General features: G+C 53.5%; 39 protein-coding genes (2 of these 39 running past the window's edge). 33 read left to right on the top strand and 6 right to left on the bottom strand.

All coding sequences use genetic code 11. The features are described from left to right. The 7 genes from ACR9FF_RS04155 to folE form a co-directional block, all read left to right on the top strand. Window positions 1–87: the 3' end of a GNAT family N-acetyltransferase gene (locus ACR9FF_RS04155; protein ID WP_015842428.1), read on the top strand. It extends 336 nt beyond the left edge of the window; only the last 87 of its 423 coding nucleotides appear in the window; its start codon lies off the left edge, out of view; its stop codon occupies window positions 85–87. Window positions 88–258: 171 nt separating this feature from the next. After that, on the top strand, window positions 259–816 hold the full coding sequence (locus ACR9FF_RS04160) for a DUF402 domain-containing protein (protein WP_435169230.1): 558 nt from the start codon (window positions 259–261) through the stop codon (window positions 814–816). A gap of 5 nt (window positions 817–821) precedes the next feature. Next, the gene (gene lepB / locus ACR9FF_RS04165) at window positions 822–1,406 is read left to right on the top strand and encodes a signal peptidase I (protein ID WP_435169232.1); all 585 of its coding nucleotides are present in this window, start codon (window positions 822–824) and stop codon (window positions 1,404–1,406) included. Between the two features lie 44 nt (window positions 1,407–1,450). Beyond that, complete coding sequence (gene rnhA / locus ACR9FF_RS04170) at window positions 1,451–1,885, top strand: ribonuclease HI (RefSeq protein WP_201006868.1); 435 nt, start codon at window positions 1,451–1,453, stop codon at window positions 1,883–1,885. Window positions 1,886–1,912: 27 nt separating this feature from the next. After that, window positions 1,913–3,100 (top strand): tRNA epoxyqueuosine(34) reductase QueG, encoded by a 1,188-nt coding sequence (queG, locus tag ACR9FF_RS04175; RefSeq protein ID WP_435169235.1) that lies wholly within the window; start codon window positions 1,913–1,915, stop codon window positions 3,098–3,100. 110 nt (window positions 3,101–3,210) lie between these two features. Continuing rightward, a complete protein-coding gene (locus ACR9FF_RS04180) occupies window positions 3,211–3,426 on the top strand; it encodes a YneF family protein (protein ID WP_127498389.1) in 216 nt (71 codons plus the stop codon). A gap of 39 nt (window positions 3,427–3,465) precedes the next feature. Then, complete coding sequence (gene folE / locus ACR9FF_RS04185) at window positions 3,466–4,053, top strand: GTP cyclohydrolase I FolE (protein ID WP_435169237.1); 588 nt, start codon at window positions 3,466–3,468, stop codon at window positions 4,051–4,053. Window positions 4,054–4,150: 97 nt separating this feature from the next. On the opposite strand, the gene ACR9FF_RS04190 is transcribed toward folE, so the two are convergent. After that, a complete protein-coding gene (locus ACR9FF_RS04190) occupies window positions 4,151–5,245 on the bottom strand; it encodes an alpha/beta hydrolase (RefSeq protein ID WP_127498391.1) in 1,095 nt (364 codons plus the stop codon). Window positions 5,246–5,481: 236 nt separating this feature from the next. Between ACR9FF_RS04190 and ACR9FF_RS04195 the strand changes: the two genes are divergently transcribed. Both ACR9FF_RS04195 and ACR9FF_RS04200 read left to right on the top strand, forming a co-directional pair. Further along, complete coding sequence (locus ACR9FF_RS04195; RefSeq protein WP_127498393.1) at window positions 5,482–6,225, top strand: IclR family transcriptional regulator; 744 nt, start codon at window positions 5,482–5,484, stop codon at window positions 6,223–6,225. A gap of 410 nt (window positions 6,226–6,635) precedes the next feature. Then, on the top strand, window positions 6,636–7,868 hold the full coding sequence (locus ACR9FF_RS04200; protein WP_435164098.1) for an IS110 family transposase: 1,233 nt from the start codon (window positions 6,636–6,638) through the stop codon (window positions 7,866–7,868). Between the two features lie 236 nt (window positions 7,869–8,104). On the opposite strand, the gene acnA is transcribed toward ACR9FF_RS04200, so the two are convergent. Continuing rightward, window positions 8,105–10,807, bottom strand: a complete 2,703-nt coding sequence (acnA, locus tag ACR9FF_RS04205; protein ID WP_435169239.1) for an aconitate hydratase AcnA — start codon at window positions 10,805–10,807, stop codon at window positions 8,105–8,107. A 306-nt stretch (window positions 10,808–11,113) separates the two neighbouring features. Here acnA and ACR9FF_RS04210 point away from each other — a divergent pair, with 306 nt between their 5' ends. The 7 genes from ACR9FF_RS04210 to ACR9FF_RS04240 all read left to right on the top strand — a co-directional run bounded on the left by ACR9FF_RS04210 (window position 11,114) and on the right by ACR9FF_RS04240 (window position 21,647). Beyond that, complete coding sequence (locus ACR9FF_RS04210) at window positions 11,114–12,475, top strand: amidase domain-containing protein (protein WP_435169241.1); 1,362 nt, start codon at window positions 11,114–11,116, stop codon at window positions 12,473–12,475. A gap of 25 nt (window positions 12,476–12,500) precedes the next feature. Further along, window positions 12,501–13,628, top strand: a complete 1,128-nt coding sequence (locus tag ACR9FF_RS04215) for a D-alanine--D-alanine ligase (RefSeq protein WP_435169243.1) — start codon at window positions 12,501–12,503, stop codon at window positions 13,626–13,628. A gap of 40 nt (window positions 13,629–13,668) precedes the next feature. Continuing rightward, a complete protein-coding gene (locus ACR9FF_RS04220; protein WP_015842440.1) occupies window positions 13,669–13,986 on the top strand; it encodes a hypothetical protein in 318 nt (105 codons plus the stop codon). Between the two features lie 6 nt (window positions 13,987–13,992). Continuing rightward, the gene (gene uvsE, locus ACR9FF_RS04225; protein ID WP_435172029.1) at window positions 13,993–15,009 is read left to right on the top strand and encodes a UV DNA damage repair endonuclease UvsE; all 1,017 of its coding nucleotides are present in this window, start codon (window positions 13,993–13,995) and stop codon (window positions 15,007–15,009) included. Between the two features lie 114 nt (window positions 15,010–15,123). Then, window positions 15,124–15,942 (top strand): sulfite exporter TauE/SafE family protein, encoded by an 819-nt coding sequence (locus ACR9FF_RS04230; RefSeq protein ID WP_435172031.1) that lies wholly within the window; start codon window positions 15,124–15,126, stop codon window positions 15,940–15,942. A 163-nt stretch (window positions 15,943–16,105) separates the two neighbouring features. Further along, window positions 16,106–16,963, top strand: coding sequence for an inositol monophosphatase family protein (locus ACR9FF_RS04235; protein ID WP_116394095.1), 858 nt, complete (start codon window positions 16,106–16,108; stop codon window positions 16,961–16,963). A gap of 259 nt (window positions 16,964–17,222) precedes the next feature. After that, window positions 17,223–21,647 (top strand): InlB B-repeat-containing protein, encoded by a 4,425-nt coding sequence (locus tag ACR9FF_RS04240; protein ID WP_435169246.1) that lies wholly within the window; start codon window positions 17,223–17,225, stop codon window positions 21,645–21,647. A 62-nt stretch (window positions 21,648–21,709) separates the two neighbouring features. On the opposite strand, the gene ACR9FF_RS04245 is transcribed toward ACR9FF_RS04240, so the two are convergent. Next, window positions 21,710–23,335: a response regulator transcription factor gene (locus tag ACR9FF_RS04245; protein ID WP_435169248.1), complete on the bottom strand. Its 1,626-nt coding sequence runs from the start codon at window positions 23,333–23,335 to the stop codon at window positions 21,710–21,712. A gap of 61 nt (window positions 23,336–23,396) precedes the next feature. Continuing rightward, complete coding sequence (locus tag ACR9FF_RS04250; RefSeq protein WP_127498405.1) at window positions 23,397–25,127, bottom strand: sensor histidine kinase; 1,731 nt, start codon at window positions 25,125–25,127, stop codon at window positions 23,397–23,399. Between the two features lie 213 nt (window positions 25,128–25,340). Here ACR9FF_RS04250 and ACR9FF_RS04255 point away from each other — a divergent pair, with 213 nt between their 5' ends. The 4 genes from ACR9FF_RS04255 to ACR9FF_RS04270 all read left to right on the top strand — a co-directional run bounded on the left by ACR9FF_RS04255 (window position 25,341) and on the right by ACR9FF_RS04270 (window position 37,957). Then, window positions 25,341–26,255: an ABC transporter permease gene (locus ACR9FF_RS04255; protein ID WP_435172033.1), complete on the top strand. Its 915-nt coding sequence runs from the start codon at window positions 25,341–25,343 to the stop codon at window positions 26,253–26,255. Between the two features lie 18 nt (window positions 26,256–26,273). Then, window positions 26,274–27,152: a carbohydrate ABC transporter permease gene (locus ACR9FF_RS04260; protein ID WP_116394099.1), complete on the top strand. Its 879-nt coding sequence runs from the start codon at window positions 26,274–26,276 to the stop codon at window positions 27,150–27,152. Between the two features lie 135 nt (window positions 27,153–27,287). Next, window positions 27,288–29,069: an extracellular solute-binding protein gene (locus tag ACR9FF_RS04265; RefSeq protein ID WP_116394100.1), complete on the top strand. Its 1,782-nt coding sequence runs from the start codon at window positions 27,288–27,290 to the stop codon at window positions 29,067–29,069. Window positions 29,070–29,218: 149 nt separating this feature from the next. Further along, the gene (locus tag ACR9FF_RS04270; RefSeq protein ID WP_435169251.1) at window positions 29,219–37,957 is read left to right on the top strand and encodes a hemoblobin-interacting domain-containing protein; all 8,739 of its coding nucleotides are present in this window, start codon (window positions 29,219–29,221) and stop codon (window positions 37,955–37,957) included. Between the two features lie 727 nt (window positions 37,958–38,684). Here the strand turns inward: ACR9FF_RS04270 and ACR9FF_RS04275 are convergent. Further along, window positions 38,685–39,995: a glutamate-1-semialdehyde 2,1-aminomutase gene (locus ACR9FF_RS04275; protein ID WP_435169253.1), complete on the bottom strand. Its 1,311-nt coding sequence runs from the start codon at window positions 39,993–39,995 to the stop codon at window positions 38,685–38,687. 558 nt (window positions 39,996–40,553) lie between these two features. Next, window positions 40,554–41,618, bottom strand: a complete 1,065-nt coding sequence (locus ACR9FF_RS04280) for an LCP family protein (RefSeq protein WP_435169255.1) — start codon at window positions 41,616–41,618, stop codon at window positions 40,554–40,556. Between the two features lie 253 nt (window positions 41,619–41,871). Between ACR9FF_RS04280 and ACR9FF_RS04285 the strand changes: the two genes are divergently transcribed. From ACR9FF_RS04285 to ACR9FF_RS04345, 13 genes are all read left to right on the top strand, one after another. Beyond that, window positions 41,872–42,948: an ABC transporter ATP-binding protein gene (locus ACR9FF_RS04285; RefSeq protein WP_116394104.1), complete on the top strand. Its 1,077-nt coding sequence runs from the start codon at window positions 41,872–41,874 to the stop codon at window positions 42,946–42,948. Continuing rightward, a complete protein-coding gene (locus tag ACR9FF_RS04290; protein ID WP_116394105.1) occupies window positions 42,945–43,739 on the top strand; it encodes an ABC transporter permease in 795 nt (264 codons plus the stop codon). The genes ACR9FF_RS04285 and ACR9FF_RS04290 overlap by 4 nt, the downstream gene beginning before the upstream one ends. A gap of 6 nt (window positions 43,740–43,745) precedes the next feature. Next, window positions 43,746–44,537: an ABC transporter permease gene (locus ACR9FF_RS04295; RefSeq protein WP_435169258.1), complete on the top strand. Its 792-nt coding sequence runs from the start codon at window positions 43,746–43,748 to the stop codon at window positions 44,535–44,537. Window positions 44,538–44,574: 37 nt separating this feature from the next. Beyond that, window positions 44,575–45,042, top strand: coding sequence for a thioredoxin-dependent thiol peroxidase (bcp, locus tag ACR9FF_RS04300; RefSeq protein WP_435169260.1), 468 nt, complete (start codon window positions 44,575–44,577; stop codon window positions 45,040–45,042). A gap of 158 nt (window positions 45,043–45,200) precedes the next feature. Continuing rightward, on the top strand, window positions 45,201–46,496 hold the full coding sequence (locus ACR9FF_RS04305) for a polysaccharide deacetylase family protein (RefSeq protein WP_435169262.1): 1,296 nt from the start codon (window positions 45,201–45,203) through the stop codon (window positions 46,494–46,496). Window positions 46,497–46,569: 73 nt separating this feature from the next. After that, window positions 46,570–47,592 carry an AAA family ATPase gene (locus ACR9FF_RS04310; RefSeq protein ID WP_435169264.1) on the top strand — a complete coding sequence of 341 codons (1,023 nt, stop codon included), beginning with the start codon at window positions 46,570–46,572 and terminating at the stop codon, window positions 47,590–47,592. Beyond that, on the top strand, window positions 47,589–49,079 hold the full coding sequence (locus ACR9FF_RS04315) for a DUF58 domain-containing protein (RefSeq protein ID WP_435169266.1): 1,491 nt from the start codon (window positions 47,589–47,591) through the stop codon (window positions 49,077–49,079). The genes ACR9FF_RS04310 and ACR9FF_RS04315 overlap by 4 nt, the downstream gene beginning before the upstream one ends. Then, a complete protein-coding gene (locus ACR9FF_RS04320; RefSeq protein ID WP_435169268.1) occupies window positions 49,069–51,540 on the top strand; it encodes a DUF4129 domain-containing transglutaminase family protein in 2,472 nt (823 codons plus the stop codon). Before ACR9FF_RS04315 ends, ACR9FF_RS04320 begins: the two co-directional genes overlap by 11 nt. 211 nt (window positions 51,541–51,751) lie before the next feature. Further along, the gene (locus tag ACR9FF_RS04325) at window positions 51,752–52,612 is read left to right on the top strand and encodes a polysaccharide deacetylase family protein (protein ID WP_435169270.1); all 861 of its coding nucleotides are present in this window, start codon (window positions 51,752–51,754) and stop codon (window positions 52,610–52,612) included. Between the two features lie 106 nt (window positions 52,613–52,718). Continuing rightward, complete coding sequence (gene guaA / locus ACR9FF_RS04330; protein WP_435169272.1) at window positions 52,719–54,254, top strand: glutamine-hydrolyzing GMP synthase; 1,536 nt, start codon at window positions 52,719–52,721, stop codon at window positions 54,252–54,254. A 153-nt stretch (window positions 54,255–54,407) separates the two neighbouring features. Beyond that, the gene (gene nirB / locus ACR9FF_RS04335; RefSeq protein WP_435169274.1) at window positions 54,408–56,852 is read left to right on the top strand and encodes a nitrite reductase large subunit NirB; all 2,445 of its coding nucleotides are present in this window, start codon (window positions 54,408–54,410) and stop codon (window positions 56,850–56,852) included. 22 nt (window positions 56,853–56,874) lie between these two features. Further along, window positions 56,875–57,207, top strand: coding sequence for a nitrite reductase (NAD(P)H) small subunit (locus ACR9FF_RS04340; RefSeq protein ID WP_435169276.1), 333 nt, complete (start codon window positions 56,875–56,877; stop codon window positions 57,205–57,207). Between the two features lie 25 nt (window positions 57,208–57,232). Further along, window positions 57,233–57,671: the 5' portion of a formate/nitrite transporter family protein gene (locus ACR9FF_RS04345; RefSeq protein ID WP_435169278.1), read on the top strand. Its footprint extends 350 nt past the window's final position; the window shows 439 of its 789 coding nt (coding positions 1–439); it begins with the start codon at window positions 57,233–57,235; the stop codon falls past the right edge of the window.

The raw sequence follows: 57,671 nt of genomic DNA on the forward strand, positions 1-57,671 counted from the left end.
CCGGTGTTGCCGTTATATGAAGCGATGGGTTATGCTTCGAACGACTTTTTCCGTTCATTCCAGAAATTAAGTATTGTAGCAGGCTAAACGGCTTCCGAATTCAGCCTAATAGCCATATTGTGCAGGGCATATCTGCATCGCCATTGCTTTTGGCGGTCAGATATGCTTTTCTATTTAAAAGGACTATTGTTTGGAACATACGAACGGGGCGCTTGATGCCGCCCTTGGCCCGTTTCACAATAAGTAAGGAGAGGCGTCATGGACATTTATCGGCACTGTGTTATCAAAAGCTTCAAGCACGACGGTCATATTCACCGAACATGGCAGCGCAACTACCTTGTGCCGGCAGAACGGCTTGCGCCGGTGCACAGGGATAACCAAATCATTGTGCTTATAAATCGTCAGACGCCTATAGTGGAATCCGACGGCAAGCAATGGATCAGCCGCGTGCCGGCGGTATCGTTCTTTATTCCGGGTGAATGGTTTAACGTCGTAGCGCTGCTGGAAGACAGCGGCATCCGTTACTATTGCAATATCGCATCTCCGCCTTATTTGCAGGGGGACGTGCTTACTTATATCGATTATGATCTGGATGTGATCCGCACGACCGAAGGCAACCGCTATGTCGTGGATCAGGACGAGTACCAGATGCACAAGCTGGCTTATCATTATCCGCAGATGGTGGAGGACAAGGTTCAGCAAGGACTGGCAGCGCTGCTCAAGCGGATGGACGAGGGAGCGGTTCCTTTCCAGGATGACATTGTCCAAAGATACTATGCAGACTGGCATAGCACCTGTGGGGAAAGCGAGGGGTAGGCAGCATGAGTGTATCCCCTTCTGATCTGAATGAAACCGCCCCGCGGGAGGCTCATGAGAAGACTCATTGGTTCAAGGAAGTGCTGGAGTGGGCGAAGACCATAACGATTTCTTTTTTGATCGTGATGGTGCTGCATCTGTTTGTCTTTAATCTCTCGACAGTCGAAGGGCATTCCATGGAGCCGACGCTTCGGGACCGGGAGTGGCTGTTCGTGAATAAGGCCGCTTATCTGATTGGCAATCCCAAGCTGGGAGATGTCGTTATTCTCGAGGACCCTTCGGCATACGGCACCGAAAAAGACTTTCTGGTTAAGCGTGTCGTTGGCGTGGCCGGCGACCGCATCGAAATTTACAATAAACAGCTCTACCGTAACGGGGAAAAGGTATCGGAAGCCTATACTGATGTCGAAATCGAGGATCTGGATTTTATGCCGGTTATTGTTCCGAAGGGGCAATATTTCGTCATGGGGGACAACCGCCATGCGAGAGCCAGCAAGGACAGCCGGATTTTTGGCACCGTACCGCGTTCCATGATTCACGGCAGAGCGGATATTATTTTATGGCCGTTCAAGCAGGTGAAGGTGTTATAGCCTTATAGAATTGCTCCGCAATTTTCTTTGTAGGAGATGGACGAATGAAGGAAGTAACGATTTATACGGACGGCGCCTGCTCGGGGAATCCGGGGCCGGGCGGCTGGGGAGCCGTTCTGTTCTACGGTGCTCACCGTAAAGAGCTTTCCGGGGGCGAGAAGCATTCGACGAACAACCGGATGGAGATTCAGGCGGTTATTGAAGCGCTGAGCCTTCTGAAGGAACCGTGCAAAGCAAAGATATACAGCGATTCCGCTTATGTCGTGAACTGCTTTCAGAAGGGCTGGATTCACGGCTGGCTGCGCAATGGCTGGAAGAACAGCAAGAAGGAGCCGGTGGAGAATCAGGACCTGTGGAAAACCCTATGGGATCTGATGAAGCGCCATCAGGTGGAATACATCAAAGTAAAAGGGCATAGCGACAACGAGTGGAATAACCGCTGCGACGAGCTTGCCCGAGAAGCGATTAAACGGTTGTAACTTTAGGAGGAAGGGAGCCAGGTGCTAATGGACGGCAGCCGCTGGATAACGTTAAAAGAAGAATTGCGCGAAGCGGCGGCAAGCCTTGGCATCGACAAGATTGGCTTTGCTTCCGCCGATCCGTTTACCGAGCTGAAAAAAAGGCTGATCCGGCATCGCGAGCTAGGCCGCGAGTCGGGCTTCGAGGAGCCGGATTTGGACAAACGGACCAATCCGGCTTTGCTGTTTGATAATCCGCAATCGATCATCGCGATTGCCGTCGCTTATCCGGCGAAGCTGCCTAATCCGCCAAAGTCGGAACCGGGGGCCAGACGCGGTATTTTATCGCGGTCCGCTTGGGGCGATGATTATCATAAGGTGCTGCGGGACCGGATGGCGAAGCTGGAGGCCTGGCTGAAGGAACGCGTACCCGAAGCGCGGTTCGAGAGCATGGTCGATACGGGCGCCTTGTCAGACCGGGCGGTTGCCGAACGTGCCGGGATCGGCTGGAGCGCGAAGAACTGCTCGATCTTAAGCGAGGACCTGGGCTCTTGGATTTACCTCGGCGAGATGATCACGAATATCCCGTTCGAGCCGGATACGCCGGTGACGGAGGGCTGCGGGGAATGCACCAAATGCATTGACGCATGCCCGACGGACGCGCTGGTTGGTCCGGGACAGCTGGATTCGAATAAGTGCATCTCGTTTATTACGCAAACCAAAGGCTTTATCTCCGATGAATACATGCGCAAGATCGGCAACCGGCTGTATGGCTGCGACACGTGCCAGACCGTATGTCCGGTGAACCGGGGTAAGAACTGGACCCACCAGCCGGAGCTTCAGCCGGATCCGGAGCTGGTCAAGCCGCTGCTTGTCCCGCTGCTGACGATCGGCAACCGGGAATTCAAAGATCGTTACGGCCATACCTCTTCCGCCTGGCGCGGCAAGAAACCGATCCAGCGCAACGCGGTTATCGGCCTTGGCAATTTTAAAGACAAAAGCGCCGTGCCGGATTTGATTGGCGTACTGAAGGACGATACGCGTCCGGTGCTGCGCGGAACGGCTGCCTGGGCACTCTCACGCATCGGCGGCGACGAGGCGATGGAAGCCCTGATAGAGGCGCTGCCGAACGAGACGGACGAAGAAGCCAGAGTCTATTTGGAGCGTGCGATCGCCAGTCTGGAGACTGACCTTGGCAGAGCGGAGGAAGGAGCTTCGATCCCGCGTGAAAGCTAGGAAAAATTACTTCCCCGGGACGTTTGCGAATGCCTGCTTTACATGCTATTATAGGGGTCATTATAGACTATAGGCTGGATTAGTAGAAAGGGCCGGGTGAGTTCATCATTATGTGGAACATCATTATTCCGATTGTAACTTTAATCGTAGGGGTTGCAGGCGGATTTTTTATCGGGGTATTCTACCTGCGCAAGCAGCTTGAGAAGATGCAGAACGACCCTGAAATGATTCAAAAAATGGCCAAACAAATGGGCTACAACTTGAACAAACAGCAAATGAATCGTGCACAGCAAATGATGAAAAATCAGAAAATGCCACGAAGATAAAGTGCGGTCAGTTGGTAGTAGCCGGAGAGGTGGTACGAAATGGCGGGGATGAAAGACTACGTCAATTCGGCGGTATCGCGCAACCGGGAGCAAATCGAGCATCATGTAAAAGAAATTTTGAAGCTGGTTGGCGAAGACGTCGAAAGAGAAGGGCTGCTGGAGACACCAGCTCGCGTTACCCGGATGTATGAAGAGATTTTCGCGGGCTACGAGGTAGATCCGCGCGAGGTGCTTGGCGTTACCTTCGACGAGCAGCATGAAGAGCTTGTTATTGTCAAAGACATTGTCTACTACAGCCAATGTGAGCATCATATGGCGCCGTTCTTCGGGAAGGTGCACATCGGATATATTCCAAGCGGCAAAATCGCCGGTCTCAGCAAGCTGGCAAGACTTGTTGAAGCGGTATCGAGAAGACTGCAGGTGCAGGAGCGGATCACGACGCAGATCGCGGACATTATGCAGGAAGTGCTGAAGCCGCAAGGCGTGATGGTTGTCGTGGAAGGCGAGCATCTCTGCATGTGCGCGCGCGGCGTGAAGAAGCCGGGCAGCAAGACGGTTACGTCGGCCGTTCGCGGCGTATTCTCGGATAGTGCGCTGCGTTCGGAGTTTCTGTCTTTGCTCAAGTAATAGCAGATTTAAAAATAAAAGGCCACCGTGGCATCAAGCGTTATTAGATCGCTTGATGCTGCGGTGGCTTTTTTGTCATCCGTATAAGGGCTGTATGCTAAGTGGTTTGCGTATTGTCTTTGGCGGGATGCGATTCCTGGAACTGTTGATCGACCTGGCCGAGGAAAAGGGCTGCGCGCTGGATGTATTCGGTTGGCGAAGCGCGGAAGAGCATTTCGTGCTGGCCGTTTGGTACAATCCAGGAGCGGGACAGCGGGTTCGTCTGATCCGCCGCTATTTGCTCGGCTAACTGGTAAGGTGCTTTGGCATCGCTTGTGCCATGCATAATGTACAGCGGTATATCAAAGGACTTCGATAATATTTGATCAACCGGCACCTGCTTCAGGTTTGTGCCAGACCAGGTAGGGAGCAGCATTTCGATCAACTGCTTGGACGGGAACTTCGGTAGCGGCAAAATTTGCGTCACATTGTGGAACATCGTATCGGCAGTTGCCAGGAAGGTGCTGTCCAGAATCATCGCGTCAATATCCTTCGTCTGCAGTGCGGCTTGGAGAGCCGTGCCTGCTCCCATCGAGAAGCCCCATACGACAATCTCCTGGGCTCCGCGGGACTTGGCGAAATTGATGGCCGCGAGCAGCTGCTGCGATTCTTCAATCCCCGCCGTAGCCGGCGCCTTGTATTTCTGCGAGGCATAGCCGTAGTCAAAAAGCACCACATTATAGTGAAGCCCGTGAAGCAGCTTCGTCAGATCATACATCGGTACCCAGTCTTCCTCGCGGTTGGCGCCATAGCCGTGGCTGAAAATAACGGTGCGTTCCGACTTCGCCGTGGAGCTTGCCAGAACCGCGTCGGAATCATTATCCGAGGCCGGCACATACCAGCCGCTGACGGTTGTTTTTCCGCTGGCGCTTGGGAATAAAATATCTTCATAATCGAGGCCGGCAGCGGCCTTCGGATTGGAAGTAAGCGGTGCTACATAAGGATAGGTCAGCATCCAGGCGACATATCCGTAGAAAACGAGAACAAGCAGCAGGCATAGCGCCGTGAACGAAGCAACCAACGCGATGAAGAAATGCTTGCGCGTCTTAGCCTGCGGTCGCTGCTTTTGCAGCCCGCCATCAAGCGGAAAAGGCTGCAGCGTTTGGGGAAAGCCGGTTTCAAGCGGCATTGGTGTCATTATGGTTGTGCTCATCGCATCGTCCCTCCCTCACTACTAACTATGTAAGCGCTATTACATATCTAGTACTTTTATCGTAGACCCGTAGGGTTAGGCCTGTCAATTGATGTCGATGTAATGTTAAGCATTTGTAATCAGGCTGTAATGAAAGATCTTTTCTTTACCATTATCGCTGAATTAAGGTATACTGGATGATAATAAGTTTCATTGTACGAAACCAAAATTGGAGCGGATCAAGGAGGGCGGACTGGATGGAAGAAGGCAAATCAAATGTACGTGCGGTAGAACGGGCGCTGGATATTTTGCTCTGTTTCACGGAGGGATCGGATCTGGCAATGTCCGAAATCGCGGAAAAGGTAGGCCTGCATAAAAGCACCGTCCACCGCATGCTGGCAACGTTGGAAGACCGCGGCTTCGTAGAGCGGGATCCGTCGTCCGAGCGTTATCACCTCGGAATGCGGATGTGGGAGCTGTCGGCGCATCTGTCCAGCTCGGATGACCAATCCGTCATCTGGCAGCCGGAGATGGAGCGCTTGCGCGACCGGCTCGGAGAGACGGTTAGTATATATGTACGCGACGGATCGGAGCGCGTGCGGATTCAGGCGGTCCAGAGCAATCAGCCGGTTCGCCGGGTAGCGCCGGTTGGCGCGAGGCTGCCGCTGTATGCCGGCGCATCCAGCAAAGTGCTGATCGCTTATTCCGACCGCTTTGTGCAGGAGCAGATATTTGGCGATCCGGCTTGGCTGCTCGCGATCGACCTTGACCAATATAAGCAGCAGCTCGAGGAAATCGCGCAGCAGGGCTACGCGACCAGCTTCGAGGAGCGCGAGCCGGGGGTTGCGGCATTGGCAGCGCCAATCTTCAACCGGCATGGCCAGGTGGCCGCGGCGTTATCCGTATCCGGGCCATCCAGCCGTCTAACGATGGAGACGATGCGAGAGTATTCGCCGGTTCTAATCGAGTTCGCGAAGCGTATGGGGACCATGATCAAGTAGGTAAGGTTAAGTGGCAAACTCCGCATACGTGCAGGTTATGGTGGCAAACTCCGCATTTGAATGAGGTTCTGGTTAAATGGCAAACTCCGCATTTGAATGTTCTTCCGATCGCCATTGCTCAGGGATTCCTTGGAATTAGGTTTAATAGTGTAGGAATCCCTTCACAAACCCTAATGACCTTTCGGTCACCGCCAAGTATGAAAATGTTAAACTTCGTTTCAACCTCAATTTCCCTTCCAATACTGGTAATGGCAGGTCAAAGGTCGTTCGCTTTTTGGTGAAACTAAACCCGATTCACAAACCGACCTATTACAACGACGAGAATCGCCGAATGTTGCTTGAGCACGTGTATAAAAATACACCAATCTCCGTTGTATGACCTGTACAATCCAAGTTAATGAGGGATGAGAATGGATGCAGTACTTGAAAGATGTGCGGGGTTAGACGTACATCAGCAAACCGTTGTAGTTTGCGTGCTAAGCGGTCCGCTAGACAGAAAACCGAAAGAAGAGATCCGTACTTTTGGAACTACGACAAACGAACTTCTAGAGATGTCAGACTGGCTAACTGAAAAAGAATGCTCCCATGTTGCCATGGAAAGCACGGGTGTTCTTTGGAAAGCAGTTTGGAATATCCTTGAGGGTCAATTTACACTCGTGCTAGGAAATGCCAGGAAAATCAAAAACGTCCCTGGACGAAAAACCGATGTAAAAGATGCTGTATGGATCGCAAGTCTGTTACGATGCGGTCTGATCGAGCCTAGCTTTGTACCAACTACGGACATTCGGGATCTACGAGACCTTACTAGGTATCGTCGAAAACTACAAGGACAAATCACTTCAGAAAAAAACCGTATACACAAGACTTTGCAAGACGCGAACATAAAGCTAACCACTTATGTTTCCGACTTGTTTGGAAAGTCAGGATTAGCAATGCTCGATGCTATCGTCAACGGTGAAGTGCTCGATGAGGAATCCGTCAAAAGGATGGTTTTCACTAAGCTGAAGAAAAAAGTGCCCGAATTAATTGAAGCATTAAACGGTCGAGTACGTCTTCACCATCGTTTTATGATTCGACGACATTTAGAGCATATGCAACAGGTGGAAGAACACATTGAGATCCTAAACAAAGAAATTGATCGATTACTTGAACCATACAAGGAAGAAGTAGCCTTGTTGGTCACTATCCCGGGAATTCAAGAGGATGCCGCGGCGAGTATTCTTGCAGAGATAGGACCAGACATGTCGATATTTCCTACTGAAAACCATCTTGCTTCTTGGGGAGCCGTTTGTCCAGGAAGTAATGAGAGTGCCGGTAAAAGAAAGAGTTCAAAAACAAATAAAGGCAATAAAGGGCTAAAAGCAGTATTGTGCCAAGCGGCGTGGGCTGCTTCGAAAACCAAAAACACCCGTATTGCCGCATTTTACAGCCGTGTTGTGAAACGAAGAGGACCCAAGAAGGCTGCGATGGCCACAGCACATTTAATATTAAAGATTTGCTACTTCATGTTACGTGATAAAACTACCTATGAAGAGTTAGGCTGGGATTACCTACCAAAGAAAGAAAAAGGACTTGATTTCTGGATTAGAAAAATCAAGTCCATGGGATATGCCGTTCATTTACAGGATAACCAAATAGTCTAATTTTCAAAAAATTCGAAAGAATTTTCGGGGAGTGGTTTTTTGTCTCCAAAACGATATAAACCACCCAAAAACCTTCATTTTCGTATAAAAAGCGAATGCTTAAAAACTTTCTGGAAGAAAGTTGCTTCGTAAGCTTAATCTTTCTCCAGAATCATTCAAAATGCTCCGTTTGCCATTAACCTTTAGAGGAAAGAAAAAGCGACTGTGCTGATGTTATAGCACAGTCGCTTTTGTTTCTACATGATCTGGCGGAGCACGGTTTGCAGGATCCCGCCGTTGCGGTAGTAGTCGACGTCGACCATGGAGTCGAGACGTACGGTTACGTCGAACTCGGTTACCTTGCCGTCTTCGCCGGTCGCTTTGACATGGACCTTCTGGCCGGGCTTCACGTCATTGGAGAGCCCGCTAATATCAATGGTTTCGCGGCCGGTCAGGCCAACGGTCTTCCAGCTTTGGCCTTCAAGGAATTGCAGAGGGAGGACGCCCATGCCAACGAGGTTGGAACGGTGAATCCGTTCGAAGCTCTCGGCGATAACCGCTTTGACGCCAAGCAGCAAAGTGCCTTTTGCCGCCCAGTCCCGGGAGCTGCCCGTGCCGTATTCCTTGCCCGCGATAACGACAAGGTTCGTTCCGTCCTTCTGGTACTTCATTGAAGCGTCGTAGATGGACATGACTTCGTTTGTCGGCAGATAGGTGGTTACGCCGCCTTCCGTCCCCGGCGCTACTTGGTTGCGGATGCGGATGTTCGCGAACGTGCCGCGCATCATGACCTCATGGTTGCCGCGGCGGGAGCCGTAAGAGTTGAAGTCCACCCGTTCCACATGATGGTCGGTCAAATATTTGCCTGCAGGGCTGTCGGCTTTAATATTGCCCGCAGGGGAGATATGGTCCGTCGTGACGGAATCGCCAAGCAGTGCCAATATGCGCGATGACGGAATATTTTGAATGTCGCCGACATCTCCGCTCAAATTCTCGAAGAATGGAGGATTCTGGATGTAAGTCGAATCCGGATCCCACTCGTAGCTTTCGCCCTTAGCTACTTCAAGTGCGTTCCAGCGTTCATTCTGCGTGAAGACGTTGGCGTATTTATCACGGAACATCTCAGGACGGACTGCCGATTTGATCGCTTCATGCACCTCTTCATTGGTCGGCCAAATATCCTTCAAGAAAATCGGCTTGCCGCCTGCGCCCGTACCGATCGGGTCCTTTGACAGGTCGATATTTACCGTACCCGCCAGCGCATAAGCGACAACAAGAGGCGGGGACGCCAGATAGTTCGCCCTGACCTGGGCATGAATGCGTCCTTCGAAGTTCCGGTTGCCTGACAATACCGCCGCCACCGTCATATCATTGTCGGCGATCGCTTTGCTCACTTCATCAGGAAGCGGTCCGGAGTTGCCGATGCAAGTGCCGCAGCCGTAGCCGGTCAGGTGGAAGCCAAGTGCCTCCAGAGGCTCCATGAGACCCGCGCGCTCGAAATATTCCGTCACGACCAGCGAACCTGGCGTAAGAGAGGTTTTGACATAAGCCGGCACTTTTAATCCAAGCTCAACCGCTTTCTTGGCAACAAGCCCGGCCCCCAGCATAACGCTTGGGTTAGACGTATTGGTACAACTGGTTATGGCGGCAATAACAACGGCTCCGGTACCCATTTCGCTCTCCCGGCCGTCTTTATGGTGAACCTTTACTCTTTGATTTTTATTTTCTTCGCTTAAGCCATAGCCGCCTTTTTCAACGGGCAGGTTGATAATATCGTTAAAAGCTTCCTTGAGATGGGTGAGTTCAACGCGGTCCTGCGGACGTTTCGGTCCGGCAAGGGATGGCACAACCGTGGACAGATCAAGCTCCAGCGTGTCCGTAAACACCGGATCCGGCGTTTCATCGGTACGGAACATGTCCTGTGCCTTATAGTAAGCCCGAACCAGCTCAATCTGCTCTTCATCCCGTCCCGTATCCCGCATGTATCGGAGCGTCTCTTCATCCACCGGGAAAAAGCCGATCGTCGCGCCGTATTCAGGCGACATATTTGCCACCGTTGCGCGGTCAGCCAGGCTGATGTTAGACAGGCCGGATCCGTAAAACTCGACAAACTTGCCGACAACGCCTTTTTTACGGAGCATTTGAGTGACCGTTAAAGCCAGGTCGGTTGCGGTGGAGCCTTCGGCTAAACTGCCGGTCAGCTTAAAGCCGATAACTTCCGGCATGACAAAATAGAGCGGCTGCCCCAGCATCCCGGCTTCCGCCTCGATCCCGCCTACGCCCCAGCCCACAACGCCAAGACCGTTGATCATGGTCGTATGGGAATCGGTGCCGACCAGGGAGTCCGGGAAGACGACCGTGTCATCGCCGATTTTTTTGGTTGCGGCAACGGAAGCCAGATACTCCAGGTTCACCTGATGGACGATGCCGGTGTCGGGCGGAACTGCCCGGAAATTATCGAAGGCGGTTTGCGCCCAGCGCAGAAACCGGTAGCGCTCCTCATTGCGTTTGAATTCAAGCTTGATGTTGTATTCGAGCGCTTCCGGAGTACCGAAGGAATCGATCATAACCGAGTGGTCGATGACAAGGTCAACCGGCACGAGCGGATTGATTTTTTTGGGATCGCCGCCGGCACGCTTGACGGTATCGCGCATCGCGGCCAGGTCGACGACAACAGGGACGCCGGTGAAATCCTGCAGGAGAATACGCGCTGGAATAAAAGGGATTTCCTTATCGATCCGGCCGTTGGCCCAGGAAGCAATCTGCTTCACATGCTCCTCGGTTATCGCGCGGCCGTCGAATTGGCGGACGGCGGCCTCCAGCAGCACTTTAATCGAAAAGGGCAGCTTCGATACGGGGCCCAGCCCTTGCTTCTCCAGCTCCGCGATCGGGTAATACGCATAGGTTTTGCCGGCAGCATCCAGCGTGCTGCGCTCGGCAAAAGGGTTCTTCTTGGACATACGTTAGTGACCTCCTAAAAAATTTGCGAAGCACTTACTTCGAAAGCATTCGCTTAAAACTTGCGAAGCAAATTTAACTTCGAAAGCATTCGCTTAAAACTTGCGAAGCAAATTTAACTTCGAAAGCATTTGCTTAAAATTTGCGAAGCATTGACTTCGAAAGCATCCGCTTAAAGTTTACGGTTTGCTTAAACATTCATCCTCTTTACCCCAGATAGTGTTCCCAAGCCCCCTGGCGATTGTTACATGAAATCTTACATTTGCTCATATAATGAACCAGCAAATACAGGAATGGGAGGGGTAGCCATGTCTACGCGATCGGATCAAACAAGGAATCGTCCCGACAAGCAGCGGCCAAACAAAGCTTTAGTGCTCCAACCGGCGGCGGTGCGCACAAGTCAGCCGTCCGGGATCATATTGAAGGCGGAGGAGCTCGAAACGCAGCGTCCTTCCGTGACGCCGGAAAATGCCGCCCGCGAGCAGCGGGTCGGTCAATCGCTGCCCGCTGGGCTACCCGTCCAATCCGCACCTACAAAGTCTGCCCAGCCGTCTGCCGGTCATACCGCCGGAAGGGAAGCCGGTGCGAAGCTTTCTTCCTTGCTTCGTTCCACCGAGCCGTCAGGCGCCGGAAAAAGGGAGAAGGCAGGCGAATGGAAGTCCGTTATATCCAAATATGTGAACTTATACAATAAGGCCGAGACGGATCAGCATTATGCCGTTCTCGATGATTATATAGAAGATAAAGACCACTGCTTGAGGCTTCGTTACCGGCTTGAAAGGCTGCGGGAAAGGGAGCTGTACCGCGGCGTGCTCCCCGCCAGGGGCGAGACCAAGGCTGAGCTTATCAAGGTGAACGAATCCTCTGCCGAAGTGTCCGTTCTATTGAAGCTCCATATTAGAAGACAGATGGAGCAATCGGGGCTGCATTATCTGGAGGAGAGGACCGAAATCGAACGGTTATGGCTGAATCAGTCGGGAGGCGCCTGGCGCATCTTCCGGATCGAGCCTGTCATTGCTGAGCGGAGGCCTCGGTTCGGCGTTTCCGAGTACACCGCAGCGATGGAGGAGGACCTGGATCAGACCCGAGAAGCATCGGTCTTCCGGTCGACTCCTTTTTTGAACCTGGATCAATATCCGCAGTTGAAGCAACGGGTAAAAGGCATCCCCTATCGCCGCGAGCTGGCGGCCGCTTACGCCGACCGGTGGTGGAATGAAGGGAATCCGGCATACGAGGAATTCGAGGTAAACTGCACTAACTATATTTCCCAGTGTCTCTTTGCAGGCCACGCGCCTATGAACTATACTGGTAAAAGAGAAAGCGGCTGGTGGTACAAAGGCCGTAGCGGCGGCAAGGAATGGTGGAGCTACAGCTGGGCGGTGTCCAATGCGCTGACCAATTATTTGTCCGGCAAGCGCAATTCCGGCCTGCACGCAACCGTTGTTGAATCCGTGGAAGAGCTTCAGCTTGGCGATGTCATCACCTATGACTGGAACGGCGACAACCGGTACCAGCATAGCACCATTATTACCGCCTTCGATGCGGCAGGCATGCCGCTTGTGAACGCGAATACGGTTCCGAGCCGGCACCGGTTCTGGGACTACCGGGATTCCTATGCTTGGACCGAGCAAACAAGATACCGTTTTTTTCATATTGCGGACCACTTCTAAAAATAATCATACCGGAGGATACCTAATGGGGCAGAAAGTACACTTAGGGTTGATTTACGGAGGGAAGTCGGGAGAGCATGACGTGTCGCTGCAGACGGCATTTGCGGTGATGGGGGAGCTTGATTACGCAAAATATGAAATAACGCCTTTTTATATTACCCGGCTGGGCGAATGGAGAGTGGGATCGATGCTTGGCGGGCAACCGGGGGACATCGACGAGCTTCGCCTTGAGCCGGTGGACGGGGCACCGGTGCCGGTTGTGCCGGACCTTCCGCTTGCCCCGCTCCTGGATCGCTTGGCCGGAGGAACGCTTGCGGGCGGGGGACAGCCGATCGACGTTGTTTTCCCGTTGCTCCACGGTACCTTCGGAGAGGACGGGACGATTCAGGGTCTGCTCGAAATTGCGGACATCCCTTATGTCGGGGCGGGGGTTCTGGCCTCCGCTGCAGGGATGGACAAGATTACGATGAAGAAAATATTCGCGTACGAGGGTCTTCCGCAATGCGTCTTCCGGTATTTCAACCGAGCGCAGTGGGAGAAGGACGCCTCCTTTTTTATTATGGAATGCGAAGTCGCTTTGGGTTACCCGTGCTTCGTAAAGCCGTCCAACCTCGGATCGAGCGTAGGCATATCCAAAGCAAAGACCCGCGAGGAGCTGATCGCGGCGATCGATTTTGCCTTCCGGTTCGACCGCAGGGTCATCGTGGAGGAGTTCGTCGATGCCAGGGAGATCGAAGTCAGCGTTCTTGGCAACGATGATCCAAAAATATCGGTTCCCGGGGAAATTGCCCCGTCCAACGAGTTTTACGACTACAAGGCGAAGTACGTGGACGGCAAGTCCACCATTCATATTCCGGCGAATATTCCGAACAAGACGGCGGAAGCCGTGCGGGATATGGCGCTACGGGCCTTTTTGGCCATTGACGGGGCGGGGCTGTCGCGGGTGGACTTCTTCCTCCGCAAGACGGACGGTCAGCTGTTCGTTAACGAAGTGAATACGATGCCGGGCTTTACGCCCATCAGCATGTACCCGCTTATGTGGAAAGAGTCGGGCCTGCCGTACAAGGACTTGCTGGATAAGCTGATCGACTTGGCTTTCAAGCGTTATGCCGATAGGAAGACGATTGATTTCGGAGGCAGCGGCGGCAACTAATCGAAGCAATAATTCGGACTAAAAGAAAAGAGGGATAGAGATGGGTTTCGCGACAGAGTTTAATTCCGTATGCAAATTCAAATCGGAGCAAGAGCTGTATGAATTGCTTGAATACGGTAGGGGCAAAATGGTGAAGAGCGGGTTCCGCGTCTTCCCGACCGGCCAGAAAGTAATCGCGTATACGCCAAATAACGAAGCGATTGCGATCGTTCGCATTCTCGCCTCCATTGCGGAAATCAATTTCCAGGGGGAAGAAGTGACGGAAGTGGAGATGGAGCTGGTGCGCAAGCTGACGGAAGAGGAGGCGCGCATCCAGACGGCTCTCGCGTACGAGATGTTTTTCGGAGAGAGGGTATAATTGACTATGATCGTCCGGTTCGGATTTGTCGCCATGAGCACGATTCTAGAGAATGCTTCGCCGTCTCGGACAATGACGTTCGCGAACTTTAGCAAGCTGAACGATAGAGAAGCCGGCATAAGGAAGATGGAGCGGATCGCGGAGGAAAATCTGCATAATACGCTTCGGATCATGAAGCATGCCAATGCCCATGATATCCATATGTACCGGTTCTCGTCCAAGCTGATTCCGCTCTCCACGCATGAGGATCTTCTGGACTGGGATCCGTTTCCCGTCCTTCGTCCGTCCATGAAGGAAATTGGCGACTATGCGAAAAAGACGGGGATGAGAACCTCCTTCCATCCCGACCATTTCTGCGTATTCAGCACGAATCGTCCCGATGTCCTGGTCAAATCGGAACGGGATCTCGATTATCATATCCGGATGCTCGAAGCGATGGAGCTGCCGGAAACGGTGAAATGCAATATTCACATGGGCGGAGCCTATGGCGATAAGAAGCTGTCCGGCGAGCGGTTCGTTCAGCAGTTCGGCGCATTGACTGACCGGTACAAGCATCGGGTTACGCTCGAAAACGACGATAAAACGTTTGATGTCAGGGAAACGATTGTAGCTGCGGAAGCCGTTGGCGTTCCGATGGTCCTCGATATCCACCATCATGCGGTGAACAGCGGGGATGTGACGATGGACGAGCTTTCCGCCGGCTTATGGCCGCGGATTGCCCGTACGTGGACGCTGGAGGAGCAGCGACTCGGACTTGAAGAAGGTGGCCTTCCGCCCAAAATCCATGCTTCGAGTCCAAAAAGCTTGTCCGATCCCCGAGGGCATGCCGATAACGTGGAGCCGGAGCCGCTCGTGCAGTTTCTCCGGAGCGTTGCGGCGTCAACACCGAGGATCGACTGCATGCTGGAGGCGAAGCATAAGGATGCCGCGCTGCTCAAGCTAATGGAGGATCTAAAGGAAATGGCCGCGTTAGGAAACGGAATCCGCATCCTGGATGGCGGAACCGTGGAGATCGACCCTTAAGCGATAACACCGCCAAGGACCGCCAACAGGACGGCGTTGGCGGTGTTATTTTGTGCACGGATGATACATAGATCGTAGAGACATCATGAGCGGGAAAGCGGTGAAGGTAACGTGTTGGAATGGATTCTGCTGGTGCTGCTTGGCGTTGTTGCAGCGATGTTTGGCAGTATAGTAGGCCTTGGCGGCGGCATTATTATCGTACCGGTGCTTATGCTGCTGGGACCGCAGCTAACGGGGGGCGAGATCAGCCATGCAACCGCGGTAGGCACCTCGCTGACGATGCTTATTATTACGGCGCTTGCCTCTACGTTAAGCTACGCGAAGAAAAAGCTGGTCGATTTCAAAAGCGGCTGGCTGTTCTTTATGACGAGCGGGCCAGCCGCCATGATCGGATCCGCGCTGACCAGTCGGTTTCAAGGCGCTGCCTTTTCGCTGTCCTTCGGCATTTTTATGCTGCTTATGGCCGGACTGCTCGTAGCGCGCGATTATTTGAAACCCATCAACCGGGAATGGCCGATCCAGCGTACGATCGTAGATGCGAAGGGGCAAGAGCACACGTACGGTTATGCGATTATTCCCGCGCTGGCTATCGGGTTTGCGGTAGGTCTCATATCCGGTTTGTTCGGCATAGGCGGCGGCTCTTTGTTCGTACCGCTTATGGTGCTCCTGTTCCGTTTTCCGCCGCATACGGCGACCGCAACGTCCATGTTCGTTATCTTTCTTTCCTCGATACTGGGAAGCGGGATGCACGGCTGGCTGGGGGAAATCAATTATTGGATCGTGCTGGCGCTGGTGCCGGGCGCATGGATTGGCGGCAAGCTTGGCGCCATGATCGCGGGGCGAATGAGCGGAAAAGGGCTGCTCTGGCTGCTTCGGGTAACGCTGCTTTTGCTGGCCGCCCAATTAATCTACGAGGGTTTGACGAAGCTTTAACACTACGGTAATATTTTAAAAATATACGAAGTATACATTCTCTCTATACAACTTGCGCGAAACTTGCGGAGGAAGTTGTTCGTATAAGAAATGAACCTGCCCTTTTTTTTATTGTGAAACGTTTATGTTTGGTCAAATTATGATGAGAGTAGAGTGATGGACTGTGACTGTAAGTGATCAGCAGGGCACCGTCGTCGGAGGCAAAAGCTTCGCCGCCGTGGCGATCAACTGCGCGGCTAAAGCTGGAGAATGGATTAAGTCTAAGCTAGGAAACTATGAGAAGCTTGATATAAAGTACTCCGCTCATGATTTGGTGACGGAAGTAGACAAAGGCTCGGAGACGTTGATCAAGCGTCTTGTGCTGACGCATTTCCCTCATCATTCCTTCCTCGGCGAGGAGGGCGTTGAGCCCGGGCCGGAAGCATCTGCACGCGCGCTGGAGGAAGTAAGCGAAGCCGAATATTTGTGGATTGTCGACCCGATTGACGGGACGACCAATTTCGTGCACGGCTTTCCGTTTTTTGTAGTCTCCATCGCGCTTGCCCATAAAGGCGAGGTGATTCTCGGCGTTGTCTACGATCCGATGCGCGACGAATTGTTTATAGCCGAGAAGGGCAAAGGAGCTTACGTGCACGGCAAGCGGATGAGCGTGTCCCAGGAGGACAGCTTGAAGACGAGCCTTATTGCTACGGGCTTCCCGGCAGACTTGGATTATGCGCTGCCGCTTAACATGAAGGGGCTGCAGGCGCTGGCGCCGCAAGTCCGCAATATCCGCTCGGGCGGCTCGGCAGCGCTTCATATGGCTTATGTCGCGGCCGGCCGCTTAAGCGGCTTCTGGGAGATCGGCTTGAATAGCTGGGACCTGGCGGCAGGCGCGCTGCTCATTCAGGAATCCGGCGGTACCGTAACCGATACGCTCGGGCAGCCGTACAGCCTAGGCGTCCGCAACGTCGCAGCGTCCAATGGAAAAATGCATCAGTCCTTCCTTGACGCGCTTGCGGCTGCGGATGCCGTGAAATAACAGGATTTATTAATAAATAGAGTTTTGCAAAACCGGCTATCGGCGATAGCCGGTTTTTTTCGTGCGCGTTGGCAGTGCCTATAGCGCTATAAATCATAGAATAGGTCGTAGGTATAATATATTAGTTCGTTAGTATGGTATATGATACTGTGTAGCATTATCGTGTTTGTTATATTTGAGGATGGGGATGGGTCAGGCGATGAGTAGGAACATCTGGGGAAGAGCAATAAGTCGTCATGCATTTAGCAGGAAAATAGCAATGGTATTAATCTTTGCGATAGTAGCAGGTCTGCTGCCGGTATATGGCAAGGCCTTCGCAAGCGGGGGAACGGATGCGCTGGAAGGCTTGTCCTGGGTAGCTAAGCCATCGGGCTCTACCGATCCTACGGATTCGTTCCGTACGGCGGCATACGGCAGCGGGAAAATCGTCGCAACGGGAACCCCGCCGATGCCGTTTATAAGCAGCAATCAAGGCGATATGCACGCCGGAAGCCTGTACCGCTCTTCAACAACCGGCGCGGTATGGACGCCTCTATCTACGGGCAATCACGAGATTAGAAGTCTGGTATACGGCGGTCCTGCCAATTTTGTTGGAGTAGGCTATTCGCAATATATCATGTACGGGCAACAAAGCTATCACGGGAAAATAATGACTTCTAGTGACGGGGTGAACTGGATTTCTAGAACGCCTCCCGGCGAGTCGGGAGAAACGCTGTACGGCGTATCTTACGGAAGCGCGGGTTACGTAGCGGTTGGCGCGAGCAACGATATCAATTTTAATCAGACGCAAGTCATTCTGACCTCAAGCAACGGGTCTTCGTGGAGTCAGTATTTGATGACTAGCGGGGCGCTTAATGCGGTAGCATTCGGCGGCGGAACCTATGTCGCGGTTGGCAGCGGAGGGACGATATTAAGTTCAACGAATGGCGTGAACTGGACGCCGCAAAGCTCGGGTGTTACAACGACATTGCGGGGAATTACATACGGAAATGGACTATTCGTTGCGGTCGGAAACGGCGGCAAACTTCTTACGTCTCCCGACGGAGCGAATTGGACGACGGTTACTCCACCGGTAAGCGGTACGTTCTACGGAGCCGCATACGGCGGCGGCACCTTTGTAGTCGTTGGCGGCAACGGTACGATTCTAAGCTCGCCGGACGGTCAGAGCTGGCAGCAGCGCGCAAGCGGCACGACAGCTGTCCTGTACGGGGCGGCCTATGTGAACGGTGAGTTTATGGCGCTTGGCTCGAACGGCACCATCCTTATGGCGCAGCATAAGCTCACGTATGCGGCGGACTCGAATGGTACGATTAGCGGCGATGCGCTGCAAGGCGTACGGACGGGTGGAAGCGGGACTGAAGTAACGGCCGTAGGAAATACCGGTTACCATTTCGCCAGTTGGAGCGATAACTATGCGGACGCAGCCCGGACGGATAAAGATATTACCGGCGATCTCAGCGTAACCGCTAGGTTTGCAATCAACGTTTATGAGCTCACGTATGCGGCAGGTCCGAACGGCAGCCTTACGGGGGATAAATCTCAGTCGGTCACGCATGGCGGGAATGCGACAACCGTAACGGCCGTAGCCGACCCGGGCTATCACTTCGTAGGCTGGAGCGATGGCTATACGAACGCAAGCCGGACGGACAGTAACGTTACGGGTACTCTGAATGTCACCGCGCAATTTGCAATCGATACTTACAAGCTTACCTATACGGCAAATCCGGGTGGCAGCATTGATGGACAAGCATCGCGTGTGCAGACCGTCGATTTCGGCTCCGATGGTCAAGAAGTAACGGCCACACCGGATCCGGGTTATCATTTCGTTAGCTGGAGTGACGGAATCGAAACTCCCAATCGAGTGGACCGCGATGTGAGAGCGGACAAGACTGCAGCAGCCAGCTTTGCGCTTAACGAGTATACGCTGACGTATGCGGCGGCGGAAGGCGGGACCCTGGACGGACAGACTTCCCAGAAGGTCACGCATGGCTCGAACGGCAGCGAGGTAACGGCGGTACCGAACCCGGGCTACAGCTTCGTCGGCTGGAGCGACGGCGTTGCGACGGCATCCCGGACAGACCTCGCAGTGGTGTCCAACAAAAGCGTAACGGCAACTTTTTCCATTAATCAGTATACGTTGACCTATACGGCCGGCACCGGGGGAAGCATTAACCAGGATGCCGCTCAAACCGTCGAATACGGAAAAGACGGCAAGACGGTAACCGCTGTGGCGGACGAGGGCTACCATTTCGCAGGCTGGAGCGATGGCTTGCTCACGGCATCCCGCCAAGAGAAAAATGTCCAAGCCAGCGTTGCGGTAACGGCCGTGTTCGAGATTAACCAATACGATCTGGCTTATACCGCCGGAGCGCATGGGACTCTGACCGGCGTTGCTCATCAGACCATAAACCATGGCTCTAATGGAGCGGAAGTGAAGGCCGTAGCGGACACGGGTTATCATTTTGTCCGTTGGAGTGACGGCATAACGACGGCCAGCCGCACGGACCTTAACGTTACGGGTAATCTGAGCGCAGAAGCGGAATTCGCGATCGACACGTTTACGCTCACCTATTCCGCGGGAACCGGGGGAAGCGTGACCGGAGATGCCACGCAGGAAGTCAATTACGAAGCCGATGGTACGGAAGTGCATGCGGTGCCTGCAGTCGGCTATCATTTCACCGGTTGGAGCGACGGTGTTCAAGCGGATACTCGTAAGGATACCGGGATTGTGGCTAACTTGAACGTCACGGCGAATTTCGCGATTAACGAGTACGCGTTAACCTACACGGCGGGGGATCATGGAACGCTGACAGGCAATAAGCTCCAAACGGTAAATCATGGCTTGGACGGAACGGAAGTAACGGCAGCAGCCGATGCGGGTTATCATTTTGTCCGTTGGAGTGACGGCGTAACGACGGCCAGCCGTACGGACTTGAACGTGACCGGCGATCTAACCGTCACAGCGGAATTTGCGATCGATACGTTTACGCTTACTTACTCCGCTGGAGCTGGGGGAAGCGTAACAGGGGCGGCAACGCAGCAAATCAACTACCAAGCCAATGGTACGGAAGTAAAAGCGGAACCGGCGGTTGGTTATCATTTCATTGGCTGGAGCGACGGTATTCAGACGGATACGCGTCAGGATACCGGGATTGTGGCTGACCTGAACGTCACGGCGGAATTCGCGATTAACGAATATACGTTGACCTACACGGCTGGCGATCACGGAACGCTCACCGGCGATAAGCTCCAGACGGTTACTCATGGCTCGGACGGAACGGCGGTTACGGCCGTGCCGGATGCCGGATACCGGTTTGCCGGTTGGAGCGACGGAGTGGGAAGCGCAACAAGAACGGATCTTAGCGTAAACGGCAACCTGACGGTTACGGCTTCCTTTGCCGTAATCAGCAGCAACAACGGCGGCGGCAATTCGAATCCGGCGTCCGGCTTCGAGGTTGTCATTGACGGGAAGTCTTACCGCTTAGGCGAGCTCAAGTCTTCCGCGCGGGGAGAGCAAACGGTATCGACTCTCCATCTGAGCGCGGATCAGTTGAAGGAGATTCTGGCTTCATCGGATCAGCAGGTTACGGTTGTGCTTCCAATCAAGACGGGAGCGGATGTCGCGGTTGGCGAGATTCCCGGCGATCTCCTGCAGCTGCTTATCCAGAAGCAGGCCACCTTGCGGATCGAAACGGAATATGCCGTATACGCATTGCCAACCGGGCTTATCGATTTAACGAAGCTGTTTAATGGCAGCGTAAATGCCAAGGATGTCACGGTTAACGTGGAAATCGGGAAACCAACGGCAGCAATGACAGCATTGACGCAGAAGGCTGCCTCACAGAATCAGCTTAATCTGGCAGTATCGCCTGTTCAATTCTCGGTAACGGTTTCTTATGGCGGCAAGAAGGTTGAGCTCTCCGCATTTGCTTCCTATGTAGAACGAATGATTGCTATTCCGGATAACATGGCTCAAAATCCGGAGTTAACGGCCATCGTCGTGGAGCCGGACGGGTCTGTCCGGCCAGTGCCAACGAAGCTGGTCAGCATTGAAGGCAAGCGTTATGCCGTCATCAACAGCCGTACGAACAGCTTGTATGCGCTTGTGAGCAAGAGCGTTTCCTTCTCTGACATAAGCAATCATTGGTCCAAGAACGCGGTGAATGATATGGCGTCCCGCCTCATTGTCGGCGGAGCGGGAGACGGGTTGTTCTACCCGAACAAAGCGATTACACGTGCCGAGTTCGCTGCGATTATCGTTCGTGCGCTGGGGCTTCGCATGGAGAACGGCGCAAGCAGCTTCTCGGACGTAAAAGCATCGGCCTGGTATTCCGATGATGTTCAGACGGCTTATTCGCATCAGCTTATTAACGGGTATCCGGACGGCAGCTTCCATCCGAATGACAGCATTACCCGCGAACAAGCGATGACGATTATAGCCAAAGCGATGACATTGACGGGTATTCAAACCGATCTTCAAGAGAGCAGCGTAAATGCCTTAATCAACGCGTTCTCGGATAAATCGAAAATCTCGGCTTGGGCGACAAGCGGCATTGCGGCTTGCCTGGAGGCCGGCATCGTATCGGGACAAAGTGCCTTGATTCTGGCTCCCGCCTCGAATATTACAAGAGCAGAAGCTGTCGTTATGATTCAAAGGCTTCTATCGAAATCGGATTTGATCTAAAGAAACGAAAAAGACGCTTCCTGACCATGCGGATAGGAAGCGTCTTTTGCATGCGTATACGGCTAGTTTGTCACCTTATTCCGATATTCCTGAGGCGTGATGCCAAAATGCTTTTTGAACAGCTGGATAAAGTAGCTTGGCTTCTGATAGCCCAGCATAACCGAGATTTCATAGATTTTCTCATCCGTCTGGGCAAGCAGGTCGGCCGATTTCTCCATTCTCGCGCGCAGCAGGTATTCGCTGATTCCTTCGCCCGTCTCCGTCTTGTAAATCTTAGACAGGTAGGAGGGATTGAGATAAACATGCGCCGAGATGGAGTGAAGGGAGGCCTGCTCCAGATGATTGTGAATGTACTCCTGCACCTTGCGGATAATGCTGGAGCGGGAATCCTTATCCTCCGAATTGACCGATTTCCGGTAGGAATCGATTGTCCGGTCCGTCCATGCGCGCAATTCATCAACCGTATGAATCGGGCTGCCGTTCGCAAACGCGTGGAAGTCGTCGCCAATCATGTCGGACAGCCATTTCTTGTTCTTATGCGCCAGGGCGGCTAGCGTTGCGGCGATCGAGAAATAGGCTTCCAGCACATGCTCCTGGGACCCCCGCCATTCCTCCTCAATCTCGCGGAAGATCGCTTCAAGCTTCTCGCCGGCGGCATCCCATTGGCCAAGCTCCAGCATCTGCAGCACGGAAGGCGGGCGGTACAGCTCGCCAAGCAGCTGCGGCGTGCCGCGCGTCGGCTCTTTCGCGAGCGACACGAACAGCTCCTGCTCGCTGCCGATGAACTGGCGGAAGTTCGTAATGGAGGTCTGATAGAGTGGGCCGACATCCTGCGGGAAGGTACCTCTTTTACTCGTAAGAATTGAGATGCCGACCTTGAGGTACGATTTCACGACATGCTGGAGCTGGAAAGCGTGGCTCTCAATCCATTCGTCCAGCTCGCTTGTTAGGGTTGAACTGGCTTTGGCTTTCAGGAGACAAACGATAAAGCCGTTCGAATCTTTGCAATGCCACATGTCCAGCTGGTCGCCGAATACTTCCTCCGCGATATTGGCCAGCGCGTAATCAATTAAAGCCTCGCTCTCGCCGTCATCGTAGAGACGGTCCTCATCATCAATCCGGAGCAGCATGACATGGAAATCATCGTTTTCCCGGAACGGTACCGTGTAGGTGGCAAGCTTTTTGGACAAGCGCTGCGGGGATAAGGACTGCTTGCCGCTCAGCATATCCAGAAGCAGATATTCTCTCAGCTTCGGCAGCTGCTCCCGCAAGGAGTACATCGCGCGCTGCATCGAGCTGATCTCCAGCCACTCCTGTTCAAGCTCCTTGATTGCGCGGCGGACCGAAGTCAGCAGCTCATCGTCCGAGGCCGGCTTCAGCAGATAGTCGCTGGATTTCAGCTTCAAGGCCTGCTTCGTATATTCGAAGTCGGAGTAACCCGACAGCAGAATGCATTTGGTATGCTTCCAGTTCTGCTTGATTTCCTGAATAAACTCCAGTCCCGTCATGCCCGGCATCCGGATATCCGTAATAACGACATCTATGGCATGCTCATGCAGCAGCCCGATGGCTTCCGGGCCGGAATAGGCTTTATGGACAACGTCAACGCCGGCTTCCTCCCATGGCAGCATATCTGCTAGATCGTCGGCAAGTATCGATTGGTCGTCTACAATTAGAAGTTGGCGCATCTCGAATTCCCCCTAAAAAGAATAGCTCGCAAGCTAGGCGTCAGCTAATAGAATGGCTTGCTTAAGATTGATTCCCTTCACTTTCATTAGGCCAATACAGCTCGACGGTCAATCCGCCATCATCGCCGCGGATCAGCCGGACTCCGGCTTCCTGTCCATATTGCAGAGTCATGCGCTGGCGTGTATTCCACAGGGCGCAGCCCTTATCCTCCGTTGGCGGCATTGACATTTGCAGCTTTAATTGGGCCAGCTGCTCCTCCGTTACGCCAACTCCGTTATCGGTGACGGTGATGACGTTATACCGGTCATTTTGCGAGCCGGTAATTCGCACCTCGCCGCCGCCGATCGGCTCGAGGCCGTGCAGAACGGCATTTTCGACGATCGGCTGGAGGATTAACCGAGGAATTTCAAGCTCCTCCATCGCTTCCGGGATCGTAATGACGTAGGTCATATCCTGGACGTTCATCGCCTGGATCGCCAGATAACTCTTCACCAGCTCCACCTCCTCGCGCAGGTAGGCCAGCTGTCTTTCGGACCTTGTCGTATACCGGTAATACCTGCTGAGATGCAGCGCAAGCTCCATAACGGATTCTTTTTCCCCAAGTCTCGTAAGACTGCGGATCAGGGAGAAGCAATTATAGAGGAAATGCGGATTAATCTGCGATTGAAGCTGCTTCAGGTTGGCATCCCTTGAACGGATCTGCTCCAAATACACGTTCTGGATGAGCTGCTCGATCTGGGAAGCCATGTCATTAAAGCTGACGAGCAGGAAGTGGAACTCGTTGTTCGGATGGAACACCTTCAGCTTCGGATATTCGCCTTTTTTCAGCTTTTTCACGCCTCTGATCAGCTCGCGGATCGGAACCTGCACATTGGTGTACAGCACGTAAGCCGCAATCGTACTGCCGATAAGGAGAAAGACGATACAGATGTAAAAGAGATTGCTGTTTGCCGTAATCGGCCTGACAACGTCATCGATGGGAAGGTAATCAAAAAGGTACCAGCCAAGCTCGGGCATGTACACGCTGTTGACGGTATATTCGATGCCGTCCAGCTTAATGCGGGTATATTGCGATTCCGACAGCTTTTCCAAATTCACCTTGGCAAGCAGCTTCTTCTGCAGCTCGGTATCGGAGCCGTTCACCGCGAGAATCTTCCGGTCCGGCGAGCTGAAGAAGACATCTCCCTTGCTTCCCGCCTTGAAGCGTTCCAGCGCCTTCACTAATTCGTCAGCCGCGAAGCTGACCTCAACGATAACTCCCGCGTTAGAGGAGGAGCTGTCATAGGGCTCGCTTAGAAACCTTACAAACCTCGGATTGTTCTGATAATAAGGGGCAACGTTCTCGGTATATTTCCAGACCTTTGAATAGTTTTTCGCTACGAGATCTTTATCGTATTGAAGATGGAAGTCGGTTGAAACGAAGGTGTTGGTAGCCGGCGCATAGATGCTGATCGTTGTATCCCAATCGGAGGAGGCATTGATGAGCCGAAGCTTGTCGGCAATGCGAATCTTCTGATCCGTTTGTTCGTATAGGGTGGCTATCTCCAAAAATTCGAGGGTACGGACGTTAATATCTTCGGTTATCATAAGGCCGCTTTTCGCCAGCTGCTCCGCCGTATCATCGGTCTCGGCCGCAAAGTAGGACAAGTCTTTGTGCATGGAGATTTCCACTTCGTTCATCACGACGTCCATGCTTGTTTTATTCGAAAACCAGTAGAGGGCGATGATCGGAATGAGCAGCAAAACGATAATGCCGACTATTTTTGTAAACGTATTCAATCTCAGCGACATGATAGTCCGTCTCCCCGCATCAAAGTGGATGAAAACAAAAAATCCGGGTATCGTTCTAAAATCATTGGCGCAGACTTGGCGATTCCCCGATTGCTATACTTACTATACATCATGATGAAACTCTGTCAATCGACAAATAGAATAGCGGAAAGGACAATGGGGATGGGGACAACAACAAAGGCGATAGCCGGCAATGAGGTCTTGCAGCAGGAGATGGGCAAATCAAAATCGAGAGGATTTCTGAAGAGGACCTGGCCGCTTCATATCATGCTGCTTCCGGCGGTAATCCTGCAATTCATATTCGTGTACGTGCCTCTCGGGGGATTGGTTATCGCTTTTCAAGACTACAAACCGTACGATGGCATTTTCCATTCCAAGTGGGTAGGGATTGAGCATTTCAAATTTATGTTCGATTATCCGGACATTAAGCAGGTTATTACGAACACGGCGCTGATCGCCGGACTAAAAATTATTTGCGGCATTATCGTGCCGTTCGTGTTTGCGCTTTTGCTGAACGAAGTGAGCTTTAATCCTTTCAAGCGCACGGTGCAGACGCTGGTGTATCTGCCTTACTTCATCTCCTGGGTATTCCTGGGCGGAATCCTGAATGACATGCTTGCATCGGACGGGATTATCAACTCGGTGCTTCATAACTGGTTTGGCGTGAAGGAGTCCATTCTGTTCCTGGGCGACGGCAACTGGTTCCGGTTTGTCGTTGTGCTTAGCGATGTCTGGCAGCAATTCGGTTACGGCACAATCGTGTATCTCGCGGCGTTGGCAGGCGTGAATCCGGCACTCTACGAAGCGGCGGAAGTAGACGGCGCGACTCGCTGGAAGCAAACCTGGCATGTAACGATTCCATCGCTCCTGCCGATCGTAATCGTTGTGGGGACGCTTGCGCTTGGCAATATTTTGAACGCGGGCTTCGACCAGATCTTCAACTTGTATAATCCGCTTGTCTACAGCAAAGGCGACATTATAGACACGTTCGTTTACCGTACGGGTATCCTGAACGGGCAGTACAGCTTGGCCACGGCCGTTGGCATTTTCAAATCGCTCATCGGTTTCGTGCTCATTATCGTCGGTTACAAGCTCGCTCAAAAATATGCGGATTATAAAATCTTCTAGAAAGGGGTACCTGCGCACATGTATCAAAAGACATTCGGTTACCGGGTTTTCTCGGTATTCAACTATTTAATTCTGGCTCTAGCAGGCCTGTTGTGTATTATACCTATCATTCATATACTCGCGATCAGCTTTAGTGCCAGTGCTCCTGCAAACGCGCATTTGGTCGGCATGTGGCCGGTGGATTTCAATACCGAATCATATACGAAAACGATGAACAATCCGAACTTCCTCCGGGCGTTCTGGATCTCGATCGGGCGGACGGCGCTTGGCGCATCCATTACGCTGGCGGTCATCACGCTTGGCGGTTATGCGCTGTCGAAGGATACGACCGCTTTTAAGGCGCGCTCGCGATACGCTTGGTATTTCGTATTTACGATGTGGTTCAGCGGTGGTATCGTACCCCTGTATATCGTCATTCGCAATCTTCATATGATGAATACGATTTGGGCGCTTGTTCTTCCGGGCTCCGTCGCCGTATTCAATATGATTCTCCTGATGAACTTCTTCCGCGCTACGCCAAAGGAATTGGAGGAAGCGGCTTTTATCGACGGAGCGGGACATTTCTCGATTCTGTTCCGGGTTTATCTGCCTCTGGCTATGCCGGCGATTGCAACCATGTCGCTCTTTACGATCGTAGGCAACTGGAATGCATGGTTTGACGCATTGCTCTATATTAACGACTACCGCAACTATCCGCTCGCAACCTTCCTGCAGACGATAATCGTACAGCAGGACTTCAGCAAGCTGAACCCGGACGTGAACGAGCTGAAGAACATTTCCCAGCGTACGGTGAAGGCGGCTCAGATCTTTATCGGGATGCTTCCGGTTCTGGTCGTGTATCCGTTCCTGCAGCGGTTTTTCGTCAAAGGGATTGTCCTTGGCGCGGTAAAAGAGTAGAAATTAAGAAGATAACAAAATGGCATGTTACTCAAAATTATGGTATTTCTATCAGTAATAACCAAGACTATAGTATTACTTGAGAGTAAATAAAGCGCTCTCATGCTATAATAATCATTTTACGGGGGGAAAAAAATGCATAATTCAATGAAAAAGCTTATGCTCGTATCGTTGACTGGCGTGCTTGCGGCAAGCCTTGCGGCATGCGGATCAAACAACAATACTAACGGCAACAAGCCATCTAACGACCCTGCGGCAACCAGCTCCGGCAATGCGGCTGCAACGAACAATGCAGGTACCGACAACGCGGGGAGCGGTGCGGACGAGACGGGGTGGGACGGCAAGAAATACGTAGAGCCGATCACTCTGACAACGGTTAAAGGCGTAGGTACGAACTACTTCTTCAAAACGGGCGAAACGATGGAAAACAACGTTTTGCAAAAGTATATGAAAGACAACCTCGGCATCGACGTGAAATACGACTGGGTGGTAACGGATACAAACGACGCTTACAAAACAAAGCTTCGCCTGATGCTTTCCTCCGGCGAGAAAATGCCTGACGTTATTACGTACCGCGGCGATATGGAGACCGTTAACATGCTGATTGACTCCGGTCAATTCATGTCGGTTAACGAGCTGTTCGACAAGTATGCCGGCGACGAGTACAAAAAAGCGGCGGCGCTGAACCCGGATACCTTCCTTCCGGTAACGCGCGACGGCGAGAAAATGGCGCTTCCGGTTCTTGATTACGCCTACAACGACGATATGGTGCTGTGGCTTCGTCAGGACTGGATGGATAAATTAGGCCTTCAAGCTCCAAAAACGGTTGCCGACCTTGAAGCCATCATGGATGCATTCACGAACAAAGATCCGGACGGCAACGGCAAGCCGGATACATTCGGTATGGCTCTTGGCTTCAAAAACGGCTTCCTGAACTGGATGACGGACGTGAGCTGGCTGTTCGGCGCTTACGGCACAATGCCTGGCCAATGGAATAAAGCGGCTGACGGCACGTTGTCCTTCGGCTCCGTGGATCCGGCCGCGAAGCAGGCTCTCAGCACGTTGAAAACCTGGATGGATAAAGGCTGGATCTCGAAAGACTCCGGTCTGAAAGACGATACTTCCGGCTCGGAGTTCTTCACGAAAGGTCAAGCGGGCGCAATCGTAGGCCGTAACTGGCTGCCGGACTGGCCGTTTGGCGATCTGATCAACAACGTTCCCGGCGCGAAATACAAAGCTTACCCAATCCCTGCAGGTCCAGACGGTAAAATCGGTTCCCAAAGCGGCAACCCTTCCGTTAACGGCTGGATGCTGATCAACAAAAAGGCAGCCCATCCTGAAGCGCTGCTCCGTTACTATAACTTCTTCTTCGATAATTGGGCGAACCCGCAAAAAGGCAGCGAGTTCGAAAACGGCTTCGCGGAAGGCTACGACTGGGCGAAATTGCCGGATGGCACAATCACGAAGGATCCGCAAAAATATCCGGACCTGTTCCCGAACTATGCGGACCGCACGCATCTCGTAGAGCCGATCTACTACTCGCTGACATTCGAAGGCGCTCGTCAACCGGCCCTGTATGCGGACACGATGATCAAGCTGTATAACGGCGAAGCTCCAACAACGCCATACGAAGAGCAGACAAAAGCCGTTCGTAAACCGGAAAACCTGGAAGCGATGAAGATCGTTATGGATCAAAAAGATATTCGCATGAAGAACTACTTCCAAGGTCCTCTGACGGAAACGATGAAGTCCAAAAACGAATTGCTGAACAAACTGGTTAACGAATCGTATTCCAAAATCATCTACGGTCAAGCACCGCTTGATTCGTTCGATACCATGGTTGAGAACTGGAAGAAATCCGGCGGCGACCAAGTAACGAAGGAAGTTAACGATTGGTACGCTTCGGCTTCGAAGTAATCTAGCAATAACGGCTTGCAACAGGATAAGGAACGCCATATTTACGCCAGGCGTTCCTTTTCTTTTGCCGGTTATCCTTTTTTGAAAATTCTGAAAACGTTTACAACTAGAACAGTCACCCTGGTCATCTTGCTTGAGAGGGGAAAACAGTGTTGACTAGAAAAAGAACAAAAAGGTTATTGTCGTTCGTGATGTCAGTCGTTATCGCCGTAAGTTACGTGCCGTCAGCCGTATTTGCGGCTTCGGATACGACAGCGGCAGCCACAAGCGCTGCGGCGCCGGATGTTGCGGGGCATTGGGCTTCGCAGCAGGTAACGGATTGGACATCCAAGGGCCTCGTTAACAGTTATCCGGACGGAACGTTCAAGCCGGAGCAAGGCATTACGCGCGCGGAATTTACGAAGCTGATTAACAGCTTGTTTGGTTTTACGGCAAAAGGAGAGAACGGCTTCTCGGATGTAGGGGCAGAAGCGTGGTATGCCGATTCGGTGTCGATCGGAAAGCAAGCAGGCTTTATTAACGGTTATCCGGATGGAACCTTTAAACCAAATACGGCAATTACAAGACAAGAGGCGGCAAAAATAGCTGCAGGACTGTTCAGATTGCCGGCAGTAACAGGCGCTGATCCGCTTGTAGCGTTTAATGATAAAGCGCAAGTTGGCGCATTTGCGGTAGAGCCGCTGGGCCAATTGGTAAGCGGGGGTTATTTGAAGGGCTTCCCGGACGGGACGGTTCAGCCGCTTAAGTCGATTACGCGTGCGGAAGCGGTTGTTCTATTAAGCCGTCTAGCAGGCGAAGCTTACGTGAAAGCGCAGACGTACAAGGATCAAAAGCTGGCGGGCAACGGGCTGGTGAACCTTGACGGCGTAACGATCGAGAATTCGGCAATCGGCGGGAATCTTTACTTGACCGCTGGGATTGGCGAAGGCGATTTTACGCTGAAAAATACGGAAGTAAAAGGAACCATCTTTATCAGCGGCGGCGGTGTGCATAGTATTCACCTGAATAATGTTCAGACGCCGAACATCGTTGTTGATAAGAAGGAAGGGCCGGTCCGCGTTGTTGTTGACGGCTCGGAGGTCGGAACGATGGAGCTCAATTCCGATACGGTACTGGAAACAAGTAATTCGGATATCGACCATGTGAACAGCAATAAATCGGATTCCAGCCTGAACGGCAAAAATCTGGACAAAGATAAATCTTATGTCGTAGACAGCGGGACAACTCCAGGCACCGGTGGAGGAAGCGGCAGCGGTGGCGGCGGAACGCCAACACCTGCGCCGACTGCAACGCCGACGCCAACCCCGACGCCGACGCCGACCCCGACGCCGACGCCGACCCCAACGCCAACTCCGACATCTACGCCAACCCCAACCGATGAGTGGCAGATGGTCTGGAATGACGAGTTTGACGGAACCGGCAGCAATCTCGATACGAATGGCGTAAACCTCGACAAGTGGGGGTATCAGCTTGGTACGGGTTCGCAATACGGCCTTGACGGCTGGGGCAATAACGAACAGCAAAGCTATGAAGCGGACAATATGAAGGTAGAAGACGGCAAGCTTGTCATTACGGCGAAAAAGGAAGCAAACAGCAATAATAAGCCTTATACTTCCGGCCGGATTTTCACTCAGAATACATTCAGCAAAGCCTATGGCAAGTTCGAAGCGAAGCTGAAGCTGCCGAAGGGGCAAGGCTTCTGGCCAGCGTTCTGGATGATGCCGGCAACAAGCGAATACGGCACATGGGCGTCCTCCGGCGAGATCGATATTATGGAAGCGGTCGGCCGACTGCCGGGCGAAGTTTCCGGAACGATCCATTACGGCAAAGCTGCACCGGGCAACCGCTACACGGGCAATAAATACAACTTCCCAAGCGGAACGGATTTCAGCGGCGAGCATGTCTATGCCGTTGAATGGGAGCCGGGCGAAATCCGCTGGCTGGTAGACGGCGAAGTCTATCAAACGCAAAACAACTGGAATAGCTGGGGAATTGACCAGCCGGCGAAATACGCTTATCCGGCACCGTTTGATAAACCGTTTTACATGATTTTGAATCTGGCGGTTGGCGGCAACTTCGACGGCGGCAAGATGCCGCTCGACGACAATGCCCGTACGATGGAAGTCGATTACGTCCGCGTCTACGATAAGAAGGGCGGATATTCTACGGAAGGACTTGAAGAGCCAAAGGTTGATCAAGAGGCTCTGCCTGACAATCATAAACCGGCCATTGACGGCAACTATGTGCATGATGTGAATTTCGCGAACGGCTTTAAGACCGTAGCGGCAGATTCGGATACCTTGGATCCGGAAAAATGGAACTTCGTGCATGTCCCTACCTATAACGGCAACGGCTCCATCGGAACCGACGTTATTGGCGGCAAAACGTATGCCAAAGCGGATATTACGGCCGGAGGCTCGCAGGACTATTCCGTGCAGCTCATCCAGAACGTTACCGTAGGCAAAGGCAGATACTACAAGCTTTCCTTTGATGCCAAATCCACAACGAACCGGACCATGTCCGCCAAGATCGGCGGCGGTGCCGACCGCGGCTGGGCAACGTATTCCGATGTCTTGTCGGCAAGCCTTACCGATGAATTCAAAACCTACAGCATGACGTTCCAGATGGCTGCCGATACGGATGTCCTGGCACGCCTGGAGCTAAATATCGGGCTGAACACCAATCCGGTCTGGATCGGCAACGTGAAGCTGGAGGAAGTGGACGCACCGGATCCGTATAACGAGGATGCGGCGAAAGAGCCGATTAACGGCAATCACGTATACAACGGTAATTTTGACCTTGGAAGATTGGACCGTCTGACTTATTGGCACTTCAATACGGCTGACGGTGCGGCGGCAACGGCATCCGTTGATCCGGAAGAACGCGAATTCAAGGCGAATATTACGAATGGCGGAGCGGGTGCTTCTTCTATTACTTTGCTCCAGAAAGGTATCAAGATTGTTCCGAACAATGATTATCAAGTGAAGTTCAAGGCAAGCGCAGCGTCTGACCGTACGATCAAGGTTGGCATCCAGAAGCAGGACGGCACGAATGTGGTCGACCCTGTTGAGGTAAATCTGACCAGCGCATCCGCCGTACAAACGGTGAACTTCAACTCCGCAGCAGCAGCCGACGACAAGGCGATTCTCGTCTTTATGCTTGGCGGCAGCGATGCGAACGTCACTATCGATAATGTGGTCATGACCCGTCTGACGAACAATGGCATCGGCGATTTGCCTCTCTCCGAGCAGTTCCCGCTGAAGAACGGCGACTTCTCGAATGGTAAAGCATCGTGGAGCCTGCATGTGCAAGGCTTTTACGACGGCTGGGACAAAGTGACCGGCTATAACGAAGACGCTGGAAGCATGAAGGTCAACGTAAGCAGCGTGGGCAATAATCCATGGGATGTCATGCTGATGCAGAACGATTTTACTCTCCGCAAGGACAATACCTATGTCGTATCCGTAGATCTCAAATCAACCGCGGAGCGCGACGTGGAGATTGTCGTGGACAATGCCGGCGGGCGCCTGCTTTCGAAGCTGGAGCATCTGACGGCGGACTACCAGACCTTTACGTATGAGCTTCCCGTTACGGCAGATACGTTAGCCTCCTTTAAAGTACTGCTCGGCAAGCAGGCAACAAATCCGGCTGGCGCGCATGATGTGTACGCGGACAATGTACGCGTGGAAATCAAAGGCGCCCGCGAGAAAGCCTTCCTATTAAAGAACGGCTACTTCACGGACGGCGAAGCGAACTGGTCAAAGCATATCCAAGGCGTGTACGACGGTACTTCGAAGGCAACGTTTGATTTTACAAGCGGCAGAGCAAAGATCAATATCGAAAATATAGGCGCGAATCCTTGGGATGTGATGCTCTTCCAAGAACCGCTTCCGGTGAAGAAGGATAATACCTATATCGCAACCTTTGACGCAAGAGCCACAGTGGCTAAAACCATTGAGTTTATTGCGGAAAATGGCACTTATACCCGTTATCTGAATCAAAAATTAACGTTAGGCGAAACAACGAAGAGCTACTCCTTCGAGTTTACGATGCCTAAGGATGATACGGTTGGCTTGAAGTTCCTCCTAGGCAAGAACGGCGATGCATTGGCCGCTCATGATGTCTTGATCGACAACGTCCGCTTCGAGCGGAAAGGCGCCAAGGAAGCATTGGGAGAAAAGGTATCGCTCGCGAACGATATCCGCCTTACTTCGGCTCCAATCGTTACGCCTGACGTGACGGATAACAGCCTAGGCAAAAACATTACGCTGACCTTCGCTTTCCAGCCGGGCTGGAGCAGCTCGATTAACGCAATTACCGTGGACGGAACAGCGCTTGAGGCGGAAGATTACACGGTGGGAACAAACAGCATTACGATCAAAGCGAGCGTATTTGCAGCAGCGGGCGATCACGTTATTGTTATTGCGGCGACCGGTTACGAGCTTGCGCAAGTGACGCAAACGGTGGAAACCGAGCAAATGTGGAGCCTAGTCTGGTCCGACGAGTTTAACGGCGATGCCGTCACTCCCGATACAAACGGCGTCGACTTGACGAAGTGGGGCTACCAGGAAGGCAATGGCTCCGAATACGGCGTTGCGGACTGGGGCAATAACGAGCAGCAATACTATCGCAAGCAAAATATCGCGGTTGATCCGGCAACCGGCAACCTGGTCATTACCGCGAAAAAAGAGACGTTTAACGGCAAGCCGTATACGTCCGGCCGTCTCTGGACCAGCAATACTTTTACGAAGGCCTACGGCAAGTTCGAAGCCAGGATGAAGCTGCCGGAAGGCACGGGCATTTGGCCGGCCTTCTGGATGATGCCTGCCGATAGCGAATACGGCGGCTGGGCCGCTTCCGGAGAGCTCGATATTATGGAAGCGAGAGGCCGTCTGCCGCATGAAGTCGGCGGAACGATCCATTACGGCAAGAACGCTCCGAACAACAAAGCAACGGGCGCGGCTTACACCTTCCCCGAAGGCGAATCCATCTCCGGGTACCATACCTACTCGGTAGAGTGGGAGCCGGGCGAGATCCGCTGGTATGTGGACGGCAATCTCTATCAGACGGTTAACAACTGGAACAGCTGGGGAGCCGATCAGCCGGATAAATACGCATATCCCGCGCCGTTTGACAAACCGTTCTATATGATTCTGAACCTGGCCGTTGGCGGTCAATTTGACGGCAACCGTCTTCCGGCCGACAGCGATCTGCCAGCCAAAATGGAAGTGGACTATGTTCGTGCTTACGAACTGACGGGCCGTCCTTACCGTACGCCGGTAGAGCCGGATTCGAAGGACGAGATTCCGGCTAACGCGAAAGCGATTGTCGATCAGGACTTCGAGCATGGCCTTACCGATATTACGGATTCCACGCAGGCGCTAGACGCGAACTATTGGAACTTCCTGCATACGCCGGACTTTGGCGGGGCAGGCTCTGCGGTCGTGGATACGATCGGCGACGATAAGTTCGCCAAAGTGTCGATTACGAGCGGGGGCAACCAGAATTACGCTCTGCAATTGATTCAGTATGCAACGATTACGAAAGGCCATGCTTACAAAATCAGCTTTGACGCCAAAGCGGCGGCACCAAGAAATATGAGCCTGAAGGTAGGCGGCGATGCGGATAACGGCTGGGGCGCTTATTCGGATAACTTCGATGCCGCGCTGACAACCAATCTGAAGCATTACGAGTACCGCTTCCTGATGAATAACGATACTGACCTTGCCGCGCGGCTGGAGCTTAATCTTGGTCTCAATACCAATACGGTATGGATCGGCAATATCAAGATCGAAGAGGTTGACGCGGTATCCGAGCAAAACGGGGCGAAAGCGCCGCTTGGCAACGGTCAGCATGTGTACAACGGCAATTTCGATCTTGGCTCCATGGACCGCATGACTTACTGGAACTTTGAAACCTCGGGCGACGCAGCTGCTTCTGCTTCGGTTGACCCGAATGCAAGACAGCTTGAAGCAGCGATCGCAAACGGCGGAGACAGTCCATCGGACATTACGCTTACGCAGAAGGGTATCAATCTGCTTCAAAACGACTCCTATAAGCTGAACTTTAAGGCTTTGGCGGATTCGGAGCGTTCCATTAAGGTTTCATTCGTAAGCAAAGACGGCCATACGTTGTATGCTTCGAAGGACTTTACCATCGGCACGGTAATGGGCAATCAGGAGTTTACGTTTACGATGCCGGTTGGCGTAACGGATGAGGAAGGGCAGCTTGTCTTTGGACTAGGCGGCAATGACGCGGATGTTGCGATCGACAATGTCTCTCTGATCCGCACGACGAATAACAACTTCGACTTCACGGGCGTGGACCTGTTCCCGCTGAAGAACGGCGATTTCTTCGCCGGTCTGCTGTATTGGGAACAAAATACGCAGGATGGCGGGGCTGCACAGTTCTCCACGGAGAATGGCGCCGCGAAGCTTACGATTACAAGCCTGGGCAACCAGCCTTACAGCAATATGCTGATTCAAGGCGGCATGAGCTTCAAGAAGGGCTTAACCTATACGCTGGAGTTTGACGTAAAAGCCTCCGTGGCACGCGACCTGCAGGCAACGTTGGAAAACGCCTCGTACGTCCGGAGATTTGATTCCGGCGTGCAAGCGGTTGGCACGGATTGGACGCATATGAAGTTTACGGTTCGTCCTACGGCCGACGAGCTGCTTGCGCTTAAGATCATGCTCGGCAAAACGCCGGGTGGAGCAGTGGGTACCGTCTGGATCGACAACGTTGTGCTTGAGGTGGAAAATGCGCCGGTGAAGCGTCCGCCAACGATGGTAGCGGACAGCACGGATAATCTCGCCGGCCAAGAGATCACGATTCCTTTTGCGGATGACGCTGCCTGGAGAGGCGCTATTACATCGGTATCCGTAAACGGTGCGGCTCTGAACGCAACGCAATACACGGTAGCAGCAGGGATGCTGACGCTTCATTCGGATGTTTTCTCCGTTGACGGCAACTATCCGGTGAAGGTAGCCGCGACCGGGTATGGCGGTGCTGTCCTGACGCAGCAAGTTTTCTCCGGCGATGGCAACCTTGTATTAAACGGCAGCTTTACGAACGGTACGGCTAACTGGGAATCGTGGAAAGGAGCCGACGATTACTCTTCGATTTCGGTAGAGGACGAGAAGGCCGCAATCCAGATCAACTATAACGGCGGTTTGGACCCTCAATGGAGCGTTCCGTATACATGGTCCACGCAGTTCATGCAATCCGGCATCAAGCTGAAAGCCGGCAAAACGTATGAGCTGAGCTTTAAAGCCTGGTCAACCGTTAACCGTCCGATTCTCGTCGAGCTGACCGGTTATAGTGGCAATCAGCAGGTGCTGTTCAATCTTACGGGAGACTCTTCTACGGTCTACACGAAAGTATTGAAGCCAACCGCCGACATGACGCTGACGGTGAAATACTTGCTTGGTAACGTTATAAGCGGAGACATCACGACCCCATCCGGCGAGCATACGATTTATATCGATGAAGTATCCGTCCGCGAGAAGGTGTCGCCGCCAACAGTGGCAGCGGATTCGACGGATAATAAGCTGACTTATCCGATTGAACTGACCTTTACGGACAATGCCGCTTGGAGAAGCGCCATTACGGGCATTACGATTGACGGTGCGGCCGTCAATGCAGGCCAGTATACGGTTGCGGCTGGCAAAGTCACGCTTGATGCCTCCCTGTTCTCATCGATCAAGACGTATTCCATAGCCATTCTGGCTAATGGCTATGCGGCAGCGGAAGTATCGCAGGAAGTGAAGACCAACGCGAAGAACATCGCGCTTGGCAGCACGGCAACCGCATCGACGAACAATCAGCCTGCGTCTAATGCGATTGACGGCAAGGCCGGAACAAGATGGGAGAGCGCCGCACAGGATCCGCAGTGGATCTCGCTTGACCTGAAGAAGCTCTATAAGCTGGAGAGCATGACGCTGAGCTGGGAAGGGGCTTACGGCAAGACGTATACGGTTCAAGTCTCTTCGGCGGAAACGCCGGGCGATAACGACTGGAACACCATCTTTACCGAGCCTTCCGGCAACGGCGGTATCGACAACATTACGCTGCACGGCGAAGAAGCACGCCATGTCCGGATCTATGGTACGGCAAGAGGCACGCAATGGGGCTACTCGTTATGGGAGGTTGAAGTATACGGCAATCCGTCGAATCCCGATCCGGTATTGCCGCTTGGCCCAGTCCTGACAGCGGATTCGACCGATAATAAGGTTGGCAGTAGCATCGATCTTGCCTTTTCCAGCGATTCTGCATGGGAAAGCGCGATTACGGCCGTTAAAGTCAACAATGCCGCTCTTGCAGCCAGCCAGTATACGGTTGCGGCAGGCAAAATCACATTGAAATCGGGCGTATTCGCCGCAGCAGGCAGCTACGCGATTACGGTTGCCGCATCGGGTTATGCCGATAACGAAGTGACGCAAGTTATCGCAGCGGATGTGAACCTTGCGCTTGGCAAGGCAGCCGTGGCTTCCTCCGTGCAAGGCGCATTCCTGGCGGCAGAGGCTACTGACGGCGATCCCGGCTCGAGATGGGGCGCGGATTGGACAACAAATACGGATAACCATCCGGAGTGGATTTATGTGGATCTTGGTGCCGTAGAATCCCTCAGCAAGCTTGTTCTGAACTGGGAAGGGGCTTACGGAAAGTCGTTCGACATTCAAGTGGCTCAGCCGGGTGCCGATCTGACCGATAACGCGAGCTGGACGACTGTCCATTCCGTGTCGGGACAATCGCTTAGCGCAGACGGGTTGAAGCAGATCATTAATCTGGATGCTCCAACGCAAGGTCAATACGTACGAATCTATGTAACGGAGAAGGGCTTTGCTCCATACGGTCCTTCGTTGTACGAGATTGAAATCTATCAATAAGTTGCTAGAGATAAGCCCCAGCAATTTGCGGAGGCTTATCTTGTTAATGCGGCGTTGCCGGGTGAGCGGAGCAATAAGACCCTAGCAGGGTCTTATTGGCAGAGAGATTAGTGGGAATGGTTAGCATAAGACCCTCTGAGGATCTTATTTGCTTAAAAGGCATAAGAAGTCTGCCTGTTGAAGCGGTGTTGCAACGCAATAAGACCCTGGTAGGGTCTTATTGGCAGAGAGATTAGTGGGAATGGAGGACATAAGACCCTCTGAGGGTCTTATTTGCTTAAAAGACGTAGAAGATTGCCTGTTGAAGCGGTGTTGCCACGCAATAAGACCTTGGCAGGGTCTTATTGGCAGAGAGATTTGTGGGAATGGTTAGCATAAGACCCTCTGAGGGTCTTATTTGCTTAAAAGGCGTAAGAAGATTGCCTGTTGAAGCGGTGTTGCAGCCAATAAGACCCTGGCAGGGTCTTATTGGCAGAGAGAGTTGTGGGAATGGTTAGCATAAGACCCTCTGAGGGTCTTATTTGCTTAAAAGGCGTAAGAAGATTGCCTGTTGAAGCGGTGTTGCAGCGCAATAAGACCCTGGCAGGGTCTTATTGGCAGAGAGAGTTGTGGGAATGGTTAGCATAAGACCCTAGCAGGGTCTTATTTGCCTATCAGGGCCGCTAAGTGTGCTGATGCAGAGAATATGAAAAAGCTGTTCCAGTACGGAACAGCTTTCTGTATTTCATTACAGCTTCGAGAATGCATGCTCTGCTGCTGCAAGAGTAATCTCGATATCTTCCTTCGTATGGGCGGTGGTCAGGAACCACGCTTCATATTTGGAAGGGGCCAGGTTGATGCCCTGCTCCAGCATAAGCTTGAAGAAGCGGCCGAATATTTCGCCGTCGGTATCCTGCGCTTCATCATAGTTGGTTACCGGATGGTTGCAGAAATGGGCCGAGAACGAACCTCGGATTTGGTTAACCGTCAGAGGAATGCCATGCTTTGCAGCCGAAACGCGCAGACCGTCTGCGAGCGTTGTCGCCAGATCGTTCATGCGGTCATAGATGCCTGCTTCCTGAAGCACCTCAAGGCACGCGATTCCGGCGGAGATGGAAGCGGGATTGCCCGCCATCGTACCTGCCTGGTAAGCAGGGCCTAGAGGAGCAACCTGCTCCATGATTTCCTTGCGGCCGCCATAAGCGCCAATCGGAAGGCCGCCGCCGATGATTTTGCCAAGCGCGGTAAGATCCGGCTCGATGGCTTTGAAATCCGGGAAGGCATTAAACGTCTGCGTCGTGCCGTAGTGGAAGCGGAACGCCGTAATAACCTCGTCGTAAATAACAAGGGCGCCGGCTTCGCGCGTCATTTTGCATAGGCCTTCCAGGTAGCCGGGCTTAGGCATCACCATGCCGAAGTTGCCGACAATCGGCTCCACCATAACGGCGGCCGTATCGTCGCCCCAGCGCTCCAGCGCTTCCTTCAGGGCATTCAGGTCATTAAACGGTACCGTTATCACTTCATGTGCGATGCTGGTCGGAATGCCGGCGCTGTCCGGAATGCCAAGCGTAGAAGGGCCGGAGCCAGCGGCAACGAGCACAAGGTCGGAATGGCCGTGGTAGCAGCCGGCGAACTTGATGATTTTATTGCGCTTCGTGAACGCGCGGGCAACCCGGATGGTTGTCATAACGGCTTCCGTGCCGGAGTTCACGAAGCGGACTTTATCCAGAGAAGGGATCGCATCCTTCAGCATGCGGGCCATCTGGATTTCCAGCTCGGTAGGGGTACCGTAAAGCGTACCGTTTTGCGCCGCGCGAACGATCGCTTCCGTAATATGCGGATGGGCATGTCCCGTAATAATGGGGCCGTAAGCCGCCAAATAATCAATATAGCGGTTATCGTCGACATCATAGAAGTAGGCGCCCTCCGCGCGCTTCATGAACACCGGCGCACCGCCGCCAACCGCTTTATAAGAGCGGGAAGGGCTGTTGACGCCCCCGACGATATGCTGCAGCGCTTCCTCGTAAAGCGCCTCTGAACGTTTGCGTTGCATAGACATGAAAGAAATCCTCCGTAGTTCGTAATATGTAAGCCGGTTGCCTGCGCAAAACAGCCTGAATGAAGAAAAATCGACACTTCCCATTATCGCGCAGTCGGAGCAAAAAGCAAAGTCATGCTCAAGGGCGTTTCTGGCCTAGCAGATATCTTTCTCTCCGTTGTAAATTATAGGCAACGCAAGCGGCGTGATCTTTATCCGCCAATGCATGGCTATGCTGCTCATTCACCTTGTACGAAATGCAGTATATTTGCCCCAGGAACAGGGTTAGGACAAGTTACGCTGTACCAAATGCAGTATATTAACTGGAATCTAGCCCAATTGGGAAGCTAAGTCTATCGTATCCTGCATTTCGTGCAGGCTATATCTGCCTACGGGGCTCAAATACGTGAATATGCTATACTTCGTGCAATATAAAGCAAGCGACAGCTAAGCCAATTATTAAACAAATAAAAGGTTAGCGTGCTCTACCTTTAACCGCATGAATGCGAAAGGACCAGATCTCGCCGGTTGGCGGAGATCTGGTCCTTTTTTGTAAAGCTAACTCCCATTATTCTATCCCTATTGTGCGGTACTGCTGTTAACCGAATTTGCAGTGGTATCGGTTCCGTTCTCGGCACCCGGCGATGGGGATGGTGTGGTCTCTGTATCATCCTTCGCCAGTGTCTCTTGAACCGTTGCTTTCAGTTCATCCAGGTCTTTGACGCCAATCACGGCCGCGCCGCCTACATGCTCTTCGGCGATCTGATCCATTGGAGGAACCTGCTGCGTGCCTGCCAAGTGGGAATCGACGCCCAGCTGGCCAAGCTTCAGCATATCGGTAACCTGGAGGTTCGTCTCGATGTAAGGCGATACGCTGTCCAGAATCTTTTTCATCTGAACGATGTTCCAGCCTGATTTAAGCTTGTCGGCTACAGCGCCTAAAAATTCGCGTTGGCGCTCGGTACGGGTGAAGTCGCTCATCGCGTCGTGGCGGAAGCGAACGTATTGCAAGGCTTTGTCGCCGTCCAGCAGCTGGTAGCCCTTTTTCAGATCGATATCGTATTTATTTTTGTCGGCGTTATCCGTATAGTGCATATCTTTTTCAACGTCGAAGTATACGCCGCCGATCGAATCGACGAGGGCTTTGAATCCTTCGAAATCCGTGTACACATAATATTGAATGTCGAGACCAAGCAGGTCTCCGACGGTTTTCATGGCCAGCTGCGGTCCGCCTAGCGTAATCGCCGTATTGATCCGGCCTTTGCCATGCCCTTCGATATCAACGTAAGTGTCCCTGAGGACGGAGAAAAGATGCGCCTTTTTCGTAACCGGGTCAAAGGATGCGATCATGATTGAATCGGACCGCGGAACCTGATTTTCTTCCAAACCGCGGGCGTCGCCGCCGAGAAGCAGAATGTTGACGCGTTCTTTGCCTTCCCATTTCGGAGGCGCTTGAGCGGTGGTTGTATTGTCTTCGAATTGGCCAAACCGGGAATCCTCTTTGTTCTTGCTGAAATTGTCTAACGAATTATATACGCCGGTACCCCAGTAAACCAGGCCAGCGATGGCAATAACTATAACTACGAGAAAACCGCTGAGTACCCATTTCCAAGGTTTTCTTTTCTTTTTAGCTTTTGTAGCCATGACTGTAGTAGTGCTCCTTTCAGCAACTCATCCTGCAAAAGTGTGTAAACCCAAATCAGACAGGCGATCCATCGTTCCCGAATCGATGATGCCTGCCATTTACGCAAAACCATAACTATTGTAATATTACATATCATAAAATTATAAAGCGGAACGATAGATAGACGCAAGTTTTATCGTTTCCCTTGGAAAAAACTCATAATTCCCCGGGAAATGTCGACCGTTCTTAACGGAGAGGAGTTTTATTAAACCCATGCTAGCGATTGATGTCAAAGATCTGCGAAAGCAGTTTAAAGTACAAAAGAACAGAGAAGGCTTGTCCGGCGCTCTAAAGGATCTGTTCAAACGGGAATACAACGAGGTTACAGCCGTTAAAGATATATCGTTCCAAATTCCGCAAGGCGAGATTTGCGGTTATATCGGCGAGAATGGCGCAGGCAAATCGACTACGATTAAAATGCTGACCGGCATTCTGGTACCGACATCCGGACAACTGAAGGTAAACGGTTATGTACCCTACAAGGACCGCGAAAAATTTGTCGGAGGGATTGGCGTTGTTTTCGGCCAGCGCTCCCAGCTTTGGTGGGATATCGGTGTTATTGAGTCTTTCCAGTTGCTGCGCAAAGTATATCGCGTATCCGAGCAAGATTTCCGCAAAAGACTGGACAACCTCGTGGAACGCCTTGATCTTGGCGATCTTCTGAACCGTCCGGTCCGCAAGCTGAGCCTTGGGCAGCGGATGCGCTGCGAGCTGGTTGCATCGCTGCTGCATAATCCGTCGATCCTGTTCCTTGATGAACCAACCATTGGGCTGGATATCGTGGTGAAGACGGAAATTCGCGAGTTCCTGAAGGATCTGAACCGTGAAGAGGGGACCACGATTCTGCTTACCACTCACGACCTTCAAGATATCGAAGCCTTGTGCTCGCGCGTCATTATGCTGGATGACGGCCGAATTATTTATGACGGCGGACTGGAAGAGCTGAAGAACCGCTGGAGCAAAGGACGCGAGATCCAGTTCCAATTCGGCACGCCAACGTCGCTTGCGAAGCTGCAGCTTCTAACGGCAGGACTGGATGTTACCTGGACAATGAGCGAGCAGGGCGCCTCGATGTGGCTGCCGCATACGATTAACGTATCGGACGCGCTTGGCGTAGTTGTAGGCGGGGCGGATATCCGGGATATCAAAATCCTCGAGACCAACACTGACGATATCGTGCGCGAAATTTATCGCTCCGGTTCAGCGTCGGCATCTGCCGCCGCAACGCTGCTGGAAGCCGAGTCCCCAAAGCAGGAGGCCGAGGCTGAGAAGGAGACTTCTCTGCGATGATGAGCGCTTACGTCGATTTTATCCGAATCCGGTTTCTGACCATGCTGGCTTACCGCGTTAATTATTATAGCGGTATCATTATTTATGCGATTAATATTGGAGCGTATTATTTCCTCTGGAAAGCGATTTTTGGCTCGGCCGAGACGCTTCAAGGCTTTACGCTTGCTCAAATGACGACGTATATCGCCGTGTCGTGGATGGCGCGCGCCTTTTATTTCAATAACCTGGACCGCGAGATTGCGAACGATATCCGGGACGGAAGCATCGCGATGCAGCTTATCCGCCCGTATTCCTATTTGCTCGTCAAAATGATGCAGGGACTTGGCGAAGGGCTGTTCCGTCTGATCCTCTTTATGGGGCCGGGATTGGTAATCGTCTGTCTGCTGTTCCCGGTCAAGCTGCCGAAGGACCCGGCTGTATGGATTGTCTATTTCATTATGCTGCTGTTCAGCTTGTTCATTAATTCGCAGCTTAATATTTTGACTGGTCTTGCGGCCTTCTTCGTGGAAAATAACGAAGGAATGATGCGGATGAAGCGGGTGCTTGTCGACCTGTTCTCCGGCGTGCTCATTCCGATCGCCTTCTTCCCGGGGTGGCTGAAGGGGACGATGGAATGGCTGCCCTTCCAGGCGATCACGTATTTGCCAAGCGCCGTGTTTACCGGACGTACCCCGATGAGCGAAGCTTGGGGAGTTCTCGGAATTCAGGCGTTATGGTTCGTTATTTTGCTTGTGCCCATTATGTTTACTTGGCGTGCGGCCCGCAAGCGGCTGTTCGTGCAAGGAGGTTAATTCAAGATGCTGTATGCCGTGTTATTCTGGGAATACATTAAAAACTATGCCAAAACCCGTCTGACCTACCGTGCAGACTTCTGGGTCGAGGTTCTGTCGGACTTGATGTTCCAAGGGATGAACCTGGTCTTCATCCTTGTCGTGTTCCAGCATACGCCTTCGCTTGGCGGCTGGTCGGAGTCGGAGGTTATTTTCGTATACGGCTTCTTTATGATTCCGTACGGAATCTTCTCCACCTTCTTCGGGATGTGGAACTTCAGCGAGCGTTATATTGTAAAAGGGGAGATGGACCGTATCCTGACGCGTCCTGCCCATAACCTGTTTCAAGTGCTGCTCGAAAACGTGGATCCGCCGTCCCTGATCGGCTCCGTGGTAGGTGCGGTTATTATGGCCGTCTGCTGGAATGATCTTGGACTAGCGTTCCACTGGTATTATGTCTTGATTATGCTGTTGTTCGTGCTTGGCGCCGTGCTTGTGTATGGCGGGATTTATACGGCACTGTCGGCGATATCGTTCTTCTCGGATGCGCCTACGGGCATCGTACCGCTTATTTACAACGTACAGAACTATGGCCGTTATCCGGTCAACATTTATAACAAAACGATTCGGTTCGTCTTGACCTGGCTCCTGCCCTTTGCCTTTGTCGGCGTAATTCCGGCATCGTATTTCCTGGATAAAAAGGCGGATGATTTGTCTCAGCTGGCCTGGTTTACGCCGGTTATGGGCGTGATCGTGTTCGGACTGGGGCTGGCGCTCTGGAACCATGGCGTCAAGCGGTACCACGGCGCGGGCTCGTAGGCCCGGCAGGTTAAGGCAGGTATTGGAGGTTAGTGGCATGAGTACGATTGAAGTAGGCAAAAAAGCGCCGGATTTCAAGCTGCCGGCATCAAACGGCGAGACGGTGAAGCTTAGCGATTACCGCGGGAAAAAGGTTGTCCTCTATTTCTACCCGAAGGACAATACGCCTACCTGTACGCAGCAGGCTTGCGATTTCCGCGATGCATATCCCGCTATGGTGGACAGTAATACGGTCGTGCTGGGCATCAGCCCGGATCCGGTCAAGTCGCATGAGAAGTTTATCGGCAAGCAAAGCCTGCCGTTCCTTCTCCTGTCGGACGAGAATCATAAGGTATGCGAGAAGTATGGCATCTGGCAGATGAAAAAGCTGTACGGCCGCGAGTATATGGGCGTAGTCCGCTCCACCTTCCTCATCAATGAGAAAGGCAAGCTTGTCCGCGAGTGGCGCGGCGTAAAGATCAAAGGCCACGTCCAGCAGGTTGCGGATGAGGCGGCAAAGCTATAACGATTGAAAGACGGGTCCTGTGGGCCCGTCTTTTTTTGTTAGGAACGGCGGAAAAACAATATACGAAATGAATGATTAACGGGGCATTTGCTAGATTTGCCGCTCATATACTCTACTAGTTTGATTACTTACGAGAGTAGAGAAGGGTGGCAAATGTGATGCGATTGCTGGTGCAGACGGGATTATGTTTGGTTGTGTTATGGTTTGGGCTGCTTGGAGCCGGTCCGGTAACGGAGGATCAGGGGGAGGCGGCAATCGAGCTTGCGCATGCGGGGCTGGCGAGCGAGGTAGCCGCGGCTGCCGGGAGCTCTGCGGATGGACCCGCCGAGCATCAGGAAGAAGGGGCGGGAAGTCCGATTCTAGCGGATCAGCTGGTTAACTATAGCGCGGAGGAAGCGAAAACGGCGGCGGCCAAGCCAACCGTCTATTTGACGTTTGACGATGGTCCAAGCGAGAAAACCAAGGAGGTTCTTGCCATCCTGAAGCGCGAGGGCGTGAAAGGAACCTTTTTTATGCTGGGCAAGGAAGTGAAGCAGTATCCGGATATCGCGAGGCAGGTCGTGAAGGAAGGCCATGCCATCGGCAATCATACGTACGATCATGTGTATAAAGAGCTGTACAGCAGCTTCTCGGCATTCGCCAAGCAGGTTATGGATACCGACGATGAGATCTATAAAGTGACGGGGATACGGACCAATCTGCTGCGTGCGCCGGGAGGGACGTTTGGCAACTTTGACCAAGGGTATTACGACGCGCTTGCCAAGGCCGGCTATATCGTCAACGACTGGAACGTGGACAGCGGCGACTCGACGCGGGTAGGCGTGCCGGCCCAAGAGATCGTCAACACCGTTAAAGGCTCCAGACTATCCGGCAAAGTCGTTGTGCTGATGCATGACAGCTCTATCCATGGAGAGTCGGTAAAGGCGCTGCCGGAAGTGATCGATTTCTTCAAAAACAAAGGATATCAGTTCGCGGTGTTAACCGATCAGGTCAAGCCGATCCAATTCCGCCTCTCCCCATCGATGAAGTGGAAGCGTCCCAAAGTGACGGCTGCGGAGACGTTGACTCTCGTTCAATATACGGCCCGGACGAGAACAACTCTGCCCCAGCAAAATACCCAAAGCTTAATCATTCATGCCGGCGGAGAAGACATTCCTTTTGCACCGCAGGATTACAGGATGTTGAACGGCACCATTGATGTTCCTTTGCGGCAGCTGGCTTTAGGGCTTCATGGCATTATCCGTCTGGACATGGCTAACGGGGTCGTCGAGGCCATGGTGAACAATCAAAGCGCAAGCTGGACGGCATCGGAGGTAGGAGGCAGCGGAACGTCCCTGCCGAGCCGAATTATGGTGCCGTTAAGAGAAACGCTTCAGCGGTTTCATATTGGAATAAGCAGAATAACGGTTACGGAAGGCAAAAGAGAGATTTGGGTAGAGCCGTCTTCCGTCTAGCAGGTCTAAATAGAAAGGCGCGTGGCGATACTGAAAGATAGAGAAGCTATTTTTCAGGAGGTCGATGATAGAGATGATCGTGCCGAAATTCGAAGGCTTGCAGGGAAGAGCGGAAGCACAGTCTTGGCCGGAGCCGCCGCAGGTGCTGCTGCAAAGGCTTATTCATAGAGTAGATCAGGTTTTGCTAGGAAAAAGAGAAACGGTTACCCAGCTTCTGACGGCTATGCTGGCCGGCGGCCATGTGCTGCTGGAGGATGTGCCGGGCGTGGGGAAAACGATGCTGGCGGGCGCTTTTGCCCGCGTGCTGGGGGGAGAATTCAAGCGGATCCAGTTCACCTCGGATATGCTGCCTGCGGATGTGATCGGCGGAGCGGTCTGGGACAGCCGGATCAGCGAGCTTGTCTACCGGCCGGGGCCGATTATGGCCAACATTGTTCTGGCGGACGAGATTAACCGGACTTCGCCAAGAACGCAATCGGCGCTGCTCGAAGCGATGGAGGAGCGGAGAATCAGCGTGGAAGGGGAAACCCGAAAGCTGCCGGAGCCGTTTGTGCTTATTGCCACGCAGAACCCGTTAAGCTATGAAGGGACGAACACGCTGCCGGAAGCGCAGCTGGACCGTTTCATGATGCGGTTGTCGATTGGCTACCCGTCTATGGAGAACGAAGCAAAAATGCTGGAGCAATACGCGTCCGGCTCGAGGCTGGAGCCTCATCAGCTGCGTCCGGTCCTTATGCTGGAGGAGTGGCTGCGGATGCAGCGCGAGGTGCGGCAGGCGCATGTCCATCCCGGACTGCTCGAATATATGGCAAAGGTGACGGATGCGACTAGGCGCACACCCGAGCTGGAGCTGGGATTAAGTCCGCGCGCGGGACGCGACTGGCTGCGCGCGGCACAGGCAAGAGCTTACATAGAGGGAAGAAGATACGTGCTGCCGGATGATCTGTTCGTCACCGGGGAGACTGTGCTGGCGCACCGGTTGAACGGTGTAAGCGCTGGCGGAAGACAGGTGTCCGAAGCTTTGACCCGGATTATGAGAAGTACGCCTCTGCCCGCGTCAATTGCCCCCGGTCAAATCGCAGGGAGGCAGAAATGAAGAGGCGGGGAAACGACTCGAATGTCATGCTGGCGGAAGCGGCCAAAGGACAGTCGGCACAAGGCTTCCCTCCTTCAGCCGGCAATAAAACGAAGCTGGCCGGAGCAGGAATGACCGGAACGGGAGCGCAGGAAACGGTTGTAGAAGAACCGGCGCAGTCTGCGCGTCCCTCGGTTTACCGCACCCGCTGGGGAGCGTGGCTCCTCATAGCGGCCGGCTGGCTGATGAGTCTGGCCGGCATGCTTACCCGGGGCGGGGCGGTGGAGACTTTTATGCTGATTGTGCTGAGTCTGCTTCCGTTGTTATCGATTGTTATGCCGCTGCTCTCGACCCTTGGCCTTACGGTCAGCCGGATTATCCCGGAAGCCAAAATCAAAGACGGGGACGAGGCGGTTATACGGCTGACCTTAAAGCGTTTTTCCATTGTGCCTTTCGTATGGATAGCCGTTCATGATGGAATGACCAATACCAGCGCGGCAAAAAGGACGAGCTTGGACTATCGTTACCTTGTGGCGCCTTTGCTGCGCAAAGAGGTGGAGATCAGCTATTCCGTTCTTGCCGTCAGGCGCGGAGAGCATCAATTCGGCCAGGTGACGGTAACGGTTGGCGATTGGCTTGGACTTACGGCTTTTCACAAAAAGCTGGAATGTCCGGGTACCCTAGTTGCCGTCCCCGCGCTTCCGGAGCAGCAAAGGCGCCGGGCGGAGCAGCTGCACGGAGCTATGGCGGAGCAGGTATCGGGCGATTCTTCGGCGGCTTTTATAAGCGACGGCGGAGAGATCAGCGCCATTACCGCGGACAGGCTGCTGCAGCAGGCCGGAATCGGCCCGGACAGCAGACCGTACCGGGAAGGCGACTCGATGCGGCATATTAATTGGCGGGCTGCGGCCAAAGGACGAGGGATGTTCACGAAGCAGCATCTGCTCGAGCAGCCGGCCGAGATTATTATGATCGCGGATACGCACAGTGCTGCGTTTAATCATGACGGGCGGCTATTTGACGCTTCTCTGGCTTGGCTCGCAAGAGGAATGGAACAGGCGGCAGCGGATGGCTGCGATGTCCGGCTCCTTGCGGGGACAGTTGGTACTGGAGGGGCAAAGGAGAAGCAAAAGCGGGGCGGCCAAGCCGGCCAGCAGGTTAACCAACTGCTGGAACGGCTGGCGAGGCTGAAGCTCACGAAAACGGCAGTCTCCGTTGACAGCCTCCGGACGGAGCTTGGAGGCTTGAAGGCCGGAAGCGTAATCCATGTCTATACCGCGGACTGGAAAAGCGGTCAAAGCTGGATTAAGCTTGCCGCTTATGCGGCCGATCAGAAATGCGGAATCCGCCTGCATGTCGTCACGAAGCAAACAGTTCTCACGTTTGCGATGCGCGAGCAGCAGCGCCTTCTGGAAGAGGCGGGATTGTCCGTCAACTGGCTCGCTTATCCGGAAAAAATGAACCGGCCGACGCAAACGGCGGAAGGAGGCAGCCGGCATGCGAGATAATACTCCCGATAACGGGTCGATGGGCTTCCGCGTACTGACGACCGCCTTGTTATTCGGCCTATTGGCCGAATGGCTGCTGCCTTGGCTCCACTACAAGGAATGGGCGGATGTCTACCAGATTGGCCCGCTGCTGACGGTGGTTGGATGCGTAATGGTTATGGGGCTTTTTCGCCCGGCCTGGTATATGTCGCTCCTTATGAACGGCTTCTTATGCGTCATGACCATCATGCTTCTATTTAAAGGAAATGACGAAAACGCGCTGCAGTGGCTGGCGAATTACCCCGGCATGCTGGCCGGAGATATTAAAGAGCTGTTCACTTACGGCATGTGGACGATGACCAGCGAGCTGAGGACGCTGCTGCTTTTCGCAGGCTGGGCTATGCTGGCTCCCGCGCTGCAGGCCCTTGTATGGATGAGGCAGGTTGCTCTGGGTCTGACGGCGATTACGGTCTCTTACCTGCTGATTCTTCATACGTGGGTGGGCATCGACGTGTTTAACGGCTTGCTTCGCGCAACGGCGGAGGGCCTGCTGCTCGGAGCCGTCGTAACGATGGCCAGAGTAAGGCGGATGCAGGGCGGCGGCAGCGAATTCGACCGCCAGCTCCATCCGAAATGGCTGGCTGCCGGCGAATTTCTTGTGCTTTTATGCGTGGGCGTCGGAATGCTGTTGTCCAGCGGGCAGCCTAGGCAAACGGAGCCCTCGGCATGGACGGTAAACGCTGCGAATCGGCTTGAACAGGCGATGGCGGAGCTTGACAAGGAAAATTATTCGGCTGCCATGCAGGCGGCGATGGGTACGGCGGGGCAAGGCCGCGGCATGACCGGGTACGGCTTCGACGACCGGGAGCTTGGAGCTTCCCTATCCCAGAACGATACGGTGGTGTTCAGCGGGTTTTCGCCGGTTCAGACCTATTGGAGAGGTGAATCCAAAGCCGTCTATAACGGACGTGGCTGGGACAGCAGCTGGAGCGGGAAAGTGCTGCATCCGGTGGAATACGGTGATAAGCCGTCCGAGCTTGCGGCCAGCCCTACCGGGGATAACCGGACCATCCGGCAGACGGTTATTATGACCGAGCCTTCCGCTTCGCAGGGCTTTCCGCTCTTTTTCGCGGGGAGCGGGGGACATGTGCTTAGTCTGTCGGCTATTGATCCCAACCGGCAATTAAGCACGTATGTGGAGGATGAGCTGGCGGGCGCTCTGTATGCGGCGGATAAGGAAGCGCAGGTAGAGCGCTATACCGTCGAGAGCCGGCTTCCGGTAACGGATGCCTCCTTGTTGCGGGAGGCGGGCAGCTCCGCTTTTGCCGGAGAAACAGCGGCTCTTACGCAAACCGAAGAGACGGATCTGTCGGACTACCTGCAGCTGCCGGATTCTTTGCCGACCCGCGTGAAGACGCTGGCGGACAAGATTGTCGGCGACGCACGGACCGACCGTTACGATCAGGTGAAAGCGGTCGAGCAATATTTGAAGAACAGCTATACGTATTCGCTGGACAGCACGGTTCCGCCAAAAGGATCGGACTTTGTCGACTACTTCCTGTTTGAGCAGGAGCGAGGTTATTGCGTGCATTTCTCCAGCGCTATGGTTGTCCTGCTCCGCGAGGAAGGGATTCCGGCGCGATGGGTAAAAGGCTTTGTATCCGGGACGCCGGTATCCACGGCGGGAGTGGACGCTGCCAGCGCAGCGGGGACCCTCTACAATGTGCGTGCGAAGGATGCGCACGCATGGGTAGAGGTGTACTTCCCCGGCGCAGGCTGGGTGCCTTTTGACCCGACGCCGGGCTTTGCCGGCGGTACGGGGCCAGCGGGTGCGGACGCCGGGGCATCGGCGTCCGGCGGGCTGTCATCGGCCGGCGGAGCTGCCGATGATGCGGGTGCGCCAGAGCATGCCGATGCCGGAACGGACGGCATGCTGGCGCGGTTTGAGGCGGCGGTGGACCACGCCGCCTCGGCCGTAGCGCGAGGGGCGGATGCCCTCGCGCAGGCGGCGCGGAGCGCCGCCCATGGCGCGGCGGCGGCTTCGCCCGCCGCACTGGCCGCCGCAGGCGCGGCCGCGCTGCTCTTCGCGGCCGGCCTTGCGGCAGCGGCGCAGCGCAGGCGGGTGCGCCTAGCGCTCGCGCTGCGCCGGTACGCCGCAGCGCATGGCGCAGGCCGCGCCGCGGCAGCGCAAGAGCAGTTCGCCGCGGTATCCGCCGCGGCGTGGGTCCTGCTCGGCCGCCGCATGATGGCGCGGCCGCCGCATCATACCGCGCGCGAATACGCGGACGCCGTATCGGCGTCGATGCCCGGCGCGCGCGCCGATGCGCTACGGCGGTTCATCGCCTGGGACGATGCCGCCCGGTTCGGGCAGCGGGGCGAATGGATCGCCCCGCCTCCGGAGGAGCTTGCCGCCGCGATGAACGCGCTGCTCGGCAAGCCCCGCAAAGCCGTTCCGGCGGCCTCTGTGCAAGCCGCTGAATAATCAAAGCCCGTCCCCCGATTGTAACCGGGGGACGGGCTTTTTTGCTTAAGGCGAAAATTGGGCAACTCAATGAGTAAGTTTAAAGAGGTTAAGGCCCTTTTGGGACTTTAAAACTCACATTTCCCACTAATATGCATACTCTCCCCGCCAGTTGCCATGCTAATAAAATGGAAATCTACAACATGATTACGTACAGAAGGGGGATTTTCCATTGATTCGATTACTTGCGGCTTTCGTTATCGGCGCTCTGCTGATGTCATCAATAGCGGGCTGCGCCAGTCATCGCGAGACAGAGCAGGGCAGGAACGCGCAGCCTGAGCCTAATGCGTATTCCGAGGAAGAAATGCCGATTCAAATACAAAATGAAGACGATACGCCCGAGCTGGTAGGCGGTCCGGAGGATGTCGTCCGCAAGGAAGAGCCGCTGTCGCTTGCCGAGCTCCGCGAGAAGTATAAAAGCACGTTTTTGCTGCAGGGCAGCTCCAAGGAAAAGCGCGTGGCGCTGACCTTTGACGACGGTCCGGACGAGACCTTTACGCCGCTCGTGCTGGACGAGCTGAAAAAGGCCGACGTCAAAGCGACTTTTTTTGTCGTGGGCAACCGGATTGAAGCGAACCCGGATATTTTTCAGCGGATGGTAAGCGAGGGCCATGCAATTGGCAATCATTCGTATAGCCATCCCAACTATATGAAGCTGCCCGATGAACAATTCAGAAATGAAATCGAGAAAACCGACCGCCTCATCAAAACCTACATCGGCCATCTTCCGTCACTCGTAAGACCTCCTTACGGCGGGGTCACGGAGAACCAGATTAACTGGCTGGCCAGCATGGAGAAAAAAATCATCAACTGGAACGTGGATTCCCTGGACTGGAAAGGGCTAAACGCCGATGAAGTGTATGCCAATATTATGGATGCGACCCAAAACGGAAGTATCATTTTGCAGCATTCCGCGGGTGGCGAAGGCGAGGATCTAACAGGAACCGTGGAGGCGCTAGGACGGGTCATTGCCAAGTTGAAGGAAAAGAATATGGAGCTCGTTACCGTACCGGATCTCATTCATTTGCAATAATGACACCGAAATGTCGACATAAATCGAGTTTTGCCCTGCTCCCCTACCTTGACTCGTCCAAAGGGCTATAGATATAATTACTACATTAATTGAGGGAGGCTCGGTAATGAACAAGAATGAAATTATCATTGTACTCGACTTCGGGGGACAGTACAACCAGCTGATCGCACGCCGCATCCGCGACTTGGGCGTATACAGCGAACTGCTGCCATTTAACACGTCGGTGGAACGGATCCGCGAACTGCAGCCGAAAGGTATCGTATTCTCGGGAGGACCGGCAAGCGTATATGAAGAAAATTCCCCGCTGGTAGATCCGGCTATTTATGATCTCGGCGTGCCAATCTTTGGTATCTGCTACGGCATGCAAATGATGTCGCATCAGCTCGAAGGCAAGGTAGAACGTGCCGGCAAACGCGAGTACGGTAAAGCAGAAGTGGACTTTGCGGAAGGCAGCCACCTGGCAAAAGGCCTGGACGCGCGTCAAACGGTATGGATGAGCCATAGCGATCTTGTAGTCGAGCCGCCTGCGGGCTTCCGCGTCGACGCAAGCACCGAGCATGCTCCAATCGCTGCTATGAGCCATCCTGACCGTAAATTCTTTGCGGTACAATTCCATCCGGAGGTTCGTCACTCCGTGTATGGCAACGAAATGATTCGTAACTTCCTGTATAATATCTGCGGTTGCGAAGGCAACTGGACGATGGAATCGTGGATCGAAGATACGATTACTGATATCCGCAACCAAGTTGGCGATAGAAAAGTGCTGTGCGGTCTGTCCGGCGGCGTAGATTCCTCGGTTGTTGCGATGCTGATTCACAAAGCGATCGGCGATCAATTGACATGCATGTTCATCGATCACGGCATGCTGCGTAAGGACGAGGCTGAGAGCGTAATGGAGACGTTCGTCGGCAAGTTCGATATGAAAGTTGTGAAGATCGACGCAAGCGAGCGCTTCCTTGGCAAGCTGAAAGGCGTTACCGACCCTGAGCAAAAGCGTAAAATTATCGGCAACGAGTTCATCTACGTGTTCGACGAAGAGTCGGCTAAGCTTGGCGAGTTCGATTTCCTCGCGCAAGGCACGCTGTACACCGATATCGTCGAGAGCGGTACGGCTACGGCACAGACGATCAAGTCGCATCACAACGTTGGCGGACTGCCTGAAGACATGAAATTCCAGCTCGTTGAGCCGCTCAAGACATTGTTCAAGGACGAGGTTCGTAAAGTAGGCGCGGAATGTGGTCTTCCGGACGAAATCGTTCACCGTCAGCCGTTCCCGGGTCCCGGTCTTGCGATCCGTGTTCTTGGCGAGGTAACGGAAGACAAGCTGCACATCGTTCGCGAATCCGATGCGATTCTGCGCGACGAGATCGCAAAAGCAGGTCTTGACCGCGAGATCTGGCAGTACTTCACGGCTTTGCCTGGCATGAAGTCCGTTGGCGTTATGGGTGACGCTCGTACGTACTCGTACACGGTCGGCATCCGCGCAGTAACTTCCATCGACGGCATGACAGCCGACTGGGCGCGTATCCCTTGGGACGTTCTCGAGAAAATCTCCGTTCGTATCGTTAACGAAGTAGACAACGTTAACCGTATCGTTTACGACGTAACGTCCAAGCCACCAGCGACAATCGAGTGGGAATAAGATAAATACACAAAAAGACGAGGCAGTTATCTGCTTCGTCTTTTTTTATTTTCTTCGTATCGCATTTTCACTGCCGCCAGTGACATTAGTCACATCCAGCTCGACAGGGATCCGTTAGAATGACATCAGACATTCAACACGGGAGGTTTTCCTATGAAACATACAAACAACGTACGGCGCAAACTGGTCCTCGTCGGCAACGGCATGGCGGGCGTAGGTACATTGGAACAAATAGTAAAGCTGACCCGCTCTTTCGATATCTCGGTTTATGGTGAGGAACCATACCCCAATTATAATCGCATTCAACTTTCCTATGTGCTGGAAGGCTCGAAAAAGACAGAGGACATCATCCTCAATGACTGGGCCTGGTACCGGGAGAACGGAATTACTCTACATACGGGAACGAAAATTGAACGCATTGACACCGCGGAGAGACTTATTTACACCGATGCGGGAGAAGCGGTGCCGTATGACGTGTTGATTCTCGCGACCGGCTCCAAACCGTTCTTCTTGCCCGTTCCGGGAGCGGATAAACGAGGCGTTGTTGGTTTCAGGGACATCCGGGACTGCGAGACAATGATTCAAGCCGCAAAAGTCAAACAGAAGGCTGCGGTCATTGGCGGCGGACTGCTAGGCCTGGAAGCGGCCAAAGGACTTGTGCAACTGGGCATGGAGACTACGGTCGTCCATCTGGTTGATACGCTGATGGAGCGCCAGCTGGACGAAGTGTCGGCCGGTATGCTGAAGGAAGAGCTTGAACGGCAGGGCATCCGGTTTGCGATGGGGAAGAAGACCGTCGAACTGACGGGTGATGACGAGGTCTCCGGACTTCGATTTGCGGACGGAACGGAGCTGGAGGCCGGCCTGGTCGTTATGGCAGCCGGAATCGTGCCTAATGCAGGATTAGCCAAAAACAGCGGCATCGCGGTTAATCGCGGAATCGTTGTCGACGACTACCTTCGGACCAGCGCGCCGGGCGTGTATGCGGTCGGAGAATGCTGCGAGCATCGCGGCGTCTGTTATGGGCTGGTTGCGCCTCTCTATGAACAAGGCAGTATACTTGCGAAGCATGTTGCCGGTTTGGAAACCGAATCTTATCAGGGCTCTTCCGTCGCGACCAAGCTGAAAATATCCGGCGTGGACGTCTTCTCGGCGGGCGTATTTGCCGAAACATCGGAGCACCGCGTGCTGCTGCGGCAGGACAGCTGGAAAGGGACCTACAAAAAAGTGATTTTGCAGGGGAATCGGATTGTCGGCGCAATCTTGTACGGTGACGTTAATGATTCTGCTCTTCTGACTCGATGCGTCCGTGATGAGGCGGACATGACAGATGAACTTTACGAGCAGCTGTACGGCAACGGGAACTGCTGCGGAGGAGCCTCCAAGGCTTCCGTGGACGCGATGCCGGACGACGAAATCGTATGCGGCTGCAACGGGGTTACGAAAGGCGCGATCGTCCGGGGAATAAGAGAAGAAGGCTGGACCACGGTGGATCAAATCAAGGCGAGCACCGGTGCGACTCGTTCCTGCGGAGGATGCAAGCCGTTGGTGGAGCAGCTGCTGCAATACGCGCTTGGAGACGGCTATAAGGCAGCGGAGGGCGCAAAAATCGGCATTTGCGGCTGCACGACGTTATCGCGGGATCAAATCATCGAGGCAATTCGGGAAAAACGGTTGATGCATGTGCGGGAAGTCATGAGCGTGCTGAGCTGGCAGCAGCCGGAAGGCTGCTCCAAATGCCGTCCCGCGCTGAATTATTACCTCGGCATGCTGTACCCGCGGGATCGTGATGACGAGAACGATTCGCGCTTCGTCAACGAGAGGCTTCACGGCAATATTCAAAGGGACGGTACGTTCAGCGTTATTCCCCGCATGTACGGCGGCGTCACGTCGCCGGAGGAGCTGCGGAAAATCGCGGATGTAGCCGAGAAATACGAGGTGAAAACCGTAAAGGTGACAGGCGGACAACGGCTGGACCTCCTCGGCGTGAAGAAAGAGGATCTTCCGGCGATTTGGGCGGACCTCGGCATGCCGTCGGGCTACGGTTACGCAAAAGCGCTGCGGACGGTCAAAACATGCGTCGGCTCGCAATTTTGCCGATTCGGCACGCAGGATTCGATGGGCATGGGCATCGTGCTTGAACGCAAATACGAACGTCTCTGGATGCCGGCCAAATTCAAAATGGCGGTTAACGGCTGCCCGCGTAATTGTGCCGAATCCGGCACGAAGGATATAGGGATCGTTGGAAACGACGGCGGCTGGGAAGTGTTCGTCGGCGGAAACGGCGGCATTAAGCTAAGAGGCGCGGATTCCCTTTGCAAGGTGAAGACGGACGATGAATTGGTCGAAATATGCTCTGCTTTTATTCAATATTACCGGGAAAACGCCAATTATGCTGAACGGACGTCGGATTTCGTTGAGCGGGTGGGCCTCGAGGCGGTGCGTCAAGCCGTCGTGGACGATGCCGAAGGGCGCGCAGCCTTTGCTTCCAGAGTGGAAGAAGCGCTCGCCGGCCTCCGGGATCCGTGGCAGGAAGTCATTATGGATGATGCTCGCCGTAACATGCTGTATACAATGGTACGGGTTCCAAAATCTTAAACGGAAGAGAGGAGTTCAAGCGATGACGGATTCAATGGAACAAATAATTCCTATTGGAAAGGAAGCTGACTTTCCGGCCGGATACGGCCGGGAAGTGAAGGCGGGGAAGTGGAGCCTGGCCGTGTTCCGGACGACGGACGGACGGCTGTTCGCATTGGAAAACCATACGCCTCATGCCAAAGGAGGAACGCTGTCTGAAGCGATTGTCAGCGGTCATTATATCTATTGCCCTATGCGGGATTTGAAAATCTCCCTGGAGACGGGAGTCGTTCAAGCACCTGACACGGGTAGTGCCCGTAAGTTTGAAGTGCGCACCGGCAGCGATGTCGTCGCAGTCGTTCTGCCGAGGCCATAAGATTCATTACTGAGGGGGAACCTACATGGTTGAAGAAACGATTCGGGAAATGGTCCAAACGGCCCTGCAGAAAAAAAACCGGCTGGACCGCGGTCCGCTCCGTTATATGCTGGCCGCCATGCTTGCCGGCGCGTACGTCGGGATCGGCATCGTGCTTATTATGGTTGTAGGCGCGCCGTTTTTTGCCATCCATTCTCCCGTGACGGGCGTCGTCATGGGGGCATCTTTTGGAATTTCCTTGACGCTGGTCATCTTCGCAGGCTCCGAGCTGTTCACCGGCAACAATATGTACTTTACGATCAGTACGCTAGCGGGCGCGACGTCCTGGAAGGATATGCTGAAAAATTGGGGACTGGTGTTCCTCGGCAATTTGGCAGGGGCGATCGTGCTTGCGATCATCGTTACCCGGGCCGACATTTTCCACGGCGTCACCGCAGACCATGTGTTAATGGCGACGGCCAAGA

This window comes from Paenibacillus glycanilyticus, assembly GCF_051200795.1.
GTDB classification, from domain to species: domain Bacteria; phylum Bacillota; class Bacilli; order Paenibacillales; family Paenibacillaceae; genus Pristimantibacillus; species Pristimantibacillus glycanilyticus.

What these genes read in the sequence shown, in the direction of transcription:
- ACR9FF_RS04160 (WP_435169230.1), top strand. Translation starts at nt 259, where the DNA reads ATGGACATTTATCGGCACTGTGTTATCAAAAGCTTCAAGCACGACGGT.
- lepB (WP_435169232.1), top strand. Translation starts at nt 822, where the DNA reads ATGAGTGTATCCCCTTCTGATCTGAATGAAACCGCCCCGCGGGAGGCT.
- rnhA (WP_201006868.1), top strand. Translation starts at nt 1,451, where the DNA reads ATGAAGGAAGTAACGATTTATACGGACGGCGCCTGCTCGGGGAATCCG.
- queG (WP_435169235.1), top strand. Translation starts at nt 1,913, where the DNA reads ATGGACGGCAGCCGCTGGATAACGTTAAAAGAAGAATTGCGCGAAGCG.
- ACR9FF_RS04180 (WP_127498389.1), top strand. Translation starts at nt 3,211, where the DNA reads ATGTGGAACATCATTATTCCGATTGTAACTTTAATCGTAGGGGTTGCA.
- folE (WP_435169237.1), top strand. Translation starts at nt 3,466, where the DNA reads ATGGCGGGGATGAAAGACTACGTCAATTCGGCGGTATCGCGCAACCGG.
- ACR9FF_RS04190 (WP_127498391.1), bottom strand. Translation starts at nt 5,245, where the DNA reads ATGAGCACAACCATAATGACACCAATGCCGCTTGAAACCGGCTTTCCC.
- ACR9FF_RS04195 (WP_127498393.1), top strand. Translation starts at nt 5,482, where the DNA reads ATGGAAGAAGGCAAATCAAATGTACGTGCGGTAGAACGGGCGCTGGAT.
- ACR9FF_RS04200 (WP_435164098.1), top strand. Translation starts at nt 6,636, where the DNA reads ATGGATGCAGTACTTGAAAGATGTGCGGGGTTAGACGTACATCAGCAA.
- acnA (WP_435169239.1), bottom strand. Translation starts at nt 10,807, where the DNA reads ATGTCCAAGAAGAACCCTTTTGCCGAGCGCAGCACGCTGGATGCTGCC.
- ACR9FF_RS04210 (WP_435169241.1), top strand. Translation starts at nt 11,114, where the DNA reads ATGTCTACGCGATCGGATCAAACAAGGAATCGTCCCGACAAGCAGCGG.
- ACR9FF_RS04215 (WP_435169243.1), top strand. Translation starts at nt 12,501, where the DNA reads ATGGGGCAGAAAGTACACTTAGGGTTGATTTACGGAGGGAAGTCGGGA.
- ACR9FF_RS04220 (WP_015842440.1), top strand. Translation starts at nt 13,669, where the DNA reads ATGGGTTTCGCGACAGAGTTTAATTCCGTATGCAAATTCAAATCGGAG.
- uvsE (WP_435172029.1), top strand. Translation starts at nt 13,993, where the DNA reads ATGATCGTCCGGTTCGGATTTGTCGCCATGAGCACGATTCTAGAGAAT.
- ACR9FF_RS04240 (WP_435169246.1), top strand. Translation starts at nt 17,223, where the DNA reads ATGGTATTAATCTTTGCGATAGTAGCAGGTCTGCTGCCGGTATATGGC.
- ACR9FF_RS04245 (WP_435169248.1), bottom strand. Translation starts at nt 23,335, where the DNA reads ATGCGCCAACTTCTAATTGTAGACGACCAATCGATACTTGCCGACGAT.
- ACR9FF_RS04250 (WP_127498405.1), bottom strand. Translation starts at nt 25,127, where the DNA reads ATGTCGCTGAGATTGAATACGTTTACAAAAATAGTCGGCATTATCGTT.
- ACR9FF_RS04255 (WP_435172033.1), top strand. Translation starts at nt 25,341, where the DNA reads ATGGGCAAATCAAAATCGAGAGGATTTCTGAAGAGGACCTGGCCGCTT.
- ACR9FF_RS04260 (WP_116394099.1), top strand. Translation starts at nt 26,274, where the DNA reads ATGTATCAAAAGACATTCGGTTACCGGGTTTTCTCGGTATTCAACTAT.
- ACR9FF_RS04265 (WP_116394100.1), top strand. Translation starts at nt 27,288, where the DNA reads ATGCATAATTCAATGAAAAAGCTTATGCTCGTATCGTTGACTGGCGTG.
- ACR9FF_RS04275 (WP_435169253.1), bottom strand. Translation starts at nt 39,995, where the DNA reads ATGTCTATGCAACGCAAACGTTCAGAGGCGCTTTACGAGGAAGCGCTG.
- ACR9FF_RS04280 (WP_435169255.1), bottom strand. Translation starts at nt 41,618, where the DNA reads ATGGCTACAAAAGCTAAAAAGAAAAGAAAACCTTGGAAATGGGTACTC.
- ACR9FF_RS04285 (WP_116394104.1), top strand. Translation starts at nt 41,872, where the DNA reads ATGCTAGCGATTGATGTCAAAGATCTGCGAAAGCAGTTTAAAGTACAA.
- ACR9FF_RS04290 (WP_116394105.1), top strand. Translation starts at nt 42,945, where the DNA reads ATGATGAGCGCTTACGTCGATTTTATCCGAATCCGGTTTCTGACCATG.
- ACR9FF_RS04295 (WP_435169258.1), top strand. Translation starts at nt 43,746, where the DNA reads ATGCTGTATGCCGTGTTATTCTGGGAATACATTAAAAACTATGCCAAA.
- bcp (WP_435169260.1), top strand. Translation starts at nt 44,575, where the DNA reads ATGAGTACGATTGAAGTAGGCAAAAAAGCGCCGGATTTCAAGCTGCCG.
- ACR9FF_RS04305 (WP_435169262.1), top strand. Translation starts at nt 45,201, where the DNA reads ATGCGATTGCTGGTGCAGACGGGATTATGTTTGGTTGTGTTATGGTTT.
- ACR9FF_RS04310 (WP_435169264.1), top strand. Translation starts at nt 46,570, where the DNA reads ATGATCGTGCCGAAATTCGAAGGCTTGCAGGGAAGAGCGGAAGCACAG.
- ACR9FF_RS04315 (WP_435169266.1), top strand. Translation starts at nt 47,589, where the DNA reads ATGAAGAGGCGGGGAAACGACTCGAATGTCATGCTGGCGGAAGCGGCC.
- ACR9FF_RS04320 (WP_435169268.1), top strand. Translation starts at nt 49,069, where the DNA reads ATGCGAGATAATACTCCCGATAACGGGTCGATGGGCTTCCGCGTACTG.
- guaA (WP_435169272.1), top strand. Translation starts at nt 52,719, where the DNA reads ATGAACAAGAATGAAATTATCATTGTACTCGACTTCGGGGGACAGTAC.
- nirB (WP_435169274.1), top strand. Translation starts at nt 54,408, where the DNA reads ATGAAACATACAAACAACGTACGGCGCAAACTGGTCCTCGTCGGCAAC.
- ACR9FF_RS04340 (WP_435169276.1), top strand. Translation starts at nt 56,875, where the DNA reads ATGACGGATTCAATGGAACAAATAATTCCTATTGGAAAGGAAGCTGAC.